The sequence below is a fragment of the Pseudoalteromonas sp. BZA4 genome (assembly GCF_040104395.1).
In the GTDB taxonomy this organism is placed as follows: domain Bacteria; phylum Pseudomonadota; class Gammaproteobacteria; order Enterobacterales; family Alteromonadaceae; genus Pseudoalteromonas.
Map to the genome: position 1 here is coordinate 1 of NZ_JBECOT010000016.1, position 57,671 is coordinate 57,671.

Consider the following 57,671-nt stretch of genomic DNA (forward strand, 5'->3'; position numbering starts at 1 on the left):
TATCTACTCATGTTTTTCCTTATATGACTTCGCTAAAAATCAAGTAAGGAATTAACATGAGTATTTTTTCAGGCAAAGCCTAAATGATGATAACCACCTACTGAAGTAGGTGGTTTAGGGCCGAAAACAAAAAACGCGCTCGAAAGCGCGTTTTAATTTAAATGATAACCAGTTGCCCGTTTATCGCGCCCGCTTCTTTTAAAGCTTCAAGAATTGCCATTAAATCACCCGGCGCGGCCCCCACTTCATTGATTGCGCGAACGAGGTCATCTAGATTAACACCCGGATTGAAAACAAAAGCACGTGAATCATCTTCGTTCACATCAATAATGCTTTGATTGGTAACAGTGGTTTCACCATCACTTAAGGCATTTGGCTGTGACACATTTTGCTGCTCAGCAATGGTGACCGTTAAACCACCATGAGTAATAGCCGCAGGCTGTAGCTTCACATTTTTGCCAATTACTATTGTGCCTGTGCGCGAGTTAACAATAATTTTTGCTGCTGTGTCTGCTGGCTTAAACTCTAAGTTTTCAAGTGTCGACAAATAAGCAACACGTTGAGATGCATCACGCGGTGCTAACACGCGTACTGACGCTGCATCGATTGCCTGAGCGCTATCAGGACCCACTAAATCATTAATCGTTTGCTCTAAGCGTTTAGCCGTTGTGAAGTCTGGGCGATTTAAATTAAAAGTAATGTAGTCACCTTGCATAAACGGGCTCTTAATAGCACGCTCTACAATGGCACCGTTTGGAATACGGCCCACTGTTGGTGTGTTAATAATTACACGGCTACCATCTGCTCCTTCCGCACCTAGGCCACCAACGACTAAGCTGCCTTGTGCAATCGCATAGGTATTGCCATCAACCCCTTTTAGGAAGGTTTGTAATAAGGTACCGCCACGTAAACTACCCGCACTACCGATAGACGACACCGTGATATCAATGGTTTGACCGGGTTTTCTGAATGCTGGTAATTCTGCATGTACAGCCACAGCTGCAACATTTTTAATCTTAGGTTTTAAGCTATCAGGTAAAGTGATACCAAAGCCATTCAACATGGCTTTAAAGCTTTGTTGAGTAAATCGGCTTTGTTCACCTGTGCCGGGCAAACCGACAACCAAACCATAACCCACTAATTGGTTTGAGCGAACACCCTCAACCATAGATACATCTTTGACTCGCTCAGCCTGTGCAGAAAACTGCAGGCTAATTAAGCAAAGAGCGATGATGTATTTAAACCCAGTCATGACTTTATTCCTCTAAAATGGGAAAAGCGAACTACTAAAGAAACGAGACAGCCAACCTGCACTTTGCGTTTCTTGAATTTGCCCTTTACCTGAGTATTGAATTCGCGCATTAGCAATACGGTTTGATGTGACCGTGTTATCTGCTTGCACATCTTCAGGACGAACTAAGCCTTCTAAGCGAATAAACTCTTCACCTGTGTTCAAAGTAAGCCATTTTTCACCGCGAATAACCAAGTTTCCATTAGGTAAAACACGCATCACATTGACAGAAATATCGCCAAATAAGCTATTCGATTGGTTAGACTTTGAATCACCTTTAAACGATGCTCCTGAACCAATACCAAACTGAATGCTATCACCGCCAATGTTAACTGGATTGCCACCAAGCCCAATAACAGGATCTAAACTAGCGTCCGTTTCTTTATCGGTTTCGGTTTTAGCGGCTTTGGTGGCTTGCGTTGATTCTTGCAATTTAACCGTGATGATATCACCAGCGCGCAATGCCTTTTTATCTGAGTACAAGTCATCTGCTGAATAACTATCAAACAACGAACCCGTTGGAACCATTGGCTCTGTTGTTGGCTCCGGATACATAGGCGCATAGTAAGGGTCATCCTGAACCACATGATGATTTTGCGTTGTCATACAACCACCCAGCATTAATGCTGCCGATGTGACTAAGATAATATTACGCATGCTGCCTCCTAGCCATTAAAGCTGTTGATTGATGTAGCTAAGCATTTCATCAACCGCTGAAATCACTTTTGAATTCATTTCATAAATTCGTTGTGTTTCAATCAAGTTAACGAGTTCTTCTGTTACATTCACATTAGACGTTTCTAGTGAACCTTGAACCACAGTACCTAAACCATCGATACCTGGGTTACCTTGCACAGGCGCACCACTCACCGCGGTTTCTGTGTATAAGTTTTGCCCCATTGGCTCAAGACCTGATGGATTAATAAAGTCACTAATTGTTAGCTGACCGATTACTACGTTCTCTGCTTGCCCTGAAATACGTACCGACACTTCACCGTCTTGCGAAACAGTAATTGATTGTGCATCGTCTGGTACGTTCATTTCCGGCTGTAATGGAAAACCTGCGCCCGAGGTCACAATACGGCCATCTTCATCAGTGGTGAATTGACCATTACGTGAATAGGCAATGTTGCCATCTGGCAATTGCACTTCAAAAAAACCAGGACCTGAGATCATCCAGTCCAATGAATTTTCTGTGGTAAGCATGTTACCTTGTGAAAAGTTCTTTTGGTTAGCTACCACTTTGGCACCTGCACCAAGCATTAAACCCGATGGCATTTCAGTGTCTTGAGATGAACGACCACCTGGTTGATTGATGTTTTGATATAGTAAATCTTCAAATACGGCGCGGCTTTTTTTGTAACCGACCGTGCTGGCATTCGCGAGATTATTTGAGATCACCGAAATATCGGTTTGCTGGGCGTCAAGCCCGGTTTTACTGATCCATAATGCAGGATTCATAACTCTACCCTCTCAGTCATCTTAAACAATGCGTAACAGCTGATCTTGACGCTCGTCGAGCTCTTCGGCTGTTTTCATTAATTTAACTTGTAATTCAAATTGGCGTTGATTGCTGATCATGTCGACCATTTCATGTACTGGGTTTACGTTCGACATTTCAAGCGTACCCGACAGTACTTTTACGTTTGGTGAAATATCACAAAAACCACAAAGGTCATTGACCAACATGTCTTCTTTTGGTCGAAATAAACCGTCATTACCTTTTTCAAGCTGAGTGTTATCAGCCTCAATCACTTTTAAGCGATCAACCACTTCCAAAAAGTTTGCTGGCGCTCCTTGTGGGCGAACCTGAATAGCACCGTCTTCACTAAACTCAACTTTCTCGATAGGTAATGGCAAAATGATTGGACCACCTTCGCCAATTACTTGACGGCCGTGGCTAGTGATCAACGCACCATCTGGAGTAATGTTTAATGTGCCAGTTTTGGTGTACGCCTCATTGCCTGATGCATCTTGTACACTCAACCAACCACGGTCACTCATCGCGATATCAAGCTCGCGGCCAGTTTCAACAAAACCACCCGATTCCATATTAGATCCAGGGCGTTCTTGCATTGCAAACACCCTAGATGGCAGACCTTCACCGAAGGCTTGCATAGAGCGAGCTTGTGCAAAATCAGCTTTAAAGCCAGTGGTGTTAGCATTAGCAAGGTTGTTGGCCTTGAGTTCAAGACCTCGCAAACTTTGCTTAGCACCCGACATGGCAATGTAGACCATTTTGTCCATAACATTGACTCACTAAAAATACGATAACTAAGAAATGCAATAAAAGTGCCAAAGTAAAATTGACGCTAAAATAGAAGAGAAAAATGAATAATTAGAATGAAAAAAGGCTGCCAATAGAGGGAGCAGCCTTCGTGTCGGATTAAGCTTAGAGCCGTTAAAATTAACGGATCTGTAGGATGTTTTGCTGTAGTGTTGAGTTAACCTCAAGCGCACGTGAATTTGCTTGGAAGTTACGCTGCGCACTAATCAAGTCAACAAGTTCGTTAGTTAGGTTTACGTTTGATTGTTCAAGCGCAGATGAGTTAATTGAACCCAATGTACCTGAACCTGGTTCGCCAGCAATAGGCTCACCTGACGTTAAACTCTTCTTCCAAGAAGTATCACCCACTTGTTGTAAACCCTGTGAATTCGAAAAGCGTACCATGGCAACTTGACCTAAGAATGAAGTGTCACCATTACTGTACGAAGCAACAATTTTACCGTCAGAACCGATATCGATACCTGATAGACGACCTACAGTCGCACCATCTTGTTCAAGTGCTTTTACTTCAAAGTTACTAGCATATTGAGTAGGTACTTTGTTCGCTGTTGCCGCTTCATCACGCCAGTTCATCGTTACATCATCAGGGAAACTAGCACCATTAGATAGTAAGTCAGATAAACCTGTCGCAGCGCCTGCGCCATTTGGTAAAGTTAATGGGTTAAATGATGCATCAGTATTAGCAACACCATCCGTGTTAAGTGGTAAACCACTTGAATCAAATTGGAATGTAGTTAGTGGTGTATAAGGCGTTGTTGTTTGCTCTACACCACTTGCATCAAATGGTTTTTCATCAAGTGTTGCATACACTTCCCATTCATTTTCATTACCTGTTGTCGCTGAGTCTGTTTTCACAAAAAAGAATTGTAAAATATGTGGTTCACCTAATGAATCATACACAGTTGTTGATGTTGAACTGTTATATGTAGCACTTGCTTCAGGGTCAAACGGTGTCACTGTTGGCGCAGAGGCACGTGAATCTAGGTTAAATGATGAATAAACATTCGTGGTTGCACGCGGTGAACCTGACGCATCAGGAATTTGTAACGCCGAAGATGTACTTAAGCTTACAGAAGTGGTATCACCGGTTGCTTCATCAACAGGGAAACCTTGTAAGTAGTTACCGCTTGCATCAACAATGAAGTTATCCTGGTTTAATTTAAACGCACCTGCACGAGTATATGTGAAGTCTTGCGCACCTAGGTCATTCGCCATTGCGAAATAACCTTCACCAGTGATCGCTAAGTCGAGCGAGTTATTTGTGAAAGACAACGAACCTTGGTGGAATTGTTGTGCCACCATTGTTGTTCTTACACCATCACCATTTTTTGTTTTACCAGAACTAAATACTGATGATGCGTACACATCAGCAAACTCTGCACGAGACTCTTTAAAGCCCGTAGTATTAACGTTAGCAATATTATTTGCTGTAACGTCTAAATCTTTTTGCGCGGCTGCTAAGCCTGTTAATGCAATATTGAAGCTCATAACTCACCTCTAACCTATCTCTTAGCCTAAGCTAACCCAAACCTTTTTTACTTATGCGATTTCAGCTATATCAGTTAGCCTAACCGCACCCTCTTTTGTATTTACGATAATGCCGCTTGCGCCATTAATATTGACACTTTCAATATTCTTAAAGGTCGCCATAGGCATACTGCTGTAGTCTCCATTTACAAAGCCTTCAGCACTGATGTCATACTCACCTTCTGGGAGTACATTGCCATCGTTATCTTTGCCATCCCACTCAAAACGAAGTGCACCCGCTGATTGCGAACCAAGTTCCATGGTGCGTACTAACTGACCCGATGAATCCGTGATCCTCAACGTTAAAGATTCAACAGCAGTCTCTGCAACCACAGAACCTTTAGCGAGATTTTCGCCATCAAAATCAATGGTGTCAGACTCAAGTAACGCTTGCTTACCAACAAGCGTTGAAGCCTGTAACGCAGAGTTAGATGTCATTGATGCAGTTAGTGATTCAAACTTCTCATTTAAGTTTGAAATACCCTCAGCCATAGTGAAATTCGTCATCTGCGCAATCATTTGATCGTTGTCAGCAGGCTTGCTTGGGTCTTGAAACGACAACTGTTGTGTTAAAAGTGAGAAGAAGTCTTCTTGCGTTAAAGTATCATCTTTCTCTTCTGTTTTATTTTGATTGTCTTGCCAACGTAAATTATCTAAATACGTTGATGACGCACTGCTGATGTCGTTACTCATAACTTATCCTCGGTTACCGCTGCCCAAGCAACAGTGTTTTACTTAACATTTGCTTAGCTGCATCAGCAACTTGCACATTTGTTTGGTAAGAGCGAGAGGCTGAAATCATATTTGCCATTTCTTCTACAACATTAACGTTAGGTTTGTAGATATAACCATTTTCATCCGCACTTGGGTGGTTCGGGTTATATTCAATTTGCAGAGGTTTATCGCTCTCTACAACACCTAATACTTTAACGCCAACAGAAGAGCCCTGAGGATTGCTTTGTGATGATGACGCTTTAGTCAGCTCTGCAGCAAAAACAGGATGGCGCGCTCGGTATGTCTGATCTTGGCTGGAACTAATCGTATTCGCATTCGAAATATTACTGGCTGTGGTATTTAAGCGAACATTTTGCGCACTCATACCGGTTGCTGAAATATCAAAAACATTATACAAACTCATGATTAAGCTCCTTGACTACCGAGGGCTTTTTTAAGGCCTTTAATTTTACTACTCATAAATTGCAGGCTTGCCTGATACTCTAATGAGTTCTGTACATACAAGTTTCGTTCCACTTGTATATCGACTGAGTTACCATCACCTGTATCTGCTTGATTTGGCGTACGAAACATTTCTGCACTGCCAACAAAACGACTGCCCCCGGCAATATGTTTAGCATCGGTTCTTACCATGCTATTGCCGCCTTGTTGGTTGCTTTTTGCCGCTTTTAATGCCGAGGCAAAATCGATATCTTTCGCTTTATAGCCCGGCGTATCAGCATTAGCGATATTTGTCGCTAATAACTCAGCGCGTTGTGAACGGATCAACATCGCATGAGGATGAACACCAAATGCTTTATCAAAACTGATAGCCATAACCATCTCCAAAAAATTGACTCTGCAGTGGTTAATGCAAAAGCTAAGCCAAGAATAAAGAGATGATTATATTTATGTAACAGACTGAAAAATAGATAAATTTAGCAACCTAAGGACTAGGTTGCTAAGGAGAGTTTACTTTTTCTGATAGATGATACCCGGGTTACAACGAACCATATCAAAGCTATCACTTAAGCCCGCCATTGATTCTGACGCACCTAAAAACAGGTAACCTTTCGGGTTTAAAGCTTGAGCAAATTGCGAAATGATTTTAGCTTTTACTTCTGGTGAAAAGTAAATCAACACATTACGGCAAAATATGATGTCAAACTTGCCCATTAGGGCATATGAATCGAGTAAGTTTAAATGTCTAAAGCTGACCATTTTACGTATAGGGTCAACTACCTGAGCCATTCCATTACCGCTGTCCTTAAAGAACTTTTGACGACGCTCCATCGACAAGCCACGAGCGAGCGCCAGCGAGTCATACTCAGCATTCTTGCACATATCAAGCATGGTATTAGAGATATCAGTGCCAATAATTTGCGCACCCATCTTTAATACGCCTGGGTTTTTAGATTGGAACTCGGCAACCGACATGGCAATTGAGTACGGCTCTTGTCCTGATGAACTTGCCGCTGACCATATTTTTAGTGGCCTACGCACATCTTTAAGCTCAGGAAATAGTTTTGTTTTCAATAACTCAAACGGATATTGGTCACGAAACCAAAGCGTTTCATTGGTTGTCATCGCATCAACGACAGCGGCACGAAGCTGCCTCTCATGAGGGCTTAGTGTTTTACTTACCAACTGTGATAAAGACTCAACATTAAAACGCGCCATAAGCGGCGCAAGGCGGCTTTTAACTAAATAAAGTTTATTATCGCCAAGCACAATGCCACATTGTTGCTCTAAAAAAGAGCGGAATTGATCGTATTCGCTTTGTTGTAAATGCTTATTTTCCAAAGTAATACCACCTATAAATAATTAATCACAATGAACCCACTTCTTCACAGCTGTCGCTAATTCATCTGGGTTAAATTTTGCAATAAAATCATCAGCACCCACTTTTTCGATCATTGCTTGGTTAAACACCCCACTTAAAGAGGTATGCAAGATCACATGCAAAGGTGATAATTTTGGATCAGCCTTAATTTCAGCGGTTAAGGTATAACCGTCCATTTCTGGCATTTCTACATCAGATATTAATAGACCAACACGTTCAGTAATATCATTTTGACAATCGAGCTGAGCAATCTCTCTTAAACGTAAAAGCGCTTCTTTTCCGTTTTTAGCTAGTTCAGTTTGTACACCTAGAGGTTCAAGCGCACGCTTAACTTGGTTTCGAGCTACTGCAGAGTCATCAGCAATAAAGACAATACGCTCACCTAAGTCACGCTGAATCTCACCTTCACCAACTACTTCAGCACTCACTTCAGTGTTAACTGGGCAAATTTCGTTTAATATCTTTTCTACATCGAGAATTTCAACTAATTCGTTTTCAATCTCAGTGACCGCAGTTAGGTAAGAATAACGTCCGGCTCCCGAAGGCGGCGGCATTATTTTTTCCCAGTTCATATTAACGATTCGTTCAACACCGCCAACTAAAAACCCTTGCACTGAACGGTTGTACTCAGCAATGATGATAAAACTGTCTTTGATATTTTCAATTGCAGGGCCACCTACAGCCATCGATAAATCAATAACAGAGATAGTTTGACCACGGATATGCGCAACACCGCGAATGTACGCATTTGATTTAGGCATGTTAGTAAGTGGTGGACATTGCAGAACCTCTCTTACTTTAAACACGTTTATACCAAAGCGTTGTCGCCCTCTGAGTTTGAATAATAGTAATTCAAGGCGGTTTTGCCCAACCAACTGAGTACGCTGGTTAACTGAGTCTAAAATGCCTGCCATTTCAATCTCCTAAAGATAAACAATCAGAGCTGGAACAATAATTGCCTTCTTTGTGTTAAAGCTACATAAGGTTACAAAGCGTCTGTTTTTTGACGCAAAATATTTATACCTTGTTTTCAACCATAAGCATAGTCGAAACAATATGAGTTTGTTAAAAAAAAGCCGAAGATACAGTGTTTTTTATTTTCTTACTAGCCTGTTGTTTACAACACAACTACAGGCAGAAGTTTATAATACCGAGCAACTTCAACAAATCGCCATCGATTTTGTTAGCGAGCAGCTCCCTGATCTGGACACCACACCTCAAATTAGTGCTTTACCATTAGATAGTCGCATTCCTGAGAGGTTATGTGAGTCACCAATTAACAAAGAGTTACCAACTGAGCCTCCTTTTAATCGGCAGGTAACTGTACAACTTAAGTGCCAAGATTTAAATAGTTGGACTCAATACGTTCACGTGCGCATTATTGAGCTCGAACCTGTGGTTGTTGTTACCACTAATTTAGCCCGTGGAGAGGTCATTCGCCCTGAACATTTACGCCTCGAAATGAAGCCCAAGCAATTTGTTAGAACGCAATATGTTCAAGATGAGGCTATACTTATTGGCAGTCGCAGTAAGCGCAATTTACGTGACGGCACACCTATTGTTATGAGCCAAGTTTGTATGGTTTGTAAAGGCGATAATGTAACTATCTATGCTTCATTACGCGGCTTAAGAATTAAAACCACCGGAATTGCTCTAGAAGATGGTACGTTAGACGAATTAGTACGTGTAAAAAACAAAAAATCAGGTAAAGTATTAAATGCACGTGTGGATGGGGTCGAGTCTGTACAAGTAAATATTTAATTTTTTATATTTATGCTAAAGTATCCGCTGTGCCCGCCGATATAAAGGCATATGTTGGGTAATGTATAGGTCAAAATTATGGTAAGCAATGTCAATAATGGTCAACAACAGCCTTCTGTGTTGACAAATACCAAGCAAAAAAAGCTTGATTTACATAAAGATAATGCTAATGCAGCCGCTGCAAAATCGGCCGCACCAAAAGCAAGTGCAGATTCTGTTAGCTTAACTCCTCAAGCTAAACAGCTAAAATCTTTGCAAGAAAAAGCAGAGCAATCATCTGGCTTTGATAGCAATAAAGTGGCTGAGCTGAAAAAAGCAATCAGTGAGGGTAAATACCAAATTGATGCTGAAAAGCTAGCAAAGAACATCGCTGCATTCGAGTTTGATGTCTATGGCTGATCATAATCATTTAATAGCTAGCAAATTAACACAACAAGTTTCGTGCTTGGAGTCTATTGCTGCGCTGTTAGATGATGAGTTGACAGCCATTGCTGCAAAGCGTGGTGACGGATTAAAGAGTATTGCCCAACAAAAAATCTCATTGCTCCAACAAATTCAAACCATTGATAAAGAAGTGCAAAAGCTTGTTGCGCACAACGAATCGCAAGATGACGAAGTAAGTGCACTCATTAAGCAAGTAAATACTCTCCTAGCAAGCTGCAAGAAGAAAAATGATGTAAACGCTCACGCGGCCCATCAAGCACAGTTGAGTGTTAAGCAACTTAAAGATATTTTAATCGGTGCACCATCATCGATGACCTACGACCAAGGCGGCAGCGTGATCCAAGGCGATAAGAAAATCGTTCACAACTTGAAAGCCTAAATACTATTTCATTAAAAAAGCGCGATAACTAAGTTATCGCGCTTTTTTAATGCTTGCAGAATTTGCTGAATTTATCCTGCAAGCCAATAGGTTACAACTAGACTAAGTTGCACCTAATAATATGTTACTTTTTTCACTTGGCGCGGTTTTACTTCGCCGATGTATAAATCGTGCACTCGCTTCATATCAAGCTGTAATTCAGTTGCGTAGGTATCCCCTACTGCGTAGGTTTTAATAACCTGCGCGCCTTTGATCACACCTTGTACTTGGCTTTGTAATTGATCGTTATGAGCAACACTGTTTTGTACTGTGGTGCCTGCGGAAATTTTTTGCCCGTAAACTTGCTCAGCAAGCTCGCGATACGCTTCAAGCTTTGAGGCTTTAATCGCAAGCAAAGTCCGCTGCGATTCATTGCTACCTGGCTGAGCACTAATTGGCGCATACCCCACCGCTTTAAGCACTGGGTAGCTATCTGGCTCAATGTAAGTGTATTCTACATGCTTATCAAAAATACTACTGCAGCCGGTCAATGCTGCGCAGGCAACCAGCCCACCGAATAGAAGTGCTCGCATAATTTGCTTCCGCTTAAAACTCTTTGGCTACAAATATGCACGTTTAATGCCACTGTGGTACAGTCCTTGCTCATTTAGGTTATTCATTGGTTTTAATGCTAGGTGTCAGCATGAAAAATAAAACAATAGCCAGCTTAAAAGGTCTTGGCTTAGCCTTTACAATTTTGTTTTCTAACAATAGCTTAGCGCAATGGTTTGAGTCTACAGGCCATGCAGTTGTGAAAAATGGCGATACAAGCCAAGCCAAATCTGCCGCCATTAAAGATGCCATAACTCAGGCTTTAGTGTTTTCTGGCGCTCGAGTGAGCTCTGTTCAGACTCTAGTTGACGGGGTTTTGACGCAAGATCAGCTGAAAATAAGCAGCCATGGTGAAATCCAAAAAATAGAATTGATCAGCGAAGACCGCCATAACGACACCTATGCCATCACACTTCGCCTCGATATTTTTGCTCAAGCAGAAGAATGCCCTGCAAACCAATACACCAAATTTATTGCCGTGACACAAAGCCAACTCGCCAATCGCGAGCAAGCGCGTATGGGCCAAATTTTTGACGTAAACAAAGCCATTAGTGAACACTTATATGCCAGCTTAAGTAATACGCAAATGGCAGCTAAACCGACAGCCTATTACAATATGCCTTTGCGAGTAGATCATTTTTTCACTCAGCAATACGATTACAGTAATGCGCTACTTGAAGAGATCACTAGCCGCAGTAACTCGCAATATGTATTACTGAGCCGTATTAGTGATTTATCGGTTAACCATAAGATCAACAACGATTATGCATTTTGGCAAGATGATAGTTTCAAGCGTGCATACAAAGTAGATTACGTCTTATTTGATGGCACCACTTACGAAAAGCTCTGGCAAAAAAGCTACCAAACAGAAGGTATTTGGCCGTATAAAAAGACTGAGATCATCGATGTATATAGCGACCGATTTTGGGCAACTGACTATGGCCAAGCTATTAGCGATATAAACCAAACCCTAACCTATGACTTACAAGCAGCCATGGCCTGCTTACCCACGCAAGGTAAAATACTGCATATCGAAAACGACAGACTAATCATCAACTTGGGCAAGGCCCATGGGCTGGAGCAAGGGCAAATTTTAAATATAGCCCATCATAATTACCTAACGGATGCACAGGGTAATAAGCTTCCGCACAAAATCACCACACTTAATCAAATAAAAGTGACTCAGCTTTATCAGCAATCAGCGGTTGCCATGAGTATAGATAAGCAACCACTACCTAACATTCAAATTAACGATATTGTTGAATTAGCTGCTAGCGAGTAAATGAGCTTGTAGGCCTTCATGAGCATTTAGCCAACTAGCTAATTGCTCAACACCAGCTATATGTGGGTAGTGCTTACGAGTTGCAATGACAACTTGGCGTTGCTGGTTTGGTGTTATAGCTAAATACTTCACTCCTTCACGTGGTGTACATGCAAGCTTAGGAACAAAAGTTACCCCATCATCCATTGCCACCAGCGCGAGTAAGGTTTCAATACTGTTACCTTTATATTGGTTCGAGACTTCAACCCCAGCTGAAAAACAAAATTGCTCTGCTTGCTCCTTAAAGCAATGCCCTTCGTTTAACATTAATAAGTCACATTCATGTAATTGAGCTAAGGCAACTTCGATATGTTTTGCTAAAGCGTGTTGCTCAGAAACTGCAACTAAGAAGTCTTCTTTATAAAGCGGTGACACATGATAAGGCGCTAAATCAGCCACATCAGCAACAATTGCAATATCAATCTCACCATTATCAAGAGCCACCAGCGTTTGCGCTGTTTGCATTTCTATAAATGAAAACTGGGTTTCATTAAAGGCCTGCTTCATCGAAGTTAAGAGTGTTGGCAGTAAATAAGGTGCAATGGTAGGAATAATACCTACATTGATTTTACCCTTTAGTGGGTCATGTGAGCTGGCGGCTATTTCTTTAAGCACTTGGGTTTGATCTAGGATCAGTGTGATCTGCTTAAGAAGTTGTTCACCTTGCACAGTCAACGTGACCTGCTTTGTTGAACGGTCAAAAATAACAACCCCCAGCTCTTGTTCAAGCTTTTTAACTTGCCCGCTCAATGTCGGTTGGCTGACATAGCAAGCATCAGCTGCTTTTCTGAAGTGCTTATATTGCGCAACCGCTTTTACGTATTCAAAGTCTTTTAAATTCATATAACACCACCAATAGCTTTTACCTATCATATTAATACAAACAAACGATTGGAGCTATCATAAATTAAATCGCATAATGGCACTCAACAAATCAAGAGGAATCAAAACAATGTTAAACAATATCGAAGGCAAAAAAGTACCAAACGTTACATTCGCAACACGTGTAGACGAGCAGTGGAAATCAATGACCACTGACGAAATTTTTAAAGGTAAAACAGTTGTGTTATTTGCATTACCAGGTGCATTTACACCAACATGTTCATCAACTCACTTGCCACGTTATAACGAGCTTGCGGCTGTATTTAAACAAAACGGCGTTGATGACATTGTATGTATTTCTGTAAACGATACCTTCGTAATGAATGCATGGGCACAAAACCAAGAAGCGCAAAATATCACTTTATTGCCAGACGGTAATGGCGAATTTACCGACGGCATGGGTATGCTAGTCGATAAAAACGACTTAGGTTTTGGTAAGCGCAGTTGGCGTTATTCTATGCTGGTAAAAGACGGCGTTATCGAAAAAATGTTTATCGAGCCACAAAAGCCTGGCGACCCGTTCGAAGTATCTGATGCAGATACCATGCTTGAGTACATTAACCCAGCACAAGTAAAACCAGAATCAGTGAGTATTATTACCAAGCCTAATTGCCCGTTCTGTACAAAAGCTAAAGCGTTACTAGACGCAAAAGGTTATGTGTACGAAGAAATTGTATTAGGTCAACACGCTTCATTAACTAGTTTAAAAGCAATTTCTGGTCGTGAGACAGTGCCGCAAGTATTCATAGGCGGTGAGCACATTGGTGGCTCTGACGATTTAGAAAAACACTTTGCATAATTTTCAAGTTGGGGCTGCTAATTGCAGCCCTTTATTATTTTAAAACCACAACACATTGATTAAATTATAAATTACACAACTGGTCTGCTCTCGCCATCACCCGTATTTATATTCAAAATACCAACATCTTAGTTACCAATTTGTTACATAAAGCAAAGAATGAATCTAAAATGTCTGCAGCTACATTTACTTAAACCGTAACGAAATTAAGATGATTTAATTGGAATATACAATGAAAAAACTAACACAAGGATTGCTCCTTTCCTTGCTATGTTTCGGTGGCCAAGCTCATGCTGCGTCAACTGGTACTATCGATTTACTCACCCATCCTGTTGGCATTATCTGCCTTGTTATTTTTATCTTTGCTTATGTGCTCGTCATACTCGAAGAAAAAATTCACTTACGCAAATCAAAACCCGTATTGGTTGCAGCCGGGATTATTTGGACCCTTATTGCTTGGCAGTACAGTGCACAAAACTTATCTGATCTTAGCACCGACGCATTTCGTCACGCCTTGTTAGAATTTTCGGAGTTAATGCTATTTTTGCTCGTTGCGATGACCTATATCAACGCCCTAGAAGAGCGTCGTTTATTTGATGGCCTAAGAAGCTGGCTGGTTGCGAGGGGCTTTAGCTACAAACAATTATTTTGGATAAGCGGTGTACTGGCATTTTGTATTTCACCTGTAGCCGATAACTTAACAACCGCCCTACTTTTATGTGCAGTGGTAATGAAGGTAGCAGCAAATGATAACCGCTTCATTGCTATGTCGTGCGTCAATATTGTAATAGCCGCAAATGCCGGTGGCGCATTCAGCCCGTTTGGTGACATCACGACACTGATGGTTTGGCAAGCCGATGTTGTTGCCTTTACCGAGTTTTTTGTTTTATTCCTACCAGCTTTAGTCAGCTATATTATTCCTGCATTTATTATGTCTTTATTTATCAATAACCGTCACCCAGATACGGCCGATGAAGATATTGAACTTAAACGCGGTGCGCTTCGCATATTGTGCTTATTCTTACTGACAATACTCACCGCCGTGGTGCTAAAAACCGCCTTTGGTTTACCACCGGTTGTGGGCATGATGATGGGTCTTGGCTATTTACAGTTTTTTGGTTACTTCTTACGCGTGACACTCCCCGGCTCTCTTGCCAGAAAACGCGCCATGGCAGAGCGTGAAGGCGACAAAGAGCGCTTATCTCGCTTAGGTAATGTTGTTCCTTTTGATGTATTTAGCCGTGTATCGAGAGCCGAGTGGGACACGCTCTTGTTCTTCTATGGCATCGTTATTTGTGTTGGTGGCTTAGGGTTTATCGGCTACTTAGCGCTACTTTCTGATTTACTTTATAACAACTGGTCTGCTACCGGTGCGAACGTTATTCTTGGTTTAATGTCAGCGGTAGTAGATAACATTCCAGTGATGTTTGCAGTGTTACAAATGATGCCTGACATGTCGCACGGTCAATGGCTGCTTATTACGCTAACAGCAGGAATTGGTGGCAGCCTGTTATCAATTGGCTCTGCGGCAGGAGTTGCACTAATGGGTCAAGCGCGAGGGATATACACCTTTAATAGCCACTTAAAATGGTCGCCGGTCATTTTACTAGGTTACTTTGCTGGTGTTTTAACTCACTTATACCTCAATACAGCCTACTTCGGCTAAGACTTAATAAAGTAAAAACCCTTATCACTTTAAGGGTTTTTACTTTAAAGATTCCACAATGAGCAGTTTATAAACAGACATGTCGTAATAAGCTGTGTTTTTGTCGCAAAAAGTCAAGATTAAGGCAGGCGCTTTACTTTAGTCTAATAATTCACAAATAAGGTGAATTGAGGACACACATATGAGCCAAATGAATTCTGTTGCCATGCAAAATGGCAAGCTGCATGTAAAACAAATTGATATCCCTACACCTGGACCCGGCCAAGTACTGGTAAAAAGCCTAGCTTGCGGCATTTGCGGTTCTGATATTCATATAACCCGCCACACCAGCGATGTATTCGATATCTATAAAAACCTTGGCATCATGGCTAAAGATGCAGGCGATGACCAAGAAATATTATTAGGCCATGAGTACGCGGCAGAAATTGTTAGCTACGGTCCAACTACTAAAGGCGAATTAGCTAAAGGCACCCGTGTAACCTCAGTGCCAATTTTACTTTCTGCTGGCGGCGCTGGCGTAGGTGTAACCCCAGGGCTATATGGTGCCTATTCTGAATACTTTATTGTTGATGAAGCCTTGCTATTACCTATTCCTGATGCTGTTCCATCAGAAGCGGCAGCCATTACAGAACCACTTGCTGTTGGCCTGCACGCAGTGAACCGCGCACAAATGAATAATGATGACGTAGCTATTGTGGTTGGCTGTGGCCCAATTGGCCTTGCAGCGATTGCCGCGTTAAAGCTTCAAGGCGTAAAACACATCGTTGCCTCTGATCCACAAGAGAGCAAAAAACAAATTGCCCTTGAATTTGGCGCTACAGAATATGTTAACCCTATGGCAGATGATGAAGTTGCTAAAGCCGCAGCACTTGCGGGTAACAACAAGGTCGTTATTTTTGAATGTGCCGGTGTAAGCCGCTTATTGAACGACTACATTTTACGTGCGCCAGCAAAAGCAAAAATCATTGTAACGGGTGTACATACCGCGCCGCTAAACGTTAACTTTGCCTATGCCACAGTGAAAGAGTTAGACCTTATTTTCTCTTATTACTACCAGCCAGAAGAGTTTGCGCAATCACTTGAGAACATCGCGTCAGGCAAAATTGCATGGCAAAAAATGCGCACAGGTAAAGTCGGCATAGACGGCGTACAAGGTGCGTTTGATACCTTATTTAAACCAAACGACCATATCAAAATCATCATTGAACCATGGCGCACAGGCGAGCTTGAAAAAGTAACGGGTTAATTTAATTGGGGCTGCTGAAGAAACTTGGTAGCCCCTACAACCACCACACAGAACAGGTAACACTTTGATTTTAAATGACTTGACAACAGAAAGGGACTGACGGTGTAACATAGAGTGTAACAAAAAACATTCTTAAACTTTTTGAAACACTCTAAATAAATCTGAATTAAAGTAATTAAATTAAAGCTCACTTTATACAAAATAGTTTATTGTGCGTATTGAATATCAGCCCTAAAGTACCCTGGAATAGGATAAGTTACATCTGATGGAGCCATATAAAATACATGGAATAAGTAAGCACCATCTTCTGGTAATTCATATTCAAGATTTTCTGTACAGCTATAAGCTCCATCGTTTATGCTAAAACCAATAGCACTGGTATCTTCACCTGCGCCGCTTCTACACCTAGTCAACATCAAGGCTGGTATAGACTCTTGCAAGTACGAATTTAAGAATAACTTATCACCAGCTTTCCCTTCGTATACAAAGTAATTATTATTAAGGTCTTGATTAATTTCATTATTTTGAGTAAAGCTAATTTTTCTAGGTGTACTTGGTATTCCACCAAAACCATTTTCAGCTAAAATAGTTCTTTGATTATTCGAAACAGTATCTATTGTAAAGTAACCATAATTAGATCTTGGATATTCAAAATGAATAGAATGTTCTCCAGCTTTTAAATCAAGCACAACCCTGTGATCACAAGCAACACCGATGCTATCAACTCTTATAAATCCACTATCTTCAACCGTACTACTTCGACACCTAGTTTTATCAAGTGTCTTCATTCCAAGTTCAAGCAATGCTGATATGTAAACTTTCGAGTCTTTCTCTAAATTAAGAGTAAAATAATTCTCGAAAGCATCTACGTTAATTTCATTTTTCTTAGCAAATGAAACTTCACTCGGATTACTTGGCGTCCCTCCAGGATTAAATTCACTTCCTGAGTCAACAGTGCCACTGCTGTTATCGGGCACTGAACTATTTACTGACTCGCCTTCACTACTGCCTCCACAACCGGCTAATGCTAATAGTAAAATTAAGGCTGTTAGATTTTTCATTATATTTCCCTATACGTTATTGCTATGATCAAATTCAAATATTTCTCTATGCTCTTTTAAATATGCTAGATGCTCCTTCGTAAGATTTTTTATTGTCATATGTTTGTTTACACCTACCGCTTCTAAAGTCTCGGCTGATAACGAGTCCTTAATTAATATTTTTCCTTTATCATCAAAAGAAATAAAGCCTTTATCAAAAAGCTTATCTATATTTGGTGAAAGAGCTAATCCATTAAATTTATCTACTTTTTGGTGAGGATTTGATAATTGCCAAGGAAGTATATGTGAAGCAATTAGAAGCTCTCTAGTGTTTAGACCAGTAACGGCACATGTATCGTCCCATAAAGCCATAACATCCTGCCTAAATTTTCCTTGCCCAACACGAGCTTTGGCAATAACTTCTTTGTTGTAGCCTTCAGGAACCGTTTGGTTACTATCTCTAGCGCTATTAGAAGCAATACTATCTTGAATATTAAGCGCTTCGTCGCCGACTAAATCTAATAAGAATATCCCCGCTGCCGCAGGTAGCTTCACCATATATTTTTGTGATACAGATTTAGTTTCAGCAAATAATTTAGGGACGCACTTATCATTAAACATCGGGATAAATTCATCTTTGAAATCATTATTAATAATTGGATAAGCTAATGTATGTAGACCAATATCAATTTTATAACCATCCTTTTTCCATTGATCAAAACTTCTGTTCTCTGGTCTTTCTGATTCGTAAGCATCTTTTGTAGCAACTGCTACATGTATTAAACTACCTTTAAAGTTACAAAAGAGTATGTCGCCTTTTTTAACATTAGGTACAGCTTTCCAACCAGGGTCAGTAATAGTCTGCCCTTTTTGATTTATCGTACTTTTAGGGGCCCATAAAAATTTAAATTCAGCGACTTCTTTAAATGAAGTACCAATATTCACCCAATAAAAGTTCACTTTCTCAGTTTTATTGAGCATGTTACCCCCAATAACTTCAAACCCAATATTTTCTAAGTTTGGTTTAATAAACTTTGCAACTCCACCAGTTCTACTGACTCTTTCACCGAATTCGTGAAAATAAGCGGCTTGAAAAATTGGCTTACACTCATAATTTTTGCCTTCAAATGAAATAAAATAGTCAAATTGATTTGGCGTAGAGTTTTTAAGTTTATGTTTTGCTAAAAACTCCCCTCTACCTAATTCATCATATTCTTGAATAGCCGTTAAAACGGATTCTTTAAGCCTAATTGATTCCATAATTTTCCCTTTTCATTGTTATTTTACTAATACTAATTTAAGCAAACCCTATAAGCTCAAGCGATTATTTAGTTTAGCCATTAAATTAACTCTAGGCACCTGAGCCTAAAAAGCACTACTCTAAGATTTGATATAGTTACATTTACAACGCCTGTTCGACTATGGCGTCGGTTAGGTGAAGTTTAGTGGTTTGTGCGTCGGTTATACGAGCTTTGAGTTGATCGCAGAGTGCCATTAGTTCATCGACTTTGGCGACGATGCAGTGTTGTTCTGAAGTTGGTGGTAAAGCAATAACCGTGTTTATTATCTTTTCTCTCGATATATTTGGTTGAGCACCACCTGCCCCCATTCCAATTAAACGAGATTTAGACGCTTTCAATAACATTAATAAAAAAGTATTTTTAAAGCCATTAAATGGAGTGCAAGCACAGACGGCTTGGTTAGTTGTAGCTCTAACAGAAAGAATAGAGGTTTTCCCAATAGTAGCTCCATACATTGCTACAAGTACATCACCAATATTATTATATCGAACTGAGGTTTCTTTTAGAGCAAGCTCAGATATATGTTCCTCTGATTCACTTATATAATCGGAATTCAATTCTCCAGACTTAAACCAGGGTATACTTCCATTATAATATTCAATGTTTCCCCGCCTTGGTGTTGAACCCGCACCCCACTCACCTAAGTCATTGAAACGAACAAACTCCCATCCTATTGGCAATTCAAACGGTTTTTCGTCTTCACTAATTTCCGGCAATACTTTTGGCTTTTTGATTTTTTTATCTTTTACCAATTGCGCTTTTTCAGCGGCTATTCGCTCAAGCAACACTGAGGCTGGTTCGTCGTTTGGGTTTTGTGGGACGAGTTTGCCCATTACAGCCAGTTGTAAAATGGTTTCCTGTAGTGTGTCGATGCTAGCGGTGGTGGTGAATAGCGTGTCGAAGTGCTCGCTTAAACGTTGCCAGTTTTGTTGGAACTGTTTAGTGGCTTGTTCGGGTGTTGCGGTTTGCCCTGGTGTTTTTAGCAAGGCCGCTAACAGCACTTCAACTAATGTTTGATGTGCCGTAATACTACTTTCAGTTTGGGCCTCAAGCGCATCACACAAGTCCATTAATTCATCGACTTTAGCAACGATGCGTTGTTGTTCTTCAATTGGTGGGACAGCAACAGGTATACTATTCATCTTCGCTTGATTCATTTTAGGTTGAGCCGTACCTGTAATGTATGGTTCTAAAGAAATTGCGTTGATAAATAAAGCAATATAGTTAAGAAATTCTAAAGAAACACCATCAATTACATGAGCATGATTATTAACCCAATATTTTCCATGAGCGATGAAAGCGATTGGTGTAGAACGGCTGATTAGATTTGCCCCATCTTCTCCAATTAAAAGTAAAGATTTATCAAATAAATATTCGTTAACTTTATCTATTACACCTGACGCACCATAATAATCATATTCTCCCTGTAGCTCTTTCCTTTGAGAAGCAGCTACAGGCTTACGTTCTCCATCACGATTAAATGTAAGCTCCCCGAACCTCACATATTGCCAGCCTTTTGGTATTGAAAATAACTTTTCATCTTCTTTGATTTCTAACTGCTTCGCTATTTTTCTTATTTTTTTCTGCTTTTCTAAAGCGTCACGTTCGTCGCTTATCAGTTTTAAAAGCCCATCTACCGGCTTATCGTTGCTATCTTGTTGAACGAGCTTACCTCGAACCGCAAGCTCTAAAATTAACTTTCTTAACTTTTTAATACCATAAAGTGAAAACTTTTTAGATGAGCCTCGCCCTGATGACGACTTTTGCTCTATGGCAGTCGTCCAAATATCAAGGTGCTCGGTTATTAACTGCTCTGCGTTTGTGTTAGGTATTTTTGACTCAGCCATTACTTGCCCTCTGTATCTTTTGAAAGGGCTGCTGACAATATACCTTTTAACTGATCGCGCAGGGCTTGTATGTCTGCTTGCTGCTTTGAATAGTCGGCTAGTAACTCTTCTGGGTCGTGGCTGATTACCTCGCCTACGTGCGGGTTTTTAATGTCTAGGTTGTAGTTACGGGCAATAATATCGTCGATTGATACTTTCCACGCTTGCTCGGTCTCTGTACGGCTGGCAAAGCCGTCTGCTTCGTTGCCCCACCATTCGAGTTCAGTTTTAAACTCTTCAAACTTCATTGGTTTTGTTTTGTTGTAATTTTTTACACCGGCTGGGTATGGGTGCTCGTAAAACCACACGTCTTTTGTTGGCGTGCCTTTGGTAAAAAACAGAATATTAGTTTTAATACTGGTGTACGGGTTAAACACGCCATTGGGTAAGCGTATTATGGTATGTAAGTTACATTCCTCTACCAATAGCTTTTTAATTTTGGTTTTTACGCCTTCACCAAACAAGGTGCCGTCTGGCAATACCACTGCGGCGCGGCCTTTGGTGTTAAGTACTTCTATAATGAGCTGTAAGAACAAGTCGGCGGTTTCGCGGGTTTGCATGTCGCTTGGGAAGTTTTTTTCTATGCCGTCTTCTTCAGTGCCGCCAAATGGTGGGTTAGTGATGATTACATCTACTTGGTCATCCCAGCTTGAAAGCGGTTTATTTAGGGTATTACCGTGTTTAACTTGTACCGGTACTTCAATACCGTGAAGCATCATGTTAGTAGTACACAGTAAGTGCGGGAGCTGTTTTTTCTCTACGCCGTGTATTTGCTTTTGCAGTATTTGGTGGTCGTCGCCCGATTTTACATAGTTTGCTTTTACGTGGTCGAACGCACACGCTAAAAAGCCACCAGTACCACACGCAGGGTCCATGATTGACTCGCCTAGTTTTGGGTCGGTTACTGCCACTATAAATTTAGTGATTGCGCGCGGGGTGTAAAATTCGCCGGCGTTACCTGCGCTTTGTAGGTCTTTTAATATTTGCTCGTATAAGTCGCCAAATAAGTGGCGCTCTTTTGAGTCGGTAAAATCTATTTCGTTTAGTTTGTTGATTACCTGGCGCAGTAGCGTGCCGTTTTTCATGTAGTTAAAGGCATCACTAAAGGCTTGGGTGACTACATAACCACGTGGGTTTTTATCTATGGGTGCGGTTAGGTTTTTAAGCTCTGGGAATAGCTTATCGTTTACAAACTCTAAAAGCTCATCGCCGGTCATGCCTTCGTTATCGGCCGCCCAATTGCGCCATAAAAATTGCTCAGGGATTGGCTCGCGGTAATCGTCTAGTTCAAGCTCTAGTTCTTCCTCTTGCGCGTCGAATACTTTTAAAAATAGTAACCACGACATTTGACCAAGGCGTTGTGCGTCGCCATCGACACCGGCGTCTTTACGCATGATATCTTGAATGGATTTAATAGCTGAACTGATAGACATAGGTTTCTCTTGTTTAGTTATTTTTATAAACAGCGGCTAAAGGCAAATATGAAAGCTGTTTAATTTAAATGGTTCAATGTTTGCTGACGCTGATAAATAGCAACAGCAAACATAAATTTAAGCTGTTTTAGGCGCTGGCATTTGGTAAATTTCGGCCTCGAGCTCTTTAAGTGCTTGCTCGTATTGTGGTTTGCCACCAAAGCCTTTTTTTACTATTTCACTTAGGCTGCCAATTTCGTTAAATGGCGCCACTTTAAGTGCTTGCATAGATTCTATTTCTTGCACGCCTACATCGGCGTATTTTAACAGAAGGTTCTCGAGTACTGTGTGTGCGGTACCCGAATATTTAGTGAAATAGTTACGCTTTTGTACGTTATCTGCGCGCTCTTTACGGGTAAGGGGTGGTTGGTCGTAAACTACATGGCAGATCATATCAAATGGGTCCATATCTTTGCCAACTTCCTCTTCAAGCGCTGACCAAATAATACCTTCTTCGGCAAGTTCATCTATTACGGCTTGCTTACGGTCTGATTCGTTCCAGCGTTTTACAAAGTCATCCAGTGAACTGTACTGCTTGCTCATAGTTTTACGGGTGTAATCTATAAATGACTCGGTAACAAGTTTACCGTCGGTATCGTAATACTGTACTCGCTCTGCGACTTTATTAACGGTTACGCCTGATACGCGGTACTTAACCATTTTATTAGTTTCATCGTCCCATTCACCATCAAGGCTGCCATCGCCTTTAGGATCATTTATGGTGTCGTTATTGGCATTGCTTTCATCGCCGGTTGGTTGATCATCGAATACGTTATCTGGCTGCTCTTCGGCAGTTGTATCGTCTTGTGATTCAATATCAACGTCTTCGTTTTCAATGTCGGTTGGCGTTACCTTTATTACTTTTTCGGGGGTGCCATCAAAACGTTCATCGGCAAACAGTTCGGTGGCTTTTTTAAAGTCGAGTATGGTAAACCACAGCTTGCCGTACTTATCATCAATACGGGTACCACGGCCAATAATTTGTTTAAACTTGGTCATTGATTGTATGTTTTGATCAAGCACTACTAGCTTACAGGTTTTAGCGTCTACCCCTGTGGTCATAAGCTCTGAGGTGGTAGCAATTACTGGGTAAGGGCGTTTAGGGTTTATAAAGTTGTCGAGCTGGCCTTTACCTAGTTCGTCATCGCCGGTGATCTTCATCACGTATTTATCGTTTTTAGCCATTTGCTCTGGGTTTAAATTAGCAATGGCCCGGCGCATACGTTCGGCGTGATCTATGTCGTTACAAAACACGATGGTTTTAGCCATAGGGTCTGTACGCTTTAAGTAATTAGTAATGGTTTCGGCCACCAGCTGGGTACGCTCGTCTATGACCATTGTGCGGTCAAAGTCTTTTTGGTTGTATATACGGTCTTCTATTATTTCGCCTTGGTTATCTACTTGCCCTTTTGTTGGCCGCCAACCTTGAAGATCTACATCAAGATCGACACGTACCACTTTGTATGGTGCTAAAAAGCCATCTTCTATCCCTTCTTTAAGGGAGTAGGTATAAGCAGGGTCACCAAAGTAATCGGTGTTTGATACTTCGTCGGTTTCTTTTGGTGTCGCGGTTAAGCCTACTTGAGCAGCCCCTTTAAAGTAGGTGAGTATTTCGCGCCATGCGCTATCTTCACTTGCGCTACCACGGTGGCACTCGTCGATGATAATAAGGTCGAAAAAGTCAGGGTCAACCTGCTTAAACGCTTTTTGAGATTCTTCTGGCCCTGTTAGTGCTTGGTATAGTGCTAGATGTATTTCGTAAGCGGGGTCGATTGTTCTGCCGGTAATTTTGGTCATTGACGTACCAAACGGCTGAAAGTCGTTAATACGTGTTTGATCGACCAATATGTTGCGGTCGGCTAAAAACAAGATGCGTTTTTTAGCGCGTGATTTCCATAAGCGCCAAATGATTTGAAACGCGGTATAGGTTTTACCGGTTCCTGTTGCCATAACGAGGAGTACGCGGTCTTTACCTGACGATATGGCCTCTACTGTTTTATTAATGGCTTGGAGCTGATAGTAACGCGGGTGCTTACCACTACCATCATCATAATAGGCTTGGTTTATTATAGGGAGTTGCGATTCGGTATAGCCCTTGTAGGCACAATATTTAACCCAAAGCTCTTGCGGTGATGGAAAGTCTTCTAAGCGTATTTCGGTTTCGAGGTTATGCGCATCAGGCGTGCCTAGCTTGGTTTTATCGTGGAAAATAAAGCCATCACCATTAGAGGCGAATATAAACGGTACATCAAGCAGCCTGGCGTAATCTAAGCCTTGTTGTAGCCCTTTGCCTACTTCATGCTTATTGGCTTTAGCTTCAATAACAGCAAGCGGCATGCTAGGTTTATGGTAAAGGACTATGTCAGCCGATTTAACCGTTTTACGTACACCAAGTTGCCCACGGACGATTACTTTACCATCACGTAGTTTAACCTCTTGGCGTATTTGAGTTATGTCGTCCCACCCTGCGGTTTTAACTGCGGGTAGAATAAACTTACTGATTATATCGGTTTCGCTGAGCTTTCTTTTATCCATAACTTAAACCATCCCTTATGACGCAACAAATAACACTAGTTTAGTATGAATTCGCACTCATTCATCACGCTCTACAGTTTATCAGTCATGCTATAAAAACTTTAGAGGATAATCAAAATGATTTTGCATGATTTACATAAATACACTTATCACATGTAAAGATCGTGCTTGGTATGAAAATATTTTTATCTCTAACATCGCTAAATTAGGGATCAAATCGCTTATTGACCACTTTTAAAAAACATAAAAAAATCATATGCAACTGTTTTTTAAATAAAAATAAATGGATCAATCTAAAAAACGTACCAAATAATGACCGCTTTTATCTTCTTAAGGTAAACCTTTAAATCTAAATTTCTGTAGCATTATCAAAGTCTGCTAACCATTCTTCATGTGACTGATCTTGAGGTCTCAGTCTTTTATTTATGTAGTGGGTACTACTAGAAGGTTGCCTACCGTCTACCGTACTACCTTGTTTACTCGTATCGTACTTATCTATACCCGTAGAATTAATAGCACGTAGATTATTATACCCGTGGTTATTTAAGCACGTAGTAGTATAACCCTCTAAGTTACGGTCTACATGGCTTTCAAGTACATCAGCGCCACTATAATCTGCCCTTGAATGTTGTCCCTTCACTTTAACCTGATTGGGCGCCACTTTTATGCCACTAGACTGCCCTTGGCATAACCCATTTGTGCCACTATTAATTGCCTCCGCAATTTGCTGGTAACTTATGTTAGCTAATTGAAGTGTTTTAGAATCTAGCTTATTTCCTTTGCTAATTTCAGCTTGCCATAAATAGCTTTTCATCGAGTTTATTTTTTTATAAAGCTCACTGGGCCGTCTCGGTTGGGGTAGGTTTGAGGAGTTCCAAAACTTTAATAAATCTCCTCGCCTTGGTGGGTTAAATAACTTACCGGGTAAACGTCCGTTCTTTTTTTTACGGCTCAGTGAAACATTAAAAATTGTGAAGTAATCTTTGTGTAGTTTTAAATCAATAAAACTCATTGTTAAGCCATCAAACCTCGCGCTATATCGCCCTACATTGAAATATTCAAACTGATATATTGGTTTTAGCACCACATTACTTATCTGCTCAACTAAGATGTTTTGATGAGTGGAAAGCCAATCGCTAGGAACTGGCTTTCCACTTTTGGGAGTAATACTTAATTGACCATTAGTAATGCTAATAACATCACCACGGTTAATTAGATCAATAAGCTTAACCATACAGCCCCCTAGTTACCTAGGAGGTGATTTATTGGCTTTAAAAGCACAGCTTTTTGCTCAGGTGTGAACTCAGCTAATTTGCGTTTTGTACGGCTTTTATTTATCGCTTTTATGATGATTTCAGCAACATCTAAAGAGCTAAAGCTATATTTAAAATGACCGCCGATACCATCTGAATTAGGTATTTTTTCACGAGTAAATGTAAAACCATAATCACGCTCAAGATCTGTAAAGTAGTTTCTTCCACTCGATAAACCAGCATTATGTAAAATATCTAATTCTGTCGCACCTTCGGGGTGAGCAAGAATATATAAGTTAGCGCGCTCTGTTTTAGATTGCGGCTTTTTAGGAGCTGGGATTGCTGCTTGGTTACCGCTCACAGCACCCATTATGCCGTCCCTTTATTATGTTTTACACTTGGTAGGTTTTCGAGCCATTGCTGAACATCACATTCAAACCAACCAACCGAGTTTAAGCCTAGCTGCTTTCTAGAAGGAAACAGTCCTTCACGCTCTTTGCGCCAAATAGTTGCACGGCTTAAACCGGTCAACTTGGTTACTTCATGAATTCGTAAAATTTTATTGTTCATAGAAATTCGCCTTGTTTCGTTTTAGCTCAAGGCGAATGTTAGAGGTTAAGAAAAACTAACAAAGGGCAGTTTTAAAAGTTTTTTTTACCCCGCAAAAAAATAAAATAAAAATAGCCCCAAGTTTATTCATCTTTAAAGTCAAAGTTTGAAGCCATTACTTTATCTAGAAACCTAATGATTTTTCCCTTACCACTTTCTAGTAGCGTCTCGCCGCTTCCTCCTTCAGGAAACAGAAGTATGGATAATGTACTTTTTTTAATTTTCGCATCATTCTCAATTTCCCAAATAAATAAATCTAACAAGGGAATAATTCTAAACTCTATTAGTTTGCCTATCACTCTTGGAGTAGACACTTTTCTTTCAGGTTCAGGCACTCCTAAAAGCTCCCTCCACTCAACGAGTGACTTTTGAAAGTGAGCAACTAGTTCGGCATCACTAAAGCTTGCCAGATCGACTTTGCAAAGCGCATGACCACTTCTAAGATGTGAAGAGAAAGGCGCCTTTGAGCTTTTAACTGCTTTTGATAGGCTCTCTGCTTTTTTAAAGCTAGCCTTCGCCAACTCTTTAATTTTATCTACCTCTGATTCAAATTTTCGGCTTTTTATATCTTTAATTTCATCATTAAACTCACATGTGTCGATTAATAAATTTTTGTTTTCAAGAAACTCATAACTCCCAATAATACAACCTACACTTGCAAGCCAAATTTTATGCTCTCTCACATTGAAACGTATATCGTCATTAATTAAATCATGAGCAGGGCTAATCAAATCATACTGATACTTATCTAGCATATATTCTTTCGCTAGCTCTCTCATATAATCAACCTCTTTTGTATAGGCGCGAATACTTGGCTTTCCATCAAGAACCCTATTAATAAAAATTCTTAACAAACCTGTATCTTCAATCCCCATAGCAGTTTTTAAATTGATAGACCAACCAGAAGCAACACCTGAAAGATCACCTTGAAAAATCCTCTTTCGAATATCAAACTCTATGATCACATCTTGCTCGGACAGCTCTTCAATATATTTATAATTGTCGATGTTAAACCAAGCAATATCCCTGTCATTCGTATTGTTGATGTACTTCTTGCCCATGCTCCCCACCCTTTTAAACTACTTTCAAATGTTGGCTGCCAGTAACAGAGTAATTTCCCTTACTAGCCGCTTCAATATACTCAGACCACCAGCACATCATTTTTCGCCTGCGCTCTAGGTAATCGGTTCTATTATAAGCAGCGCGAACTTTGTTCTTATCTACATGCGCTAAAGCTGCTTCAATAACATCAGCATCAAAACCTTGCTCATTTAATGTGGTGCTTGCAAGCGCTCTTAACCCATGCGCAGTTTGCTTGCCAATTAAACCCATACGCCTTAGAGCCGCACCTAATGTTTCTCGGCTGAGGTGCTTTCGAGGGTCTTTATCTGCTGGAAAAACAAATTCTCGATGGCCGCTTATGGGTTTTAAATATTCAAGTAAAGCTAATGCCTGCGGTGTTAGTGGTACTGAATGGGGTTTTCGCTTTTTCATTCGCTTAGCAGGTATATTCCACTGTTTATTTTCAAAGTCTATTTCATGCCAAGCGGCTCCGGCAGCTTCACCAGGGCGAACCATGGTATGTAGTTGCCATTCAAATAAGCAACGTGTCATCAACTTAATATTAGCGCTATTCACTATGCTAATAAGTTTAGGAAGTTCCTGAGGTGTGAAGCTAGCCATGCTTTCATGCTTGGCAGAATCAAACGCTTTACTTATACCACTTAGGTTATTAGTTTGTATTCTGCCAGTATTAATAGCAAACTCCATAACCTCATTTACTCTGCGACAAATACGCCCAAGAATATCGAGCTTATCAGCTGCGGCTAGAGGCTTTAAGGTCTCAATTGCTTGTTGTGCCGATAACTTGCTAATGGGCACTTTCCCTAAAGAGGGAAACAAGTGGAGCTCAAAGCCTCTCCGTAAATTAAAAGCATATCGCGCGCTTACTTTTGGCTCTTTTAAGGCTATCCACTCTTTAACTACGGCTTCAAATGTACTTTTTGCTTCAGCAGCTTTATCGTTAGCAAATGCTTCTTTATGCTCTTTAGGATCTATGTCCTTTGCTAGTAAAGCTCTGGCCTCACTTCTGCTCGTGCGAGCATCAGACAAAGTTACATCTGAATACATGCCAAAACTAATTTGAGCTCTTTTTTTAGTGTAGGGTTTAGAGTAAGTAAATAACCACATTTTTGAGCCATTTGGCTTAACTCTTAAAGCAAGGCCTTTGCCATCAGATAAAAGATATTCCTTTTCTTTTGGCTTCGCTTTTTTTACTTGTGTGTCATTTAATGGGGTAACTAATTTAGGCATTTAACGCTCCACTGTCGAACAGGCAACCAGCGCTTAGAAAATAAGAAAAAACTAAAATTTCTTTTCTTTCTTTAAATTTCATCTGGTTACATATTTATGTTACACCAACAAGTCATCATTGGTTCGGTGTAACATCCAGTGTAACTAAAAAAATGAGCTATGGCGATACCCCTTGAAACACAATGACAGCCTATAAGCCTTTTAAAATAGCGCTTTACAGTTTTTTTGAATTACGATGAATTACAATGAAACAAGTAATTGGTAGCCCCTACAGGAATCGAACCTGTAACTGCCCCTTAGGAGGGGGCCGTTATATCCATTTAACTAAGAGGCCACTCAAAAGCTGAGGTAAAGCTTACAGCTTACAGCTTACAGCTTACAGAAAATTATAACGGTCTAAGGCTTTGGTAATCAAGAGAATAAACCAATCGACTTGTTAGTAAGTCGATTGGCACAATAATGAGGCTAGTTAACGCGAGCAGTTGCTGATTTGATTGACTCATTTTTTAGCACAAAATAAGGGATCACTTTTTGTGCGCTGGCAATAACCAGCTTTGAGTTTAAGTTAATTACTCGAGCATTCACTTCAACACCATTTGGGCGGTATATCAGCGTGCCTGTAAGTACATGGCTCGCGATGCGACGCTCGGCTAACGCTTCTACATCTCGCGACATCACAAAATCACCACGAGAGGTCACACTAATGATATCCATCGCTTTAAAATCAACAACGCCAAAGCCAAATTTTTGCAGCTGGTGCATCATTGTTTCAGAGAGTTGATTACCAAGTTGAGAGCTATTTTTTAGGCTCGCATCTAAATCAACAAAGCTAGTTATGGCTATTCCTAACTCGCTTTCTTGTTGCATGGTATCCACTAACTCAAGGGCCATTTGCTCGACATAATTAACAACGGTTTTATGATGTTGATAAGGCACAAATAAACGATGGTTAGCGTTATCCTGCTGCATATCATTTTGTTCAAGCGCTTGTAGCATAGCAACGTAATCGACTTGAGTATTTGCTGATGCAGGTACATTTTGAGCTGTATTTTGCGGCTCTGCTGATTGCTCTGGCAGCAATTGGCAGCCAGATAGTGCGAGCGTTAACGATGCTAAAATAAAACCTTTCATAGCTTACTCACTTGCTTGTTTTAGTGTAATACCATCACTGCGGTTGGTACTATCAAGGGCATCAACCACTGATTGCGGGATAAAACCTTGCGCGGACCCTACAACAGCTTTGCTTGCTAAACCAACAATTCGGGCATTAACGAGCACACCACTTTGATGATTAACCAAAGTACCTGCCAATACATAATTGAAGTTTTGATCTTGGCTTAGCTCTAAATAATCACGACTGAAAACATAGTCACCAGTTGGCGTGACACGCATATAATCAGTGGTTTTAAAATCAATGACAGGTACACCAAATGCGTGAAGCTCATGAATGAAACTTTCGGCAATTTGATTACCTAGCAAATTCGTTGAGTTGTAATCTGCATCAAGGTATATAAAGCTTGAAACAGCAACCGGCGTGCTATCGCTAACATATTGCAAGTTTTCAACAAGATCCTGCATGATGCCACGCACATAGTGATTAATATTTTTACGCGTTGGTGCTGCTGTAAAGGTGCTGTTATTCATCACCGCCTGATTGGTTTGAAACACACTGTCGTTACTATGTGGCGCGGCGACTTCTCTTTGCGCAGCTAACTGAGGATCATTATCGTGTTGTGTTACATCACCAGTTAACATTGATGAGCAACCAAAGCCAAAAGGCAAACATAAAGTTAAAATTAAACGTTTCATTAAATGAGTTCCTCTTAATATTCGCTTCGATACAACTGGCCATCACGTTGCTGAACTTTTTCAGCGCCCCACATTACATTGATAGGGATCTCAGTGCTTGCTGCTGACACAATTCGCAGATCTTTGGTATTCACTAATCGGGCATTTACTATGTAGGCATGTTGTTGCCGCGTCAGTGTGCCGGTAATAACAAAGTCAATATCCTGACGTTGACGTAAGGTATTTACATCACGACTAAGTACACTATCGGCCGATTGCTGCAAATTTAAAGTATTTTCTAATCGATACTCAATGGTATGAAAACCAAGCTGAGTAAATTGCGTTAATAAACTTTCTTGAATTTGCTGACTCAAGCCACTGCCCTGATCTTCTGCTAAATCAGTACCTAAGCCATCAGCCATATAAAAACTGGTCACAGCAATACGTGCATTGCCTTTGTAAGGGCCTTGAATACGGCTCAGCTGACTACTTAAATCAGCAACGTATTGATGCACCGTATAAGGTGCCATCGGCGATTTTGGGGTTTCTCTAGGGGGCGTTTTTTGTGGCTCTTCAGTTAAGCTACAACCCACCAACACTAAAAAAACGGAATAAAATAACAGACGCATAATTGCCATCCTCACTAAACTTAGTAAGTACAAAGCAATAATTATGCCTAAGTATTATTGTTGATGAGATAAATCAAGCGGATTCTGTACATAATGTGATACCAAGCATGCCACCCCGACTGATGCTAACTTTTTACAATCATTAGCTGCTTGCTGCTTTTGTTGATATGCACCAATTTTCAAACGATGAAAAGTGCTGCCGTTCACAGTTACTGACTCTACATTAGCAATAAACTGGCCATTAAATAGCGCCGGCGCTTGTTTTTTAATTTCAGCAAGGCGAGCTGTTAGTCGAGGTAATTCTGTTACGGAAGCAAGTTGTAGTGCAAATTTGGCTGTAGGCTCAGCTATAAACTGAGGTGCGGTTACGGATGACTGTTTAGTCTTTTCAGGCTCAGTTTGCTGCGCATTTAGCAAAGTAAGTTGTTCAGTGAGTAAGGTTAACTCACTTTCTATTGTCAGCAAGCGTTCAAGCTCTGGCTTCATCGCTTGGAATTGCTGATGCGACTGCCTCAGCTCTATAAGCTCTTGCTGGCTAATTTTTACTAAGTTTTCTTCACTCACTTGTGGCTCTGACATGCTTTGGCAACCAATGATAGGAGTAACCAGTAAGACTAACCGTACTTTCTTCAGATTTTGAAAAGTAGTAAAAACCATAATTTGCTCCTTGCTAGTGTTGAACATGCTGTTCTGTTACATGGCATTTAATTGCTTGTGATATTAGCTGCACACATTGCTGCTCAAGCTCGTTTGCAGACTGTGGGTCAAAGCCTATCGCAAGCGTGTAGTGTGCATTTGCTTTATCGTGTATATAAAAAGCGTTATGTAGCCCTTGCTGTAACAAACGCTGTTTCACCAATGAGTAATACACTTTTAAAATTTTCAGTGAATTAAACTTACCAATACTCGCTATATATCCTTGGCGCTTTTCGAGTGGTCGCAAAGTAATATCAACCCCCACCAGCACATCACCTTTAGGCGATAATTGTATTTTGTGTGTTTGAGCACTGGTCAGTGATTTTTGCTCTTGGTATTGCTTATCAACAACCGCTTTATACTTACCGGGTTTAATATCAGTAAACAAGTAATAGCCATCATAAGCCGCTTGCGTAGTAGCTACATCATTACCTTGTTCATCCACTAAAGTAATTTGGGCATAAGGTTGAACATTAGAGCCTTGCTCTGTTTGCTGATAAACAGTACCTTCTATTTCGCTGGCATTATTTACTGGGTAATCCATGTACTCAACAAAACCTGCTCGTGGTGTTATGGAGAAACCATCGTGGGCAGGGATCATAAAAGGGTCAGAAAAACTGTCACGATCGAGCACTATATCTGTTGTGCGATTAGCTGGCATAGCTGAAAGAATCGCAATACCTTGTTCATCGGTAATAGCTTGGCGATAATTTTGTAAGCCTTTTACTTTAACACCCGCCAAGCCTTTTTCATTGTAGTCTTTAAGGCCATTATCATTTTCATCTAAAAACACATTAACCATCAAGCTACCAGTATTGGTCAATGTTCGATTACTCATAAATGGCTGATTATATTGACTATCAAAACCAAAACTAAATCGACTATTTAAGCGAATTTGCCATTGTTCATTGCTGTCGTAATTGACATTACTGCTTAAGTTAATCCTGTCATTTTGCCACGTTAATCCTAATTCGGCAGACTGAACATCGTAATCTAGAGAATCCCTTAAAGTTAGTTCTGTTTGTAAGCTTGGGCCTAAACTTCTGCTAAACTCAGCTTCATAACTCACTATTTCACTAACCGGAGAGAGTCGATAATTAACCCCAAACCGACTATACACTCTACCTAGGCGTGTTTGTAAACGCGTCGTACCATCAACACTTTCTTGCCCAACACTTAAGTCTTGCCACTGCAATAAATTATTTATAGAGACGTTTGCATAGTTGTAATTTAAACGGTTATAAACTTGCTTTAAATCACCACTTTGTGCGTGTTGAATCAGAAAGTTATTCTGATAATTGAGCCGCCCAAAATCATTTTTCATCAGCTCACCAGACATATCAAACTGATAGCTTTTCAGCGTTATATCTCGACCATTCTGATTATCAGTACGGTTCGTTGCGCTGAATAGCAAAGACTGATCAGCCAATTTAGTTCTTGTTGTTAATTCAAATTCTCTTTGTTGTTGATTGTTTTCTTCATATTCCAGATTAACCAAAAACCTGTCTAACAAGCTAAGGTTCGTTCCTAGAGCAACATGATATAGCTCATCTTGCTCTCGTTTTTGCGCCATGAAGCCTGAATACATGGCAATGTTATCACTCACACCATATTGGTATCGCCCTGCAGCAACCCAGCCCTTGTTGGCACTGTAGTTACTGCTGCCAAGTAACTGCTCACCTTGCTCTGAAACAGAAAACTCATAAACAGCTTCCCCTTGCTCAAGCTGCGTGCCATCAATGTAGTAATACTCAGTTTTTCGCTCTACTTGTCCTTGTGGGCCATAAAAGATCAACTCAAAGCTGTTTTCACCAAACAGTAAATCAATATCAGCAAAAACATAGCGACCATCAGTCAAGCTCAGCTGCTGATCAATCAAAATGCCATTACGATATAATTCAACATCCCAACCTGGCTGTACTGCACCAGTTAGATTCACCCGATTATTATCAATAGCTTGCCCTAGTTGATAATTCGAAATTTTAACCCCGCGACCGTATTGGTTGTTATAACGGCTGCCAACTTGCGTAGCTGTGACATCACCTACTTCAATAAGACTTGCAGCAAGTGGACCTAATAATTGATTATTCACATCTTGCTTGGAGAAAGTTAGCCTTGAGTTATTCAATAAATCACTTTCACGACCCGATAAAAAGTATTCCATCGTTAAATATGCAAAATCTTGCGAGCCAAGTAATGAGTAACTAGCCTGACTGCCATCATTATCTTGGGTATAATTCAATTGTAAGTCAGCCACAGGGACAGATAAGGCCTGATATGGGCTTGGTTTCCAAGGTAAGGTTGCTTGTTTTTGAGTACTATAGCTTTGCAGTTGTTTTTTGTGACGCTGCGCTTGGGCGACAACCGGATAAACAGACTCAGTTTCAATATGTAGCTCTAAGCTTGCGTAGTCAGAGCGGTGCTTAAATTCTAAAGCCTCTGCAAGTACTGCTGCCTCAATATAAATATCATCGTCAACACTAATTTGTTGCTCAGTAAGCTGCCACTTTTTGTTATCTGTAATCAGCTCTTTTTGAGCTGTTAATTGAAAGGTTTTATTAGTGTTGATGAACCAACCTTCTGCCCTCTCGGCTGATAAATCGACATTGATTGCTAATTGTAAGATATCAACTAGCCCTGAAAGCCCCAACAATATGTCTTGATCAGACTTAAGGGCAAAAATCTCACCGAGGTAATTTTCATTTAAATAAATTGAAAATAGCAAAAACTCCCCAGTCGCAATTCGCTGCTGGGTGTCTAAGGTGTCTGCAGAATGATTGATAGCAGGTGTATGCTTTGATTGTGGAGCATGAAGCTGCTCGCCATTTAGCTTAGCCTTTATGGCATTGAGTCTAGCTAGTACATCCTCTGTACTCACAGTCGAATTAGCAAAGCTAATAGGGCTTAATAGCATAAGCCCTAACGCAAATAAGCGATTCATAAGTTTTTTCGCATTAATCCCTAATGTCGAATAGGCAATGTATATGAGCCAAAATCGACGCCTTCATACTCATCGGCACCTTGATATTTAAGCTCAATGTTCCCTTGTTTTGGCATCTGTTTACCAGAGAATAAATCTAACAATACAGTCGCTTGTTCAATTTCAGGGTATAAGCTTAGATTCCCGATTTCTGCGATTTTTTCTTGTTTACCTGCAGAGTTAGTAACATACGCGCTAAGTCGACCGTAACTACTAAAACCTTGTTCTTCTGTTAATTTAACGGCAATTTTTGGTTTTTTGTTTAGAGAATCTTCAACTATTTCTGCAGTTTGAAATGCAACTTTTGGTAGCTCACCTTGTTCACGATATATAACTGGAATACTAAAACTCAAAATCATGTTTACTTTAAGCCCAGCCTTAGCTGCTTTATCTTCATTTGGTAAGGCTTGAAATAGTAAATGAGAACGATATTCCCCTTTAGTCAAATTCTTAGGCTTTCTAATCGCTATTTTAACCGTTTGCCTTTCGCCCGGTGCTAAGCGAATTTGCTTTGGGGATAAACGCGTCATTGGTGAAAGGCTCCTTGCTACAGGCTCACTCAATGTTTGGTAACCACCTGCGGGGAGCGCTAATTTTTCGCTCCATACCACGCGATATGTTCTATATTCATCTGAACTATTAATGACGGTGACTTTTGCGCTACGTTGGCGCTCATCAAATGAAACTCGCGTTGGTGAAATAAGTAAATTTGCCGTTGCGTATTGACTGAATAAAACAAAAAAGAGTCCACATAAAAGACGTTTTGCGAACATATCTATCCTTAGTAATCGACTGATATTTCTAAATAAGTTGAAGAAGAGTAATGACCATCTGCGTATGCTTTAGCGCTACGATCTGTTGTTAAAATACCGCCAATAAATACTTTTGCCTCACCAAACTCATTGCTAATCACAAATTTGGGAAAACCATTTAGACGTACAGAAAATCCAGCACTTGTACTGCCATCTACATCATGTATTAGCTGAGCTGTAGAAAGTGGCTTTATCTCTAACTGAGTTCTGGCTGGTAAGCCAGTGAGTAATAACTCTGCTGGGCGGCCATTTTTAAGTACATAAATAGAGCCCTGTGTATTGATACTGCCATCATCTTTGACAATTACAGAGCTGATATTTGTATTAGCTAAAATAACCAGAGTGCCAAAATCAAGCGCTTGTTGCTCTGAGCTCGCTGCTTGTAGAGGCAAAGAGAAAACAGAAAATAGCACAGTGGCTAATAGCAAGAAGCGCATGATAAATTGCCCAAACTAATAATTAATAGGCAACTTCTAGTTGAAAAGTTCCTGTATACTCAACATCACGATAAGGCTCAGATGATGATGTATTTGCGGTAGATAAATTGGCACCAATGTTAAACTCAACACTGCCGTCAGCATCTGCTGTTAAATTTGGGCTGCCAGGAAGATAGTAAGCATTGGCATTTGGGCCAGAAGTAATAAAATATCTCCAACCATCAACAATAAAGTTTGGCTCATTTAAACCTTGCCCATCAGAAGCTAAAGTATTAGCAGTGGGATCAGTAATCGACAAACGCGCATTTGGCACCGCTTCCGATACCGTAAATGAAGCAGGAGACCCTTGCTCAATAATTGAAATAATCGCAGGAGATACATCTGTTCTTGTTGAAACAGGGCTTGCATCAGGTTCTGGGTTGATAGTTAAAACAGCTTGCGCAACACCTGAAGGATCGGCTACGGCACGAATAGTACCAAAATTTAGATCATTTCCTTTTGTTAAAACGACTGAGTTTTGAACCTTTACTGTTGCACTGAAAGATTCAGTAGTGGCATAAGCAGAAAATGCTAATGAGCATGCAATTAGAGAAAGAGGTAATTTCATATTAAGTCCTTATAATTAAATGGCTAAGCCATTTTTCTGTATCTTAAGCTTTATCGACCTCTAGAACAAATACTTTAAGATTAATTTCCTAATTTTTAAGAGGAAAGATGCTTAAAGCATCTCTCCAATAAATGGTGCCGTCACACAGGTTTGCCCCATTCTTTTGGCTATCTCACAAAATGCAGTAGCCTGAGTATAATTTGCAAATGGACCAGCCCTTAACCCATACAAGGTTACGCCTTTTTGCTCTCGTGTTTTAAAACGAAAATCAAGGCCATTTAAAACAGCAGGATAATCACGTTTGAGCTTTAAGACCTGATAACTAACTTTTTTCGGTGTTAAATATAAACCTAATTGCACACCCGCTTCAACCGCTTTGTTTGCTGCAATAATCGCCTCAAGTGAGTCTGTTGATGATGCTTTCAGTACTTGCGTTTGTTCGCTTTGATGAATAATCACATCATTTTGTGGCTCTGCTGATTGCAGCGCAGTTAAATCACTATTAGCTGATAGCACTTCGATTAACAACGCAAGGTCTTTTTCCATGGCTGAAAGGCGCTCAATGCTCGGCTGTTGATTTTGCCACTCGGCAGCAAATTGCTGTACTTGCTGCTCAGTATAAGCTGGCTGAGTTTGCTCTTGGCTCATCATACATGCTGTCAAAGCAGTTAAGCTGATGGTTATCAGTAGATATTTAGAGAAAATAGAAAAATGCATGGTGACGTCAATTCTAAAAAACAGACTTAAATCTTAGCAATAAAAATGCCACCTTTAGAGTGAATATTTGACGCTAAAAATAAACTCGGTTGTCAGTGTAGTTGCTTACCCAGCAATCAATGCCTTGTCGTTTAATCGCTTCACAATCGGCTTTCGCATTTTTTAAATACTTATAACGGCCAAACTTAAGACGATAATAAGTATGCTCATTTACTTGTGCTACTTCAACATTGAGTATCGGTTTACCTTGAAAGATGCTTGGAGCACGCTTAACCATTTTTTTAAATGAATAAGCCAGGCCTTGTTCAGATCCAACAGACATAAGCTGTAAAGCAAAACTATAACTATGATTAGAAAGCTCAGCCTTTGCCGATGACTCTGGCACAGAGCTAAATTTTTTATCTGAAGTCTGCTTAACAGTTTTAACTGATGAATAGTTTGTGCTTACCCTATCTGGGCTCGCTTGCATTTGCACATGATAAGTACTTGGCTGATTGAACGATTTATTAAAAAGGTTGGGAAAATCTAAGTTTAGAGTTTGATTTTCAAGAAAATAATGCCAAGGATTATTACTACAGCCAGATACAGCTAGTAACACCACTAGGTATAAACTGTAACGTAAAGACTTTAAGTAGCATTTCATAATCAGGATTCTTTAAAGTACCATTAAAAAACAACTTCTTATCCAAAGAAGAGCACACTGTTAGTACTTACCTGTACATCAACACTTAATAAGATAATTTGAGATATAAAACATAACCACTAACAAATTAACGTTTCGACTATAATTTTTTATTTTAGTTCTGAATTGAAAAAACTTAAGATGAAACAATTAATTTACATTCAATAGTAACAATGAGTTAAGACAAAGGTATATCAGAAAAATCCTTTATTGGGTAATAATCGGCAATTGTAAGGTTTATGTAAATAATAAAAAAGTGCCATATAGGCACTTTTTTACATAATTTTTAACTAGATGGTTTGCATTGCTTATTTAACCAGCGACTTAATGAAGTCTGTTAGCTCACCTTTGAATTCATCACGACGCAGTGCAAATTCAACAATGGCTTTTAAATAACCAATTTTGCTGCCGCAGTCGTGGCTTTTACCTTTCATTGAATAAGCATCAACAATTTCTTTTTCCATTAGCATAGCAATGGCATCTGTTAATTGGATTTCATCACCAGCACCAGCTGGGGTTTTTGCAAGTAATGGCCAAATATTTTTGCTCAATACGTAGCGACCTACAACAGCAAGGTTTGAAGGTGCTTGATCAACAGGAGGTTTCTCAACCATGTTTAAAATAGCAGCGCTTTCACCTTGTTGAATTTTTACATCACCTAAATCTACTACACCAAACTTATCAACTTCGTTTTGTGGCACAGGTTCAACCATAATCTGGCTTTCACCCGTACTTTCAAAACGCTGGATCATTTCAGCTAAGTTATCTTTTTTAAGGTCGCTTGCTACATCATCGATGATCACATCCGGCAAGATAACTACAAATGGTTCATTACCAATGATAGGAGCTGCACAGTTAATAGCATGGCCGAGACCTTTCGCTTCACCCTGACGAACTTGAATAATCGTGACATCTTTCGGACAAATTGATTGTACTTCTGCAAGTAATTGGCGCTTTACACGTTTTTCAAGCGTAGCTTCTAACTCAAAACTGGTATCAAAGTGGTTTTCAATTGAGTTTTTACTTGAATGCGTTACTAAAACAATTTCTTTAATTCCTGCTGAAATTGCTTCATTTACAACGTACTGAATCAACGGGCGGTCAACAATAGGAAGCATTTCTTTAGGAATTGCTTTTGTTGCAGGTAACATACGCGTGCCAAGACCAGCAACTGGGATCACAGCTTTCATTGATTTCTCCTTAAATTTTATTGTTCTTACACTGAAAACGGATACTTAATTGCATCGTGACACTGATAACCTACTACTTCAAAATCATCTTTTATAACCCAGGTTTCAATGTCTTCTAGTGATTTAATGTTTGGGTTTATTTTTAATTCTGGCGACGCGAAAGGCTCACGCTTAAGCTGCACATCACGCATCAACTCAAGTTGGTTTTCATAAATATGCGCATTCGCTATTTTATGATACGCCTTACCCGGCTTGTGACCAGTGATTTGCGCAACTAATGCAAGCAACACAAAACATTGAATTTGATTAAAGTTCAAACCCAACGGCACATCACAGCTACGTTGGTATGATGTTAAGTATAGAGTATCGCCCAACAAAGAAAAGGTGTGCGTGTGCATACAAGGACGTAAACAACCTAGCTCAAACTCACCTGGGTTATAAAAAGTGACGATTTCACCTCGATCATCAATCCCTTTTGACAAGTTATCGATAACTTTTTTAAGTTGATCAAGGTGGCTGCCATCCGGGCGTTGCCAACTGCGGCCTTGCACACCATACACTCGACCCATATCATCTTCACCACGACGATGCGGGTTTTCTAGCCAAGCTTTGTTTTCGTTTGCGTTAGCATTCCAAGTCATACAGCCGATATCACGAAACTGTGCAGCGCTGTCGTAACCACGTAAATAACCAAGTAACTCCGCAATCGCCGCTTTATAAAAGCTCTTGCGCGTTGTTATTAGCGGAAACTTATTATTTGCCACATCATATTCAAGATCGGCATTAATAACGGTTAAACACTTGGTACCAGTGCGTTTGTTCTCAACCCACACACCTTCGTCAACAATACGCTGACATAAATCTAAATACTGTTTCATTGATTTGCTCTTGTTATGCTTTACTTGCCACGCTGTGTTGCGGCTTTTTATAGGCCCATATTAACAAACCAAGGCCACCAATTACCATCGGCAATGACAGTATTTGCCCCATCGAGATAAAGCCTGCGAATAAACCTAAATGAGCATCTGGCTCACGGAAATATTCAACAATAAATCTAAACACGCCATAGCCAAGTAAGAACACCCCAGCAACACTTCCCGCTGGACGAGGCTTTTTAATAAACCATTGTAAGATTAAGAACAGCACCAAACCTTCTAAAAAGGCTTCGTATAATTGTGATGGATGACGAGGCTCTGGGCCCCCTGATGGGAAAATAAACGCCCAAGGTACATCAGTCACTCGGCCCCATAGTTCGCCATTAATAAAGTTACCAATACGTCCAGCTAGTAAACCAAGCGGCACCAGTGGCACTACAAAATCGCCCACTTCAAATAATGATTTTTTACGTGTCCAGGCAAAAATAGCAATGGCTGTAATCACACCTAGCGTACCGCCATGGAACGACATACCACCTTGGTCAATTCTGAATAAGTACAGTGGGTTTTCAATAAAGTAGCTGAACTGATAAAACAATACATAACCAATACGGCCACCGAGTATTACCCCGAGCATGCCGTAAAATAATAAGTCACTAACTTGTTCTTTTGTCCAACCTGAGTTTGGTTTTTCTGCTTGACGATTAGCAAGCCACATCGCCAAAGCAAAACCAATTAAATACATTAAACCGTACCAACGTACGCTGAGCGGGCCTACCGAAAAAATAACCGGATCGATATCTGGAAATTGAAGAGCCATAAAAATAAAAACCTTTAACTAAACACCATTTTAAGCGCAATTATGACAAGTAATAGCGCGAATACTTTTTTTATTGTTGCCACAGGCAAGTAATGCGTGGCCTTGGCACCTATTGGCGCAATGAGCGACGAGGTAACCACAATCCCGACTAACGCAGGTAAATACACAAATCCGGCAAATCCATCACTGAAAGATGTTAATTGCCACCCAGCAGATACGTAACCCACCGAGCCGAACAGCGCAATGACAATACCACATGCAGCAGCACAACCAATGGCCTTTTTAATATCAACGGAAAAATAATGCAGTAGCGGCACAATAAGCGCCCCACCACCAATACCAATTAGCCCTGACAGCGCCCCCATTATGGCACATAAAAAGCCAAGAATAGGCCCTGATGGAAGCGGCTTTTCACTGGCGGCTTTTTTACGTGTCGATAACACCATTCTAAGTGCGATAAACACCACGCTACCAGCAAAAACAAAGCGCAGCAATTGCTCAGGAATAAAGCTTGCTGCAAAGCCACTGATCAATGCGCCAAGACCAACGCCAGTCATAACCCAAGGAGCAATTTCCCAAGGCACGTTAGCATTACGATGATGAGCAAAGGCTGAAGACGTCGAAGTAAAAATAATGGATGCTAACGAGGTTGCTATCGCGATGACTAATACATGGCTTGGGTCGGCAACATTAAACGACACTAATAGCGCACTAAGTACTGGCACGATTATAAGACCGCCACCAATACCTAATAATCCTGCTAAAAATCCAACCACGCTGCCCAAAATTGCGCAGTACACCATTAAAGGTATTACGTCATGCATAGCACACTCATATATTCAATTTGTTATATACATATACTAAACTAATATATATACCCAAACCACCTCAAGATGCGAGTTTCAGTTGGAATTAAAAGCGATTTAGGCAAGGCATTGATTGCAAGTAATAGTGGTTCTATTGTTAAAATCAATAACGCAGTATAAATCGCTTTTAAACCAACCCTTTGGGCGTTTCACAGGCACTTACTCTCATCGTTGTTACTTCTTAAAAGGGACTGCCATTGTTGCAAAGTAACGCCTTGATATTAAGCACCTGTGAAACGCTGAATTCTACATCTTGAGGTGGCTTGGGTATAGGCGCTTCACAGCACAATTTTCCCTCATGATTGACCTTGGCTTGGGGTGTAAAAAAGCTCACCGAGTTGATGTTCGATCATAAAGTTACGTGTCAACCTAAGTACATGCTTTGCCGTTGGTTGTAATAAGCACTCTGCAAGTAACTTTTCCATATCACTGACATTTAATCGCCTAAGCACAAACTTAATTTTACTAATCGAAGCGTAGTTCATGCTCAAGCTTCGATACCCCATCGCAATGAGCAGTAAAGCGCCTTCAGGGTCGCCCCCTAACTCACCACATAAACTAAATGGCAACTCATATTGCTGACACTCTTGTGCTATTTTTAACAGCACTCTAAGTACACTTGGGTGATAAGGGTTAAATAGCTCAGCAACGCGGGCATTAGAGCGATCAACTGCCAGCATATACTGGGTTAAATCGTTGCTACCTACAGAGCAAAAATCGACTTTTTGCGACCACTCTTCAAGCATAAATACACTCGAAGGTACTTCTAACATCACGCCAATTTCAGGGCGCTCAATGGCTTGTTCAGGATATTGTTCACTTAACTCAAAGTAGGCTTTTTCGAGCAATTTTAACGATTCATCGACTTCCTCTGAGCCGCTGATCATCGGCAGCATGATTTTTAAATTACCCAACCCAATGTTGGCTTTTAACATTGCCTTGAGCTGATCTAAAAATAGCTCTGGATGATCTAAGGTAACGCGAATACCACGCCAACCTAAAAATGGATTTTCTTCTGTTATATTGAAGTAATCTAAAACTTTATCGCCACCAATATCGAGTGTACGCATCACCACAGGATTAGGATGGTAGCTAGTGAGCACTTCACGATACCAGCTTTCTTGTTCTGACTGTGAAGGAAATTGGCCTTTTTGCATAAACCAGGCTTCGGTGCGATAAAGACCTACCCCATCGCAAAATGGCTTATTGTCATGCTCGGTATTTAATTCAAGACCCGCGTTTAGTAGCAAGCTAATGTGTTCGCCATCTTTAGTGACGGCATCTAGGTTTTGCTCTGCTACAAAACGGTCGTTCAATAAGGCTTCTTGATATTTGAGCTGACTGTATTCCTCTTGCAGCATTTGTGAAGGAGAAATATATAAACGCCCTGCATAGGCATCTAAAATCATTTGCTTGCCTTCAAATTGCAATAACGGCACATCTTCAATGCCCCAAATAGCAGGGATCCCCATAGCACGAGTTAATATAGAAGCATGACTATTTGCCGCACCATTAACACTCACAACCCCAGCAAGGTGCCCTTTCGGTACTTCAGCAAGCATTGCGGGGGTTAATGTACCGGCAATTAAAATAGTGTCTTTAGGGTAAGGTTTTGCCGCATGCTCAGTATTAACTAAGTGATGTAAAACCCGTAAACCAATATCTTTAACATCAACAGCACGCTCTTTAATGTAAGGATCTTGCATGGCATTGAATTGAGTCACCAATTTCTCAATTACAATTTTCAGGGCGCTTTTAGCATTCCAGCCTTGTTGTAATTGCGCTTCAACATTTTGACCAAGACTTTTGGCATCAAGTAACTGCTGATAAACATCAAATACCGCCAGTGCCTCTTGCGGAATAGAGTCGCTCAGAGTCATAGATAAGGTATTAAACTCGTTACGCGTCGCAGCCACAGCTTGGGTAAATAGCTTACGCTGGGTGCTCACATCGTCGTCTTTTTGCAGTTCAATAGAACTAAAGTCAAGTTTAGGGATCACCACAAAGGCTTCACCTATGGCAATACCTGGTGCACTTGATACCCCTTTTAGTACTGAGGTTTGGTGGGAAAACTCATCAACGCGTAATATTTCTTTTATTTCTGCATGAGCTAACTGAGAAGCTAGCTGGGCCGAGAGCGTAATTAAGAATGATTCCTCGTCAGGGCTAAAAACACGGGCTAGTTTTTGTTGAACAACAATAACGCCTAAAACCTTTTTCTGGTGCACGACTGGCACTGACAAAAATGCGTTATAGCCTTCTTCATTAACTTCAGGTGAGAGTTTAAAACGAGGGTGAGACTTAGCAAAAGCAATATTAATAGGCTCTTCACGCTGAGCAACAAGACCAACGAGACCTTCAGTAAAGCCTATACGAAACTTACCCACTGCATCTGGGTTGAGGCCTTGGGTGGCCATCAATACAAAGTTATCTTGACTATAATCTGCAAAATAAATCGAGCAGCACTGTGTTTGCATGGCATCTTTTACCATTTGCACAAAACACCCCAGCGCACTATTTAAGTCCGCCTGTTGCGACACTGCCTCAGCAATTGATCTGAGCGTGGCTAACATGATGCTGCTCCTTTGATTTAAATAAGGTTGCCCTTATCGTTTATGTCGCCAATGATCTTTGTGTTGCTCTCGTTTATTAAACGGCATTGCAAACGGAGCAAACTCTTTCATTACTCGACGATATACATCGCGCTTAAACGAAACAACTTGCCTAACCGGATACCAATAACTCACCCATCGCCAATCATCAAACTCGGGGTGATGAGTTTTAAGTAAATCTACATCTTCATCTTTACAACGAAGTTTCAGTAAAAACCATTTTTGTTTTTGCCCAATACACACAGGACTTGAGTCTCTGCGAATTAAACGCTTGGGTAATTTATAGCGTAACCAATGTTTAGAACTTGCGACGATCTCAACGTCTTCAGGAAGCAAGCCCACTTCTTCGTGTAATTCTCTGTACATGGTTTGCTCTGCTGTTTCGCCGTCATCAACACCACCTTGGGGAAATTGCCAAGAGTGCTGACCATAGCGACGAGCCCAAAATACTTGTCCCTGATTATTGCAAATTACAATTCCGACATTGGCACGAAAACCTTCGGCATCAATCACCTTAGTGCCTCATTTGTAAGTCGATTTTTATTGATTGTTCCACATAACCTGCGATACAGCAAACACTTTACACCTAAGCCTAAATTAGATTGGAAATTTATTTTTTAACAAACATGTTTAATCAAGATGTTACGAAGTAATTATTATAAAAATGTGCAGTTTGATTAAAATAACTATTTACAACCGTATTTTTACCACCTTACCCACAGCTTGTGCATAACTTTTATAAATCATGCCTAAATTGCAAACAAATCCACAATCCACAGTTGAAATATCCACTTTCTCCACAGAAACTGTGGATAAACATGTTTATATATCTGTATTTATACAAACAACTGTTTAATTAATGAAATAGAAACAACATAAAAAAACAGCAAAACAATTAAATATCAGTTAGTTAGACCAGAACATCCAAAAGTAAAACTGATTATTTTTAGCCCACTCTTAACGTGCGCAAAAAACACCCAAACACAAAGATATCCACTAAGGCACGCATTTGCTATCATGATACGGTTAATTAGACAATCAAATAAACGCCTTATGCGACCAATAAAACCCGCTTCTATAAACGAATTAATGCAACGTGTTGATGCTATTGCTGGCCTAACCTTAGGGCAGCTAGCCGAGCAATATAAGTTTAAAACCCCTGACGATTTACTACGTGAAAAAGGCTGGACCGGGCAACTTATCGAATATGTACTTGGTGCAACAGCAGGCTCAAAGCCAACACCTGATTTTGAAGAGTTAGGCATTGAGCTAAAAACCCTACCTATTTCATTTAAAGGCAAGCCCCTCGAAACAACCTTTGTTTCGGTAACACCGCTATTAAATGTAACCGGAATGACTTGGCAGCAAAGTACGGTTCGTAAAAAGTTGAATCATGTTTTGTGGTTACCGATTTTAGGCGAGCGCGAGATACTACCTTTTCACCGTACCATAGGCAGTGGCTTTTTATGGCAGCCAAGTGCAGAGCAAGATGCCCTTTTACAGCGTGATTGGGAAGAACAAATGGAGCTAATCGCCCTTGGTCGCGTGGATGAAATTTCAGGGCATTTAGGCGATGTAATGCAAATAAGGCCAAAAGCAGCCAACAGTAGAGCGCTAACAGATGCAATTGGCCCAAATGGCCAGATAATACAAACCTTACCTCGCGGCTTTTATCTAAAAACCAGCTTTACTGGCGAAATCCTAAAACAACAATTTCAGCTATAAAAAAACCTCCCGAAGGAGGTTTTTTAAAGTCTTGATGAAGCTAAGCCTGATTACTGACCTTTAACCTCTTTAAGACCGTTGTAAGGTGCTTTCTCACCTAATACTTCTTCAATGCGAAGTAGTTGGTTGTACTTAGCAATACGGTCAGAGCGGCTTAATGAACCCGTTTTGATTTGACCAGCTGCAGTACCTACTGCTAAATCAGCAATTGTCGCATCTTCAGTTTCACCTGAACGGTGTGAGATAACAGCTGTGAAGCCAGCGTCTTTAGCCATTTTGATAGCAGCAAGCGTTTCAGTTAATGAACCGATTTGGTTGAACTTGATTAGGATTGAGTTAGCAATACCGTTATCAATACCACGCTTTAAGATCTTCGTGTTAGTTACGAAAAGGTCATCACCTACTAATTGTACTTTGTCGCCAATTAGTTGTGTTTGGTGTGCGAAACCATCCCAATCAGACTCATCTAAGCCGTCTTCAATTGAAACAATTGGGTATTGCTCAGTAAGGCCTTTAAGGAAGTGGTTGAATTCTTCAGAAGTGAATTTTTTACCTTCGCCTTTAAGGTCGTAGATATTCGCTTCTTTGTCGTAGAACTCAGATGCCGCACAGTCTAGAGCTAGAGTGATATCTTTACCAAGCTCATAACCTGCATTTGCTACAGCAACCTTGATTGCAGCAAGTGCCGCTTCGTTTGATTCAAGGTTAGGAGCAAAACCACCTTCATCACCTACTGATGTAGAGTGACCTTCAGCTTTAAGTACTTTGGCTAAGCTGTGGAAAACTTCAGCGCCCATACGTAATGCTTCACGGAAGTTTGAAGCACCAACTGGCTGGATCATGAACTCTTGAATATCAACAGAGTTATCAGCGTGCTCACCACCATTGATGATGTTCATCATAGGTAATGGCATTGAGTAAACACCTGATGTGCCGTTTAGGTCTGCAATGTGCTCATAAAGCTCAACACCTTTAGAGTTAGCAGCCGCTTTAGCCGTAGCTAAAGACACAGCTAAGATAGCGTTAGCACCTAGTTTTTCTTTGTTTTCAGTACCATCTAAGTCAAGCATTACTTGGTCAACAGCTTTTTGGTCAACTGCGTTTTGGCCTTTAAGCGCTTCAGCGATTTCGTTATTGATATAGCCTACTGCTTTTAAAACACCTTTACCTAGGTAACGTGCTTTATCACCATCACGTAATTCAAGCGCTTCGCGAGTACCTGTTGATGCACCAGATGGTGCTGCAGCACGGCCCCATGAACCATCAGCTAAATGTACATCAGCTTCAACAGTTGGGTTACCACGCGAGTCCATGATTTCGCGACCAATCACTTTTACGATTTCTGACATCTTGATTCCTCTTTTCCCGAAAATGGTGAGTTAGTGCCAATTTTATTAATTATCCTTAATGCCATTGGCTTATTAAAACAAATAAGCCGTGCATAAAGCACGGCCTATTTAAATTACGATGACGCTTTTTGGTGAGTATGTGCAGCTGCAACAAACCCTTCAAATAGCGGGTGACCATCACGTGGTGTTGACGTGAATTCCGGGTGGAATTGCGCGGCAATAAACCAAGGGTGATCTTTATTCTCGATAATTTCGACTAGTTTCTTATCTTCAGATAAACCAGTGAAACTTAAGCCTGCTTTTTCAAGCTGCTCTACAAAGTGGTTATTCACTTCGTAACGGTGACGGTGACGTTCAACAATTTCGTCACTACCGTATACTTCACTTACTTTAGAACCCGGTGTTAAGTGACACTTCTGTGCACCTAAACGCATAGTACCACCTAGGTCAGATTGCTCATCACGGATTTCAACGTTACCGTCAGCATCTTGCCATTCAGTGATTAAACCAACAACTGGGTGTGCTGATTTAGCGTTAAACTCTGTTGAGTTTGCATCTTCAAGGCCTGCAACGTTACGCGCATATTCAATAAGCGCTACTTGCATACCTAAACAAATGCCTAAATAAGGAACTTTATTTTCACGTGCATATTTAGCCGCTAAGATCTTACCTTCAACACCACGGCCGCCGAAGCCACCTGGAACTAAGATAGCATCAAGGTGAGAGAGTAACTCAGTACCTTTGCTTTCTAAGTCTTGTGAATCAACGTATTCGATGTTCACAGTTAAACGGTTTTTCAGACCTGCATGCTTTAATGCTTCGTTTACTGATTTATATGCATCTGGTAGTTCGATGTACTTACCAACCATACCAATTGTCACTTCACCTGTTGGGTTAGACTCTTGGTATAACACTTGTTCCCACTCAGATAAATCTGCTTCTGGGCACTCAAGATAGAAACGACGACATACGAAGTTATCTAATTCTTGTGACTTAAGTAACGCAGGGATCTTATAGATGCTTTCTACGTCTGGTAATGAAATAACAGCTTTCTCTTCAACGTTAGTGAAAAGTGCGATCTTCGCGCGCTCGTTATTTGGTAATTTACGATCAGAACGACAGATCAAGATATCTGGTTGGATACCAATCGAACGTAATTCTTTTACTGAATGTTGTGTTGGCTTAGTTTTAACTTCACCTGCAGGGCCTAAGAATGGCACTAGCGTTAGGTGGATAAACAATGCGCGCTCACGGCCAATTTCAGTGCCAAGCTGACGAATTGCTTCTAAAAATGGTTGTGACTCGATGTCACCAACTGTACCGCCAATTTCAACGATTGCTACATCGCGACCTTCAGCACCGTCGTATACACGTTGCTTAATGTCGTTTGTGATGTGTGGAATAACCTGAATTGTTGCACCAAGGTACTCACCACGACGCTCACGTCGTAATACATCTTCATAAACACGACCTTGTGTGAAGTTGTTGCGGCTAGTCATCTTGGTACGGATGAAACGCTCATAGTGACCTAAGTCAAGGTCAGTCTCTGCACCGTCTTCAGTTACAAATACTTCACCGTGCTGAATTGGGCTCATAGTGCCTGGGTCAACGTTAATGTAAGGATCCAGCTTTAAAATAGTCACGTTAAGACCACGTGCTTCTAAAATAGCGGCTAATGACGCTGCTGCAATACCCTTACCCAACGAAGAAACAACCCCGCCAGTTACGAAGATAAATTTTGTACTCATGCGAACCCTAGAATATCAGGAATTAAAAGGAATAATATAGAATCAAGACGGGGCGATATTATAGCAAAGGGGCTGCTATCAATCCAGATAAAATTAGCAAATAAGTGCACAAAAAACGAGCTTGGTTACACTGTACCCAAACTGCTCTACAATGCACTTACCTGGCTTGTTTTTTTATGGCTTCCCATGCGTTGTCCATTTCTTCGAGGCTAGCCGTTTCTAGGCTCTGGCCACGTTCACCTAAGTAAGCAGCCACTTTTTCAAAGCGTGACGCGAACTTAGCATTGGCACTTCGTAATAATTGCTCAGGATCGCGCTTAATATGACGGGCAACATTCACTGTTGCAAACAGTAAATCGCCAAGCTCTTCTGCACTGTGCTCTGAATAAGGATCGTGAGCCAGCGCTTCTTTTACTTCGTCTACTTCTTCAGCAACTTTATCGAGCGCACCATGATAACTTGGCCAATCAAACCCTAGGCTTGCTACACGCTGTTGAATCTTCTTCGCTTTTGATAACCCCGGCATTGCATCGGGAATATCTTGCCACAGGCTCATTTGTGGTGAAGCTGCTTTTTCTGCTCGCTCTTGTGCTTTAATAGCCTGCCACTGCGCCGAAAGCTCAGAGTCAGTCAGCTCACTTTGTTCTGCAAAGACATGGGGATGACGACGCACTAATTTATCATTAAGCGTATTAGCCACATCGGTAAAATCAAATAATCCTTGCTCTTTGGCAAGTTGAGCATAAAAGATGACTTGAAACAGTAAATCGCCAAGCTCACTTTTAAGCTCGGTAAGCTCACCTTTTTCAATGCAGTCTGCTACTTCGTAAGCTTCTTCAAGGGTATGCGGCACTATTGATTTAAAGTCTTGTTTTAAATCCCACGGGCACCCAGATTCTGGGTCCCGTAGTTTAGCCATAATTGCAAGCGACTGCTCAATTGCCTGTTTATCATCCATTACGAATGACCACGCTTTGCATCATGTACACCTTCGATTTGGTGTAACTTAGACAATAAGCGGTTGGTGCTTGATAAGTCATGTACTTCAACCTGCATTGAAAACAGCGCAAGCTGCTTATCTTCTACTGTGTTGACGTTCATGTTCAGCACATTCACTTTTTCGTTTGCAAGTACTGAGCTGATATCTCGAATAAGGCCTGAACGATCGGTCGCTTCAACTTTAATCGTCAATGAGTAAGAGCCATTGACATCGTCTGACCAACTTACTGATATCACCCGCTCAGGATGCTTTTCACGAAGTTTCTCAAACGAATCGCAATCTTCACGGTGAACTGCAATCCCTCGGCCTTGCGTAATGTAGCCAATAATTTCATCGCCCGGCACAGGTCGGCAGCATTTAGCAACATGGCTCATTAAGCTACCTACCCCATCTACAACAATACCGTTCTTATCGCCGGTGACACTTTTTGGTTTTTTAAACTTAATTTGTGGCTCGTCATGCTCACGGTCACTAATAAAGTTTAATAACTGGTTTAAGCGAACATCTCCAGCACCTACCGCAACCATAAGGTCGTCAAGGCCTTTAAGGTTAAAGCGCTCGATTGCTGGCGCTAGATCTTTGGTTGTTAAATCTAGCTTTTGCAGCTCACTTTCGAGTATTTCTTTACCGGCACTTAAGTTTTTATCGCGATCCAGCTGCTTAAACCAATGATGGATTTTAGAGCGTGCTCGTGAAGACTTAATATAACCTAGCGATGGGTTTAACCAATCACGGCTTGGGTTAGGTTGCTTTTGAGTTAAAATTTCAACCTGATCGCCGGTGCTTAATTGGTGAGTAAATGGCACAATTTTGCCAAACACTTTTGCGCCAATACAACGATGCCCTACATTTGAGTGAATGTAATAAGCAAAATCAAGTGGTGTTGCACCCAGCGGCAAATCGAAAATATCCCCTTTAGGCGTAAACACATAAACACGGTCTTCTACTACTTGGTTTTTAAGCTCTTCCGCTAAGTCACTGCCATCAACAACTTCTTCTTGCCATTGCAGTAACTTACGTAACCAGCTAATTTTTTGCTCGTAGCCTGAACCACGTCCTGGCAATGCACCTTCTTTGTACATCCAGTGCGCAGCAACACCTAGCTCAGCATCTTGGTGCATTTCGCTCGTACGAATTTGAATTTCAACGGTTTTGCCTTCTGGACCAAATACCACGGTATGAATTGACTGATAACCGTTTTGCTTAGGTGTTGCGATGTAATCATCAAATTCTTTATTTAAATGGCGCCAGTTAGTATGCACGATACCTAATGCAGCGTAACAATCTTGCAGACGCTCTACCACTATGCGCATAGCGCGAATATCAAAAAGCTGGTCGAACTCGTAGTTCTTCTGTGCCATTTTTTTGTAGATGCTGTAGATATGCTTAGGGCGGCCATACACCTCACCTTCAATACCTGCTTCAGCCAAGCGTGCTTTTACTAAAGCAACCATGTTCTCCATGTAAGCTTCACGGGCAAGGCGCTTATCATCCAGCTGTTTGGCGATATTTTTATAGGTATCTGGGTGCAAATAACGGAACGAAAGATCTTCAAGTTCCCATTTAAGCTGACCAATCCCTAAACGATTAGCTAGGGGCGCAAAAATGTCGCGTGTTTCTTTAGCGGCAATGACACGCTCTTCTTCACTGGCGTCTTTCACATCACGCAGGTGGCACACTTGCTCTGCAAGTTTAATCACTACGGCGCGCACATCTTCAACCATGGCTAACAGCATACGGCGAATATTATCGATTTGTACTGTGCCTTTTCCTTGATGGGCTAATGTGCTGATGGTAGCCATTTGGCTTACGCCTGTTAGTAATAACGCAACGTGATTACCCAGCTTTTCGGTGACTGTCTCAATTGAGATTTTTTCGGCTAAAAAATAAGGCGTTAAAAAAGCAGTGGCAAGCGAGTCTGCATCTAAATTTAGCTCAGCTAAAATCTCCACCATCTCAATGGCTGTATTTTCACGTTTTGCATCATCGCAGTGCAGGCACAGTTGGTGAGCCTGCTCTAATAAGGTATGTTTGTCTTCTGTTAGCGCTAACAGCTCGATACGGCTGGCAAAATCACTCGGCTTAGTTAGCTGATGTGACTGTCTAGTGGCTACCATGTGCGCTTTACCTCCTGTGAAATAACGCCATCGTTTCAATATGCCCAGTATGCGGGAACATATTCATAAGCCCAATTTTTTCAATGCTAAAGCCTGCTTGTAAAATAATTGCACTGTCACGGGCTAAAGTAACAGGATCACAAGAGACGTATAAAATCGTTTTAAATTGAGTAAGTGGTAACTGCTCTAAAATAGCCATTGCGCCAGTACGTGATGGATCAAGAACTAACACGTCAAGTTCGGCACTAAACCAAGCAGCTGATTGCATTGATTTTGTTAAATCAAAACAATAAAAATCGGTATTCGACAATGAGTTAGTTTGCGCATTTTGTTTTGCTAATGCAACCGCAGAATCGACCCCTTCAACACCAATAACATATTTAGCATACTTTGCAATCAATAATGAAAAGTTACCAACACCACAAAATAAATCCAATACCTGTTCATGACCTTGTAAATCAAGCCACTGTCTTGCTTGATGTAGCATAGCTTGGTTAACTTGTGGGTTAACTTGAATAAAGTTTTCAAGGCCAAACTCAAAGCGTAAATCATAAGCTGGTATCTGGTAGTACGGCATTGGATGGTCACTGTGATCAATTTCACCACTTTGTGATTGCCACACAACACGCCAGCTATATTCATCACACGCCGCTACGACTATGGCTTTTAACTCTGCATTAATAGCTTTGGTATGCCTAATAACCACAAAGGCCGCATTATCAGCTTCACATAATTGTAAGTGACTAATACTACTCAGACCTGAATGGCTGTTGATAAGAACATCAAAAACTGAAAAAACGTCTTTAAAAGTGCTGCTCAGCACATCACAGCTTTCAATACTCACCAATTGTTTAGAGCCTTGAGCTCGATATCCTACGCGCATTTTCTTTGCGGCTTTGTCATGCATTACAGCAATACGCGCAGAGCGACGGTAATGGCGCTCTTCACTAAGCAGAGGTGCTTGCCAATTTAAGTCATCAGCTTTGGCAAACTTGCTAAACAGCTGGCTCACCGCAGCTTGCTTCTCAACCAATTGTTGCTCTGCATTAAGGTGCTGTAGCTGGCAACCACCACAAACCTGATAATGCTGACAAAAAGGAGTAACCCTATGCGCTGAGGCTGATAGTACTTTTTTACAATCAGCACTGGCAAAACGTGCCTTATCTTCAATCAATAACGCTTTTACTTCTTCACCCGGCAAAGCACCATTAACAAAACAGACTTTATTTCCCTGCTTAGCAACGCCTCGCCCTTGGTGATCCATAGCAGTGACATTGAGGGTTAGCATTTTTTGCGAAACGGATTTCTTTTTGGCTTTGAAAATCTGTGCCATCGGGCAACACCTTAATTATTGATAAAGCGGGAGTAAGTATATACTCTTAAACAACGATAATAATGATAACAACATTCTTTATGACTAAATTTGGCTTACGTGACTCAGTCTTAACCCTTACACTTATACCGACTGTGATCATAGGCTTGTTGCTGGGCGGTTATTTTACAATAAATCGTTACATTGAGCTCGATGAAATTTTGTATCAACAGGGCGTGACTATTATTGAGCCCCTCGCCATTGCTGTTGAGCAACCATTAATAAAGCGTGATAAAGCCTTATTAACTCGCTTAGTTAGTCATACACATAACAAACACTCCCCTGCTATCCAATCAATTGCTATTTTTGATGAAAACAATGAGTTAGTGATTTTTAGTAAATACCAAAGTGAATTCAAAGAAATTGTTAGCAGCAATGCAAACAGCATGGATGGCATTCAAGTACAAAATTCTGAGCACTATTTAACATTTTCTACTGCCATAATTAATCATAGCCGCCAAGACATGATTTGGAATCATCACAGCTACCAAGCATCGCTAGGCACTGTGGTGATCATGCTCAACAAACAACAAGCCATTATTGGCCAGCAACGGGCATTATTAGTCAGTGGCGTGGTAATTTTACTCGCGCTCATACTTGCCACCGTATTAGCGTTTAGATTAACTCGCATGTTTATTCAGCCTCTTAATAAGTTAGTACTAGCTACCGACAAACTCATTGAAGGCAAAGTAGACACAGGGCTTGATCAAAAAATGTTTGGCGAATTTGAGCTATTACGCACAGGTTTAAATACCATTTCAGAAACTATGGTTGTGCAACGTGATGAGATGCAAAAGCACATTGACCAAGCAACCTCTGATTACCGCGAAACACTCGAACAATACGAAACCCAAAATATTCAGTTAAGTATTGCTAAAAAAGATGCGCAAGATGCGAACCGAGTTAAATCTGACTTCTTAGCTAAAATGAGTCACGAATTACGTACGCCTTTAAATGGTGTAATTGGTTTTACGCGCCAGCTTTACAAAACCCCGCTGAATAAGCATCAAAAAGATTATCTAGATACCATTGAACTGTCGGCCAATAGCTTACTTACAATTATCAGTGATATTTTAGACTTTTCGAAATTAGAAGCCGGTGCCATGGAACTTGAGTCAATGCAATTCCAGCTCCGTGACAATATTAATGAAGTTATGACCCTGTTGGCACCAAGTGCCCACGAAAAGCAACTTGAGCTTTCAATATTTATCCATCCGCAAGTGCCAGACAACCTAACTGGCGACCCGACCCGCTTTAAACAAATTTTGATAAACCTATTAAGTAATGCCATTAAATTTACTGAAAAAGGCTCAATCAAGGTTGATGTTGGCTACCGCTTATTAGATGAAGAGCGCGCCTCTATTTTGGTGTCTGTCACCGACACCGGTGTGGGTATCCCTATGGATAAACAAGATGCGTTGTTTACACCATTTGGCCAAGCAGACTCGAGTATCACCCGTAAATTTGGTGGCACAGGTCTTGGGTTAATCATCACTAAACATATTGTTGAAGCGATGAATGGCCGTATTACCCTAAACTCAGCACCTGGTAATGGTACCTGCTTTACGTTCAATGCCGTATTCAGAACGCCAAGTAACTCAATTACCAGTGACTTACCAACACAATCACTGATCAATAAACGTATTTTGTATCTTGAGCCTCATGAGCATACCCATCAAGCAACGTTATCGCTACTGCATGAATGGCAAACTCGCGTAACCGCCTGCATGGATGAAGAAAGCTTCTTAAATGAGATCAACAAAGACTTCAGCTACGATATTTGTATTATTGGCCATACCGCTACTATTGACGATATGCAGCAACTTAAGAGTTATGTAAAAGCAGTGCGTCCTGTCACTGATTATTTATACATAATGCTTAATACGGTTTCGCATAATATGCGTGAAGCCTTTGTTGGTAGCGGCGCAGATGCTTGCTTAAGTAAACCGCTTAACCACCGTAAATTATGTGAGGTACTTGCTGCGCCTTACCGTCTTGACCACCCAGTGCATAACATTGAGCAAGGTGATGAAAAATTATTACCACTTAAAGTACTGGTTGTTGACGATAACGATGCTAACCTAAAACTAATTTGCACCTTGCTTGAAGAACAAATTGAGCTAATAGATACCGCACATAATGGCTCACAAGCTTACAGCTTAAGTAAAAGCCATAAATATGACTTGATCTTTATGGACATCCAAATGCCAATTATGGATGGTATTACCGCATGTAAACTTATTCGCGAGTCATCTCTTAATGAAGATACCCCTATCATTGCAGTGACTGCTCACGCCCTCGCAGGTGAAAAAGAGCAACTGCTTAAAGATGGCTTTAAAGGTTACTTAACTAAGCCTATTGATGAGGACATGCTAAAACAAATAATTAGCGATCATAGCCCGCAATCGCCGATTAATCGTGAACGTAGTAAAACTGCCGCAGTTGACTCAGAACCTCCATTTGAAAGTGCCCGCCTCGATTGGCAACTGGCACTTCAACGCGCAGGCGGAAAAGAAGAGCTAGCGCTTGAAATGCTCAATATGTTGTTACTCAGCGTGCCTGAAACCTTGCGCCTACTCAATGAAGCTATAGAAAAAGAAGATTGTGAACATGTACTTAGCATAGTACACAAGTTCCATGGCGCATGTTGTTACACAGGCGTACCAAAACTAAAATCACTTGCCGAAACACTCGAGACTGCACTAAAAGGCGATTGCGATTTAAATTATATTGAGCCTGAATTATTTGAGCTTGTTGATGAGCTGAATAATTTGTTAAGTGATGCAGGTATGGTTGAGCAACAACGATAAAAGTTAGAAAGTTAGAAAGTTAGAAAGTTAGAAAGTTAGAAAGTTAGAAAGTTAGAAAGTTAGAAAGTTAGAAAGAATATCAAGGAAGATTAATGTTTTTTATTTTATTTTTGTTTTTTACATCATTATCGTTCTTTTGGTTCATACTCAGTTCTAAAAAGCTTAGTGGGATGGCAAACGATTACGTAAAGATCAATTACACAGAGCAGTGGCAAGAATACGAAAGTAAAGCCCGTTTGATGAAGGCCAAACCTGACTCAATGGTTATTCATTCAATCAAGAAAGGTGAACTGTCGGCAATAGATGATGATGTTTTAAAAAGCTTTAAGAAAAAGTATCAATATTTAGTCGCCCTACTCTGCCTTTCGCCTTGGCTATCTTCATTACTTGCACAATTTATTGTTTATCTGAGTAAATAAAAACGCGATGGATATTATATCCACCGCGTTCAGTATTCAAATTTGCTGGCTCTTATTAAGGACGTCAGTTAAAGTCTTGCTTCAATCATTAAACGTTTCATATCGCTGACTGCTTTTTCTAAACCATCAATCGCTGCACGGGCAATAATCGCATGGCCAATGTTTAACTCATAAATTTCTGGCATTGCCGCAATGGGTTTTACATTATGATAATGAAGACCATGGCCGGCATTAACGATTAAACCTAAGCTATCAGCATA

At 40.7% G+C, this 57,671-nt stretch carries 54 protein-coding genes and 1 tRNA gene (1 of these 55 running past the window's edge); 10 read left to right on the forward strand and 45 right to left on the reverse strand.

Annotated elements, in window-relative coordinates:
• Positions 1–157 precede the first annotated feature (157 nt).
• From ABMY41_RS08825 to ABMY41_RS08870, 10 genes are all read right to left on the reverse strand, one after another.
• Positions 158–1,252 (reverse strand): flagellar basal body P-ring protein FlgI, encoded by a 1,095-nt coding sequence (locus ABMY41_RS08825; protein WP_217874746.1) that lies wholly within the window; start codon positions 1,250–1,252, stop codon positions 158–160.
• A 12-nt stretch (positions 1,253–1,264) separates the two neighbouring features.
• On the reverse strand, positions 1,265–1,948 hold the full coding sequence (gene flgH, locus ABMY41_RS08830) for a flagellar basal body L-ring protein FlgH (protein WP_054562216.1): 684 nt from the start codon (positions 1,946–1,948) through the stop codon (positions 1,265–1,267).
• A gap of 15 nt (positions 1,949–1,963) precedes the next feature.
• Positions 1,964–2,752: a flagellar basal-body rod protein FlgG gene (gene flgG / locus ABMY41_RS08835; RefSeq protein WP_054553306.1), complete on the reverse strand. Its 789-nt coding sequence runs from the start codon at positions 2,750–2,752 to the stop codon at positions 1,964–1,966.
• A gap of 21 nt (positions 2,753–2,773) precedes the next feature.
• Positions 2,774–3,538 (reverse strand): flagellar basal body rod protein FlgF, encoded by a 765-nt coding sequence (locus ABMY41_RS08840; protein ID WP_054553307.1) that lies wholly within the window; start codon positions 3,536–3,538, stop codon positions 2,774–2,776.
• 160 nt (positions 3,539–3,698) lie between these two features.
• Complete coding sequence (flgE, locus tag ABMY41_RS08845; RefSeq protein WP_063529168.1) at positions 3,699–5,066, reverse strand: flagellar hook protein FlgE; 1,368 nt, start codon at positions 5,064–5,066, stop codon at positions 3,699–3,701.
• Positions 5,067–5,117: 51 nt separating this feature from the next.
• On the reverse strand, positions 5,118–5,798 hold the full coding sequence (locus tag ABMY41_RS08850; RefSeq protein ID WP_058586422.1) for a flagellar hook assembly protein FlgD: 681 nt from the start codon (positions 5,796–5,798) through the stop codon (positions 5,118–5,120).
• A 13-nt stretch (positions 5,799–5,811) separates the two neighbouring features.
• Complete coding sequence (gene flgC / locus ABMY41_RS08855) at positions 5,812–6,243, reverse strand: flagellar basal body rod protein FlgC (RefSeq protein ID WP_058586423.1); 432 nt, start codon at positions 6,241–6,243, stop codon at positions 5,812–5,814.
• A 2-nt stretch (positions 6,244–6,245) separates the two neighbouring features.
• A complete protein-coding gene (flgB, locus tag ABMY41_RS08860) occupies positions 6,246–6,656 on the reverse strand; it encodes a flagellar basal body rod protein FlgB (RefSeq protein ID WP_054562220.1) in 411 nt (136 codons plus the stop codon).
• Positions 6,657–6,791: 135 nt separating this feature from the next.
• Positions 6,792–7,622 carry a protein-glutamate O-methyltransferase CheR gene (locus tag ABMY41_RS08865; protein WP_054562221.1) on the reverse strand — a complete coding sequence of 277 codons (831 nt, stop codon included), beginning with the start codon at positions 7,620–7,622 and terminating at the stop codon, positions 6,792–6,794.
• 21 nt (positions 7,623–7,643) lie between these two features.
• Positions 7,644–8,576: a chemotaxis protein gene (locus ABMY41_RS08870; RefSeq protein ID WP_054562222.1), complete on the reverse strand. Its 933-nt coding sequence runs from the start codon at positions 8,574–8,576 to the stop codon at positions 7,644–7,646.
• Positions 8,577–8,718: 142 nt separating this feature from the next.
• Between ABMY41_RS08870 and flgA the strand changes: the two genes are divergently transcribed.
• The 3 genes from flgA to ABMY41_RS08885 all read left to right on the forward strand — a co-directional run bounded on the left by flgA (position 8,719) and on the right by ABMY41_RS08885 (position 10,246).
• On the forward strand, positions 8,719–9,423 hold the full coding sequence (gene flgA, locus ABMY41_RS08875) for a flagellar basal body P-ring formation chaperone FlgA (protein ID WP_054562223.1): 705 nt from the start codon (positions 8,719–8,721) through the stop codon (positions 9,421–9,423).
• Between the two features lie 78 nt (positions 9,424–9,501).
• Entirely contained in the window at positions 9,502–9,822 is a 321-nt protein-coding gene (gene flgM / locus ABMY41_RS08880; protein WP_349274509.1) for a flagellar biosynthesis anti-sigma factor FlgM, read from the forward strand.
• A complete protein-coding gene (locus tag ABMY41_RS08885) occupies positions 9,815–10,246 on the forward strand; it encodes a flagellar protein FlgN (RefSeq protein WP_054562224.1) in 432 nt (143 codons plus the stop codon). Before flgM ends, ABMY41_RS08885 begins: the two co-directional genes overlap by 8 nt.
• A 113-nt stretch (positions 10,247–10,359) precedes the next feature.
• On the opposite strand, the gene ABMY41_RS08890 is transcribed toward ABMY41_RS08885, so the two are convergent.
• Entirely contained in the window at positions 10,360–10,818 is a 459-nt protein-coding gene (locus ABMY41_RS08890; RefSeq protein WP_063706505.1) for an LPP20 family lipoprotein, read from the reverse strand.
• Between the two features lie 110 nt (positions 10,819–10,928).
• On the opposite strand from ABMY41_RS08890, the gene ABMY41_RS08895 reads away from it, so the two are divergent.
• Entirely contained in the window at positions 10,929–12,119 is a 1,191-nt protein-coding gene (locus tag ABMY41_RS08895; protein ID WP_349274510.1) for a flagellar assembly protein T N-terminal domain-containing protein, read from the forward strand.
• Here the strand turns inward: ABMY41_RS08895 and ABMY41_RS08900 are convergent.
• A complete protein-coding gene (locus ABMY41_RS08900; protein WP_349274511.1) occupies positions 12,102–13,001 on the reverse strand; it encodes a LysR substrate-binding domain-containing protein in 900 nt (299 codons plus the stop codon). The two genes, ABMY41_RS08895 and ABMY41_RS08900, sit on opposite strands and share 18 nt — an antisense overlap.
• 109 nt (positions 13,002–13,110) lie before the next feature.
• On the opposite strand from ABMY41_RS08900, the gene ABMY41_RS08905 reads away from it, so the two are divergent.
• From ABMY41_RS08905 to ABMY41_RS08915, 3 genes are all read left to right on the forward strand, one after another.
• Entirely contained in the window at positions 13,111–13,839 is a 729-nt protein-coding gene (locus ABMY41_RS08905) for a glutathione peroxidase (protein WP_349274512.1), read from the forward strand.
• 232 nt (positions 13,840–14,071) lie between these two features.
• Entirely contained in the window at positions 14,072–15,505 is a 1,434-nt protein-coding gene (gene nhaD, locus ABMY41_RS08910; RefSeq protein WP_349274513.1) for a sodium:proton antiporter NhaD, read from the forward strand.
• Positions 15,506–15,686: 181 nt separating this feature from the next.
• Positions 15,687–16,751 carry a zinc-binding dehydrogenase gene (locus ABMY41_RS08915; protein WP_349274514.1) on the forward strand — a complete coding sequence of 355 codons (1,065 nt, stop codon included), beginning with the start codon at positions 15,687–15,689 and terminating at the stop codon, positions 16,749–16,751.
• Positions 16,752–16,957: 206 nt separating this feature from the next.
• On the opposite strand, the gene ABMY41_RS08920 is transcribed toward ABMY41_RS08915, so the two are convergent.
• The 27 genes from ABMY41_RS08920 to rppH all read right to left on the reverse strand — a co-directional run bounded on the left by ABMY41_RS08920 (position 16,958) and on the right by rppH (position 45,384).
• A complete protein-coding gene (locus ABMY41_RS08920; RefSeq protein ID WP_349274515.1) occupies positions 16,958–17,812 on the reverse strand; it encodes a hypothetical protein in 855 nt (284 codons plus the stop codon).
• A 9-nt stretch (positions 17,813–17,821) separates the two neighbouring features.
• Positions 17,822–19,051, reverse strand: coding sequence for an HNH endonuclease (locus ABMY41_RS08925; protein ID WP_349274516.1), 1,230 nt, complete (start codon positions 19,049–19,051; stop codon positions 17,822–17,824).
• A 142-nt stretch (positions 19,052–19,193) separates the two neighbouring features.
• Entirely contained in the window at positions 19,194–20,939 is a 1,746-nt protein-coding gene (locus ABMY41_RS08930) for a restriction endonuclease subunit S (RefSeq protein ID WP_349274517.1), read from the reverse strand.
• Entirely contained in the window at positions 20,939–22,411 is a 1,473-nt protein-coding gene (locus ABMY41_RS08935) for an N-6 DNA methylase (protein ID WP_349274518.1), read from the reverse strand. Before ABMY41_RS08935 ends, ABMY41_RS08930 begins: the two co-directional genes overlap by 1 nt.
• Positions 22,412–22,528: 117 nt before the next feature.
• The gene (locus ABMY41_RS08940; RefSeq protein ID WP_349274519.1) at positions 22,529–24,985 is read right to left on the reverse strand and encodes a DEAD/DEAH box helicase family protein; all 2,457 of its coding nucleotides are present in this window, start codon (positions 24,983–24,985) and stop codon (positions 22,529–22,531) included.
• Between the two features lie 349 nt (positions 24,986–25,334).
• The gene (locus ABMY41_RS08945) at positions 25,335–26,219 is read right to left on the reverse strand and encodes a hypothetical protein (protein WP_349274520.1); all 885 of its coding nucleotides are present in this window, start codon (positions 26,217–26,219) and stop codon (positions 25,335–25,337) included.
• 8 nt (positions 26,220–26,227) lie between these two features.
• Positions 26,228–26,608 carry a hypothetical protein gene (locus tag ABMY41_RS08950; protein WP_349274521.1) on the reverse strand — a complete coding sequence of 127 codons (381 nt, stop codon included), beginning with the start codon at positions 26,606–26,608 and terminating at the stop codon, positions 26,228–26,230.
• A complete protein-coding gene (locus ABMY41_RS08955) occupies positions 26,608–26,808 on the reverse strand; it encodes an AlpA family phage regulatory protein (RefSeq protein ID WP_349274522.1) in 201 nt (66 codons plus the stop codon). Before ABMY41_RS08955 ends, ABMY41_RS08950 begins: the two co-directional genes overlap by 1 nt.
• Positions 26,809–26,930: 122 nt before the next feature.
• Complete coding sequence (locus tag ABMY41_RS08960; protein WP_349274523.1) at positions 26,931–27,908, reverse strand: DUF6387 family protein; 978 nt, start codon at positions 27,906–27,908, stop codon at positions 26,931–26,933.
• Positions 27,909–27,921: 13 nt separating this feature from the next.
• On the reverse strand, positions 27,922–29,160 hold the full coding sequence (locus tag ABMY41_RS08965; protein WP_349274524.1) for an integrase domain-containing protein: 1,239 nt from the start codon (positions 29,158–29,160) through the stop codon (positions 27,922–27,924).
• A 259-nt stretch (positions 29,161–29,419) separates the two neighbouring features.
• Positions 29,420–29,494: transfer RNA gene (locus ABMY41_RS08970), tRNA-Arg, on the reverse strand.
• Between the two features lie 131 nt (positions 29,495–29,625).
• Positions 29,626–30,291, reverse strand: a complete 666-nt coding sequence (locus ABMY41_RS08975) for a FlgO family outer membrane protein (RefSeq protein ID WP_349274525.1) — start codon at positions 30,289–30,291, stop codon at positions 29,626–29,628.
• A 3-nt stretch (positions 30,292–30,294) separates the two neighbouring features.
• The gene (locus tag ABMY41_RS08980; protein WP_058586441.1) at positions 30,295–30,969 is read right to left on the reverse strand and encodes a FlgO family outer membrane protein; all 675 of its coding nucleotides are present in this window, start codon (positions 30,967–30,969) and stop codon (positions 30,295–30,297) included.
• 14 nt (positions 30,970–30,983) lie between these two features.
• Positions 30,984–31,577 (reverse strand): FlgO family outer membrane protein, encoded by a 594-nt coding sequence (locus ABMY41_RS08985; protein ID WP_349274526.1) that lies wholly within the window; start codon positions 31,575–31,577, stop codon positions 30,984–30,986.
• Between the two features lie 54 nt (positions 31,578–31,631).
• On the reverse strand, positions 31,632–32,234 hold the full coding sequence (locus ABMY41_RS08990; protein WP_217874752.1) for an SPOR domain-containing protein: 603 nt from the start codon (positions 32,232–32,234) through the stop codon (positions 31,632–31,634).
• A gap of 13 nt (positions 32,235–32,247) precedes the next feature.
• On the reverse strand, positions 32,248–35,214 hold the full coding sequence (locus ABMY41_RS08995) for a hypothetical protein (RefSeq protein ID WP_349274527.1): 2,967 nt from the start codon (positions 35,212–35,214) through the stop codon (positions 32,248–32,250).
• Positions 35,215–35,234: 20 nt separating this feature from the next.
• A complete protein-coding gene (locus ABMY41_RS09000) occupies positions 35,235–36,026 on the reverse strand; it encodes a fimbria/pilus periplasmic chaperone (RefSeq protein WP_349274528.1) in 792 nt (263 codons plus the stop codon).
• A gap of 8 nt (positions 36,027–36,034) precedes the next feature.
• Positions 36,035–36,502, reverse strand: coding sequence for a DUF4402 domain-containing protein (locus ABMY41_RS09005; RefSeq protein ID WP_349274529.1), 468 nt, complete (start codon positions 36,500–36,502; stop codon positions 36,035–36,037).
• Between the two features lie 22 nt (positions 36,503–36,524).
• The gene (locus ABMY41_RS09010) at positions 36,525–37,109 is read right to left on the reverse strand and encodes a DUF4402 domain-containing protein (protein ID WP_349274530.1); all 585 of its coding nucleotides are present in this window, start codon (positions 37,107–37,109) and stop codon (positions 36,525–36,527) included.
• A gap of 111 nt (positions 37,110–37,220) precedes the next feature.
• On the reverse strand, positions 37,221–37,826 hold the full coding sequence (locus ABMY41_RS09015; RefSeq protein ID WP_349274531.1) for an SPOR domain-containing protein: 606 nt from the start codon (positions 37,824–37,826) through the stop codon (positions 37,221–37,223).
• Positions 37,827–37,899: 73 nt separating this feature from the next.
• Positions 37,900–38,469, reverse strand: coding sequence for an SPOR domain-containing protein (locus ABMY41_RS09020; RefSeq protein WP_349274532.1), 570 nt, complete (start codon positions 38,467–38,469; stop codon positions 37,900–37,902).
• A gap of 347 nt (positions 38,470–38,816) precedes the next feature.
• Positions 38,817–39,698, reverse strand: a complete 882-nt coding sequence (gene galU, locus ABMY41_RS09025) for a UTP--glucose-1-phosphate uridylyltransferase GalU (protein ID WP_217874756.1) — start codon at positions 39,696–39,698, stop codon at positions 38,817–38,819.
• 26 nt (positions 39,699–39,724) lie between these two features.
• Entirely contained in the window at positions 39,725–40,576 is an 852-nt protein-coding gene (locus ABMY41_RS09030; protein WP_349274533.1) for a thymidylate synthase, read from the reverse strand.
• Between the two features lie 13 nt (positions 40,577–40,589).
• Complete coding sequence (gene lgt / locus ABMY41_RS09035; RefSeq protein ID WP_054562237.1) at positions 40,590–41,393, reverse strand: prolipoprotein diacylglyceryl transferase; 804 nt, start codon at positions 41,391–41,393, stop codon at positions 40,590–40,592.
• Between the two features lie 14 nt (positions 41,394–41,407).
• Positions 41,408–42,217 carry a sulfite exporter TauE/SafE family protein gene (locus ABMY41_RS09040; protein ID WP_349274534.1) on the reverse strand — a complete coding sequence of 270 codons (810 nt, stop codon included), beginning with the start codon at positions 42,215–42,217 and terminating at the stop codon, positions 41,408–41,410.
• A 338-nt stretch (positions 42,218–42,555) separates the two neighbouring features.
• On the reverse strand, positions 42,556–44,832 hold the full coding sequence (gene ptsP / locus ABMY41_RS09045; protein WP_349274535.1) for a phosphoenolpyruvate--protein phosphotransferase: 2,277 nt from the start codon (positions 44,830–44,832) through the stop codon (positions 42,556–42,558).
• 33 nt (positions 44,833–44,865) lie between these two features.
• Positions 44,866–45,384, reverse strand: a complete 519-nt coding sequence (gene rppH / locus ABMY41_RS09050) for an RNA pyrophosphohydrolase (RefSeq protein ID WP_054562240.1) — start codon at positions 45,382–45,384, stop codon at positions 44,866–44,868.
• 540 nt (positions 45,385–45,924) lie between these two features.
• Between rppH and mutH the strand changes: the two genes are divergently transcribed.
• Positions 45,925–46,596, forward strand: a complete 672-nt coding sequence (mutH, locus tag ABMY41_RS09055) for a DNA mismatch repair endonuclease MutH (RefSeq protein WP_349274536.1) — start codon at positions 45,925–45,927, stop codon at positions 46,594–46,596.
• 50 nt (positions 46,597–46,646) lie between these two features.
• On the opposite strand, the gene eno is transcribed toward mutH, so the two are convergent.
• The 5 genes from eno to rlmD all read right to left on the reverse strand — a co-directional run bounded on the left by eno (position 46,647) and on the right by rlmD (position 54,143).
• Entirely contained in the window at positions 46,647–47,945 is a 1,299-nt protein-coding gene (eno, locus tag ABMY41_RS09060) for a phosphopyruvate hydratase (protein ID WP_055020681.1), read from the reverse strand.
• Between the two features lie 113 nt (positions 47,946–48,058).
• The gene (locus ABMY41_RS09065) at positions 48,059–49,693 is read right to left on the reverse strand and encodes a CTP synthase (protein WP_054562242.1); all 1,635 of its coding nucleotides are present in this window, start codon (positions 49,691–49,693) and stop codon (positions 48,059–48,061) included.
• Between the two features lie 157 nt (positions 49,694–49,850).
• Complete coding sequence (gene mazG, locus ABMY41_RS09070; protein WP_349274537.1) at positions 49,851–50,651, reverse strand: nucleoside triphosphate pyrophosphohydrolase; 801 nt, start codon at positions 50,649–50,651, stop codon at positions 49,851–49,853.
• The gene (relA, locus tag ABMY41_RS09075; protein ID WP_349274538.1) at positions 50,651–52,810 is read right to left on the reverse strand and encodes a GTP diphosphokinase; all 2,160 of its coding nucleotides are present in this window, start codon (positions 52,808–52,810) and stop codon (positions 50,651–50,653) included. The genes mazG and relA overlap by 1 nt, the downstream gene beginning before the upstream one ends.
• Before the next feature lie 7 nt (positions 52,811–52,817).
• Positions 52,818–54,143 carry a 23S rRNA (uracil(1939)-C(5))-methyltransferase RlmD gene (gene rlmD, locus ABMY41_RS09080; RefSeq protein WP_349274539.1) on the reverse strand — a complete coding sequence of 442 codons (1,326 nt, stop codon included), beginning with the start codon at positions 54,141–54,143 and terminating at the stop codon, positions 52,818–52,820.
• Positions 54,144–54,223: 80 nt separating this feature from the next.
• On the opposite strand from rlmD, the gene barA reads away from it, so the two are divergent.
• Positions 54,224–56,992 (forward strand): two-component sensor histidine kinase BarA, encoded by a 2,769-nt coding sequence (barA, locus tag ABMY41_RS09085; protein WP_058586457.1) that lies wholly within the window; start codon positions 54,224–54,226, stop codon positions 56,990–56,992.
• A 170-nt stretch (positions 56,993–57,162) separates the two neighbouring features.
• Positions 57,163–57,411, forward strand: a complete 249-nt coding sequence (locus ABMY41_RS09090; protein ID WP_349274540.1) for a hypothetical protein — start codon at positions 57,163–57,165, stop codon at positions 57,409–57,411.
• Between the two features lie 68 nt (positions 57,412–57,479).
• On the opposite strand, the gene pdxJ is transcribed toward ABMY41_RS09090, so the two are convergent.
• Positions 57,480–57,671 carry the 3' portion of a pyridoxine 5'-phosphate synthase gene (gene pdxJ, locus ABMY41_RS09095; RefSeq protein ID WP_054554340.1) on the reverse strand. 540 nt of this gene lie beyond the right edge of the window, so only the last 192 of its 732 coding nucleotides appear in the window; its start codon lies beyond the right edge, outside the window; its stop codon occupies positions 57,480–57,482.

Bases quoted from the DNA above. Each gene is read 5' to 3' on its own strand.
- ABMY41_RS08915 (WP_349274514.1), top strand. From the start codon at position 15,687: ATGAGCCAAATGAATTCTGTTGCCATGCAAAATGGCAAGCTGCATGTA.
- flgG (WP_054553306.1), bottom strand. From the start codon at position 2,752: ATGAATCCTGCATTATGGATCAGTAAAACCGGGCTTGACGCCCAGCAA.
- rlmD (WP_349274539.1), bottom strand. From the start codon at position 54,143: ATGGCACAGATTTTCAAAGCCAAAAAGAAATCCGTTTCGCAAAAAATG.
- nhaD (WP_349274513.1), top strand. From the start codon at position 14,072: ATGAAAAAACTAACACAAGGATTGCTCCTTTCCTTGCTATGTTTCGGT.
- ABMY41_RS08990 (WP_217874752.1), bottom strand. From the start codon at position 32,234: ATGGTTTTTACTACTTTTCAAAATCTGAAGAAAGTACGGTTAGTCTTA.
- ABMY41_RS08980 (WP_058586441.1), bottom strand. From the start codon at position 30,969: ATGAAACGTTTAATTTTAACTTTATGTTTGCCTTTTGGCTTTGGTTGC.
- ABMY41_RS08965 (WP_349274524.1), bottom strand. From the start codon at position 29,160: ATGCCTAAATTAGTTACCCCATTAAATGACACACAAGTAAAAAAAGCG.
- ABMY41_RS08890 (WP_063706505.1), bottom strand. From the start codon at position 10,818: ATGCGAGCACTTCTATTCGGTGGGCTGGTTGCCTGCGCAGCATTGACC.
- ABMY41_RS09010 (WP_349274530.1), bottom strand. From the start codon at position 37,109: ATGAAATTACCTCTTTCTCTAATTGCATGCTCATTAGCATTTTCTGCT.
- ABMY41_RS09020 (WP_349274532.1), bottom strand. From the start codon at position 38,469: ATGAAATGCTACTTAAAGTCTTTACGTTACAGTTTATACCTAGTGGTG.
- ABMY41_RS08905 (WP_349274512.1), top strand. From the start codon at position 13,111: ATGTTAAACAATATCGAAGGCAAAAAAGTACCAAACGTTACATTCGCA.
- ABMY41_RS09030 (WP_349274533.1), bottom strand. From the start codon at position 40,576: ATGAAACAGTATTTAGATTTATGTCAGCGTATTGTTGACGAAGGTGTG.
- ABMY41_RS08975 (WP_349274525.1), bottom strand. From the start codon at position 30,291: ATGAAAGGTTTTATTTTAGCATCGTTAACGCTCGCACTATCTGGCTGC.
- ABMY41_RS08935 (WP_349274518.1), bottom strand. From the start codon at position 22,411: ATGTCTATCAGTTCAGCTATTAAATCCATTCAAGATATCATGCGTAAA.
- flgB (WP_054562220.1), bottom strand. From the start codon at position 6,656: ATGGCTATCAGTTTTGATAAAGCATTTGGTGTTCATCCTCATGCGATG.
- flgM (WP_349274509.1), top strand. From the start codon at position 9,502: ATGGTAAGCAATGTCAATAATGGTCAACAACAGCCTTCTGTGTTGACA.
- ptsP (WP_349274535.1), bottom strand. From the start codon at position 44,832: ATGTTAGCCACGCTCAGATCAATTGCTGAGGCAGTGTCGCAACAGGCG.
- ABMY41_RS08995 (WP_349274527.1), bottom strand. From the start codon at position 35,214: ATGAATCGCTTATTTGCGTTAGGGCTTATGCTATTAAGCCCTATTAGC.
- relA (WP_349274538.1), bottom strand. From the start codon at position 52,810: ATGGTAGCCACTAGACAGTCACATCAGCTAACTAAGCCGAGTGATTTT.
- barA (WP_058586457.1), top strand. From the start codon at position 54,224: ATGACTAAATTTGGCTTACGTGACTCAGTCTTAACCCTTACACTTATA.
- ABMY41_RS08940 (WP_349274519.1), bottom strand. From the start codon at position 24,985: ATGGATAAAAGAAAGCTCAGCGAAACCGATATAATCAGTAAGTTTATT.
- ABMY41_RS09065 (WP_054562242.1), bottom strand. From the start codon at position 49,693: ATGAGTACAAAATTTATCTTCGTAACTGGCGGGGTTGTTTCTTCGTTG.
- ABMY41_RS08900 (WP_349274511.1), bottom strand. From the start codon at position 13,001: ATGAATTTAAAAGACTTTGAATACGTAAAAGCGGTTGCGCAATATAAG.
- ABMY41_RS08840 (WP_054553307.1), bottom strand. From the start codon at position 3,538: ATGGACAAAATGGTCTACATTGCCATGTCGGGTGCTAAGCAAAGTTTG.
- galU (WP_217874756.1), bottom strand. From the start codon at position 39,698: ATGAAAGCTGTGATCCCAGTTGCTGGTCTTGGCACGCGTATGTTACCT.
- mutH (WP_349274536.1), top strand. From the start codon at position 45,925: ATGCGACCAATAAAACCCGCTTCTATAAACGAATTAATGCAACGTGTT.
- ABMY41_RS08920 (WP_349274515.1), bottom strand. From the start codon at position 17,812: ATGAAAAATCTAACAGCCTTAATTTTACTATTAGCATTAGCCGGTTGT.
- mazG (WP_349274537.1), bottom strand. From the start codon at position 50,651: ATGGATGATAAACAGGCAATTGAGCAGTCGCTTGCAATTATGGCTAAA.
- ABMY41_RS08960 (WP_349274523.1), bottom strand. From the start codon at position 27,908: ATGGGCAAGAAGTACATCAACAATACGAATGACAGGGATATTGCTTGG.
- ABMY41_RS08955 (WP_349274522.1), bottom strand. From the start codon at position 26,808: ATGAACAATAAAATTTTACGAATTCATGAAGTAACCAAGTTGACCGGT.
- ABMY41_RS08870 (WP_054562222.1), bottom strand. From the start codon at position 8,576: ATGGCAGGCATTTTAGACTCAGTTAACCAGCGTACTCAGTTGGTTGGG.
- flgC (WP_058586423.1), bottom strand. From the start codon at position 6,243: ATGAGTTTGTATAATGTTTTTGATATTTCAGCAACCGGTATGAGTGCG.
- ABMY41_RS09040 (WP_349274534.1), bottom strand. From the start codon at position 42,217: ATGCATGACGTAATACCTTTAATGGTGTACTGCGCAATTTTGGGCAGC.
- flgE (WP_063529168.1), bottom strand. From the start codon at position 5,066: ATGAGCTTCAATATTGCATTAACAGGCTTAGCAGCCGCGCAAAAAGAT.
- ABMY41_RS08950 (WP_349274521.1), bottom strand. From the start codon at position 26,608: ATGGGTGCTGTGAGCGGTAACCAAGCAGCAATCCCAGCTCCTAAAAAG.
- flgA (WP_054562223.1), top strand. From the start codon at position 8,719: ATGAGTTTGTTAAAAAAAAGCCGAAGATACAGTGTTTTTTATTTTCTT.
- ABMY41_RS08825 (WP_217874746.1), bottom strand. From the start codon at position 1,252: ATGACTGGGTTTAAATACATCATCGCTCTTTGCTTAATTAGCCTGCAG.
- ABMY41_RS09090 (WP_349274540.1), top strand. From the start codon at position 57,163: ATGGCAAACGATTACGTAAAGATCAATTACACAGAGCAGTGGCAAGAA.
- flgH (WP_054562216.1), bottom strand. From the start codon at position 1,948: ATGCGTAATATTATCTTAGTCACATCGGCAGCATTAATGCTGGGTGGT.
- lgt (WP_054562237.1), bottom strand. From the start codon at position 41,393: ATGGCTCTTCAATTTCCAGATATCGATCCGGTTATTTTTTCGGTAGGC.
- ABMY41_RS08885 (WP_054562224.1), top strand. From the start codon at position 9,815: ATGGCTGATCATAATCATTTAATAGCTAGCAAATTAACACAACAAGTT.
- ABMY41_RS09000 (WP_349274528.1), bottom strand. From the start codon at position 36,026: ATGTTCGCAAAACGTCTTTTATGTGGACTCTTTTTTGTTTTATTCAGT.
- eno (WP_055020681.1), bottom strand. From the start codon at position 47,945: ATGTCAGAAATCGTAAAAGTGATTGGTCGCGAAATCATGGACTCGCGT.
- ABMY41_RS08930 (WP_349274517.1), bottom strand. From the start codon at position 20,939: ATGGCTGAGTCAAAAATACCTAACACAAACGCAGAGCAGTTAATAACC.
- ABMY41_RS08985 (WP_349274526.1), bottom strand. From the start codon at position 31,577: ATGCGTCTGTTATTTTATTCCGTTTTTTTAGTGTTGGTGGGTTGTAGC.
- ABMY41_RS08925 (WP_349274516.1), bottom strand. From the start codon at position 19,051: ATGGAATCAATTAGGCTTAAAGAATCCGTTTTAACGGCTATTCAAGAA.
- ABMY41_RS08895 (WP_349274510.1), top strand. From the start codon at position 10,929: ATGAAAAATAAAACAATAGCCAGCTTAAAAGGTCTTGGCTTAGCCTTT.
- ABMY41_RS08850 (WP_058586422.1), bottom strand. From the start codon at position 5,798: ATGAGTAACGACATCAGCAGTGCGTCATCAACGTATTTAGATAATTTA.
- ABMY41_RS09015 (WP_349274531.1), bottom strand. From the start codon at position 37,826: ATGCATTTTTCTATTTTCTCTAAATATCTACTGATAACCATCAGCTTA.
- ABMY41_RS09005 (WP_349274529.1), bottom strand. From the start codon at position 36,502: ATGCGCTTCTTGCTATTAGCCACTGTGCTATTTTCTGTTTTCTCTTTG.
- ABMY41_RS08945 (WP_349274520.1), bottom strand. From the start codon at position 26,219: ATGGTTAAGCTTATTGATCTAATTAACCGTGGTGATGTTATTAGCATT.